General features: G+C 73.1%; 50 protein-coding genes and 1 tRNA gene (2 of these 51 cut by a window edge). 30 read left to right on the top strand and 21 right to left on the bottom strand.

Features of this window, described 5'->3' with window-relative positions:
- A protein-coding gene (locus OIM89_RS14680; protein WP_195730709.1) for a zinc-binding dehydrogenase crosses the window boundary here: on the bottom strand, nucleotides 1-433 show its beginning. It extends 545 nt beyond the left edge of the window; 433 of the gene's 978 nt are visible here — the first part of the coding sequence; its start codon is at nucleotides 431-433; its stop codon lies beyond the left edge, outside the window.
- Between the two features lie 136 nt (nucleotides 434-569).
- On the opposite strand from OIM89_RS14680, the gene OIM89_RS14675 reads away from it, so the two are divergent.
- Nucleotides 570-1,097 (top strand): GNAT family N-acetyltransferase, encoded by a 528-nt coding sequence (locus tag OIM89_RS14675; protein ID WP_030696981.1) that lies wholly within the window; start codon nucleotides 570-572, stop codon nucleotides 1,095-1,097.
- A 128-nt stretch (nucleotides 1,098-1,225) separates the two neighbouring features.
- Here OIM89_RS14675 and OIM89_RS14670 read toward each other — a convergent pair whose 3' ends face one another.
- Nucleotides 1,226-3,052 carry an acyl-CoA dehydrogenase gene (locus OIM89_RS14670; RefSeq protein WP_030696982.1) on the bottom strand — a complete coding sequence of 609 codons (1,827 nt, stop codon included), beginning with the start codon at nucleotides 3,050-3,052 and terminating at the stop codon, nucleotides 1,226-1,228.
- A gap of 140 nt (nucleotides 3,053-3,192) precedes the next feature.
- On the opposite strand from OIM89_RS14670, the gene OIM89_RS14665 reads away from it, so the two are divergent.
- From OIM89_RS14665 to OIM89_RS14655, 3 genes are all read left to right on the top strand, one after another.
- Nucleotides 3,193-3,687 carry an SseB family protein gene (locus OIM89_RS14665; RefSeq protein ID WP_003949293.1) on the top strand — a complete coding sequence of 165 codons (495 nt, stop codon included), beginning with the start codon at nucleotides 3,193-3,195 and terminating at the stop codon, nucleotides 3,685-3,687.
- A 355-nt stretch (nucleotides 3,688-4,042) separates the two neighbouring features.
- Entirely contained in the window at nucleotides 4,043-4,999 is a 957-nt protein-coding gene (locus OIM89_RS14660; protein ID WP_217466313.1) for a pirin family protein, read from the top strand.
- A gap of 80 nt (nucleotides 5,000-5,079) precedes the next feature.
- The gene (locus OIM89_RS14655; protein ID WP_063830368.1) at nucleotides 5,080-6,192 is read left to right on the top strand and encodes an AI-2E family transporter; all 1,113 of its coding nucleotides are present in this window, start codon (nucleotides 5,080-5,082) and stop codon (nucleotides 6,190-6,192) included.
- Nucleotides 6,193-6,202: 10 nt separating this feature from the next.
- Here OIM89_RS14655 and OIM89_RS14650 read toward each other — a convergent pair whose 3' ends face one another.
- Entirely contained in the window at nucleotides 6,203-8,533 is a 2,331-nt protein-coding gene (locus OIM89_RS14650) for a SpoIIE family protein phosphatase (RefSeq protein WP_195730708.1), read from the bottom strand.
- 275 nt (nucleotides 8,534-8,808) lie between these two features.
- On the opposite strand from OIM89_RS14650, the gene aspS reads away from it, so the two are divergent.
- Nucleotides 8,809-10,587, top strand: a complete 1,779-nt coding sequence (gene aspS / locus OIM89_RS14645) for an aspartate--tRNA ligase (RefSeq protein ID WP_047466249.1) — start codon at nucleotides 8,809-8,811, stop codon at nucleotides 10,585-10,587.
- Between the two features lie 106 nt (nucleotides 10,588-10,693).
- On the opposite strand, the gene OIM89_RS14640 is transcribed toward aspS, so the two are convergent.
- The 5 genes from OIM89_RS14640 to OIM89_RS14620 form a co-directional block, all read right to left on the bottom strand.
- Nucleotides 10,694-10,948 (bottom strand): hypothetical protein, encoded by a 255-nt coding sequence (locus OIM89_RS14640; RefSeq protein WP_030696987.1) that lies wholly within the window; start codon nucleotides 10,946-10,948, stop codon nucleotides 10,694-10,696.
- A 63-nt stretch (nucleotides 10,949-11,011) separates the two neighbouring features.
- Nucleotides 11,012-11,563: a GNAT family N-acetyltransferase gene (locus OIM89_RS14635; protein ID WP_030696988.1), complete on the bottom strand. Its 552-nt coding sequence runs from the start codon at nucleotides 11,561-11,563 to the stop codon at nucleotides 11,012-11,014.
- A gap of 52 nt (nucleotides 11,564-11,615) precedes the next feature.
- Nucleotides 11,616-12,059: a glycosyltransferase family 2 protein gene (locus OIM89_RS14630; RefSeq protein ID WP_030696989.1), complete on the bottom strand. Its 444-nt coding sequence runs from the start codon at nucleotides 12,057-12,059 to the stop codon at nucleotides 11,616-11,618.
- Nucleotides 12,060-12,160: 101 nt separating this feature from the next.
- Nucleotides 12,161-12,817 carry an HD domain-containing protein gene (locus OIM89_RS14625; RefSeq protein ID WP_151168800.1) on the bottom strand — a complete coding sequence of 219 codons (657 nt, stop codon included), beginning with the start codon at nucleotides 12,815-12,817 and terminating at the stop codon, nucleotides 12,161-12,163.
- 109 nt (nucleotides 12,818-12,926) lie between these two features.
- Nucleotides 12,927-13,370, bottom strand: coding sequence for a hypothetical protein (locus OIM89_RS14620; RefSeq protein WP_052230992.1), 444 nt, complete (start codon nucleotides 13,368-13,370; stop codon nucleotides 12,927-12,929).
- 189 nt (nucleotides 13,371-13,559) lie between these two features.
- On the opposite strand from OIM89_RS14620, the gene OIM89_RS14615 reads away from it, so the two are divergent.
- The 5 genes from OIM89_RS14615 to OIM89_RS14595 all read left to right on the top strand — a co-directional run bounded on the left by OIM89_RS14615 (nucleotide 13,560) and on the right by OIM89_RS14595 (nucleotide 19,341).
- Complete coding sequence (locus OIM89_RS14615) at nucleotides 13,560-13,955, top strand: TOBE domain-containing protein (RefSeq protein WP_023418397.1); 396 nt, start codon at nucleotides 13,560-13,562, stop codon at nucleotides 13,953-13,955.
- 114 nt (nucleotides 13,956-14,069) lie between these two features.
- Nucleotides 14,070-14,885, top strand: a complete 816-nt coding sequence (modA, locus tag OIM89_RS14610; protein WP_030696992.1) for a molybdate ABC transporter substrate-binding protein — start codon at nucleotides 14,070-14,072, stop codon at nucleotides 14,883-14,885.
- Between the two features lie 233 nt (nucleotides 14,886-15,118).
- Complete coding sequence (locus OIM89_RS14605; RefSeq protein ID WP_413747426.1) at nucleotides 15,119-17,176, top strand: ABC transporter permease; 2,058 nt, start codon at nucleotides 15,119-15,121, stop codon at nucleotides 17,174-17,176.
- A 122-nt stretch (nucleotides 17,177-17,298) separates the two neighbouring features.
- Nucleotides 17,299-17,583, top strand: a complete 285-nt coding sequence (locus OIM89_RS14600; RefSeq protein WP_030696994.1) for a hypothetical protein — start codon at nucleotides 17,299-17,301, stop codon at nucleotides 17,581-17,583.
- Between the two features lie 213 nt (nucleotides 17,584-17,796).
- The gene (locus tag OIM89_RS14595; protein WP_151168795.1) at nucleotides 17,797-19,341 is read left to right on the top strand and encodes an LCP family protein; all 1,545 of its coding nucleotides are present in this window, start codon (nucleotides 17,797-17,799) and stop codon (nucleotides 19,339-19,341) included.
- A gap of 7 nt (nucleotides 19,342-19,348) precedes the next feature.
- Here OIM89_RS14595 and OIM89_RS14590 read toward each other — a convergent pair whose 3' ends face one another.
- A complete protein-coding gene (locus OIM89_RS14590; protein ID WP_030696996.1) occupies nucleotides 19,349-20,185 on the bottom strand; it encodes an alpha/beta hydrolase in 837 nt (278 codons plus the stop codon).
- A gap of 616 nt (nucleotides 20,186-20,801) precedes the next feature.
- Here OIM89_RS14590 and OIM89_RS14585 point away from each other — a divergent pair.
- The 3 genes from OIM89_RS14585 to OIM89_RS14575 all read left to right on the top strand — a co-directional run bounded on the left by OIM89_RS14585 (nucleotide 20,802) and on the right by OIM89_RS14575 (nucleotide 23,394).
- Complete coding sequence (locus OIM89_RS14585; protein WP_264491336.1) at nucleotides 20,802-21,299, top strand: hypothetical protein; 498 nt, start codon at nucleotides 20,802-20,804, stop codon at nucleotides 21,297-21,299.
- A gap of 226 nt (nucleotides 21,300-21,525) precedes the next feature.
- On the top strand, nucleotides 21,526-22,983 hold the full coding sequence (locus OIM89_RS14580) for a flotillin family protein (protein WP_030696998.1): 1,458 nt from the start codon (nucleotides 21,526-21,528) through the stop codon (nucleotides 22,981-22,983).
- Between the two features lie 114 nt (nucleotides 22,984-23,097).
- Entirely contained in the window at nucleotides 23,098-23,394 is a 297-nt protein-coding gene (locus tag OIM89_RS14575; RefSeq protein WP_008416063.1) for a metal-sensitive transcriptional regulator, read from the top strand.
- A gap of 35 nt (nucleotides 23,395-23,429) precedes the next feature.
- Here OIM89_RS14575 and OIM89_RS14570 read toward each other — a convergent pair whose 3' ends face one another.
- The 3 genes from OIM89_RS14570 to OIM89_RS14560 all read right to left on the bottom strand — a co-directional run bounded on the left by OIM89_RS14570 (nucleotide 23,430) and on the right by OIM89_RS14560 (nucleotide 26,599).
- On the bottom strand, nucleotides 23,430-24,470 hold the full coding sequence (locus tag OIM89_RS14570) for an NAD(P)-dependent alcohol dehydrogenase (protein WP_047466543.1): 1,041 nt from the start codon (nucleotides 24,468-24,470) through the stop codon (nucleotides 23,430-23,432).
- A 169-nt stretch (nucleotides 24,471-24,639) separates the two neighbouring features.
- Complete coding sequence (locus OIM89_RS14565) at nucleotides 24,640-25,830, bottom strand: PP2C family protein-serine/threonine phosphatase (protein WP_030697000.1); 1,191 nt, start codon at nucleotides 25,828-25,830, stop codon at nucleotides 24,640-24,642.
- A gap of 82 nt (nucleotides 25,831-25,912) precedes the next feature.
- Complete coding sequence (locus tag OIM89_RS14560; protein WP_030697001.1) at nucleotides 25,913-26,599, bottom strand: NAD(P)-dependent oxidoreductase; 687 nt, start codon at nucleotides 26,597-26,599, stop codon at nucleotides 25,913-25,915.
- A 459-nt stretch (nucleotides 26,600-27,058) separates the two neighbouring features.
- Here OIM89_RS14560 and OIM89_RS14555 point away from each other — a divergent pair, with 459 nt between their 5' ends.
- Together OIM89_RS14555 and OIM89_RS14550 are read left to right on the top strand one after the other, a co-directional pair.
- Complete coding sequence (locus tag OIM89_RS14555) at nucleotides 27,059-27,493, top strand: hypothetical protein (RefSeq protein WP_030697002.1); 435 nt, start codon at nucleotides 27,059-27,061, stop codon at nucleotides 27,491-27,493.
- 56 nt (nucleotides 27,494-27,549) lie between these two features.
- Complete coding sequence (locus OIM89_RS14550) at nucleotides 27,550-28,461, top strand: hypothetical protein (RefSeq protein WP_030697003.1); 912 nt, start codon at nucleotides 27,550-27,552, stop codon at nucleotides 28,459-28,461.
- A 29-nt stretch (nucleotides 28,462-28,490) separates the two neighbouring features.
- Here OIM89_RS14550 and OIM89_RS14545 read toward each other — a convergent pair whose 3' ends face one another.
- Entirely contained in the window at nucleotides 28,491-30,605 is a 2,115-nt protein-coding gene (locus tag OIM89_RS14545; protein WP_030697004.1) for a PhoX family protein, read from the bottom strand.
- A 628-nt stretch (nucleotides 30,606-31,233) separates the two neighbouring features.
- Between OIM89_RS14545 and OIM89_RS14540 the strand changes: the two genes are divergently transcribed.
- The 4 genes from OIM89_RS14540 to OIM89_RS14525 all read left to right on the top strand — a co-directional run bounded on the left by OIM89_RS14540 (nucleotide 31,234) and on the right by OIM89_RS14525 (nucleotide 36,925).
- Entirely contained in the window at nucleotides 31,234-32,949 is a 1,716-nt protein-coding gene (locus OIM89_RS14540; RefSeq protein WP_264491335.1) for a VWA domain-containing protein, read from the top strand.
- Nucleotides 32,950-33,055: 106 nt separating this feature from the next.
- The gene (gene metG / locus OIM89_RS14535) at nucleotides 33,056-34,672 is read left to right on the top strand and encodes a methionine--tRNA ligase (protein WP_217465896.1); all 1,617 of its coding nucleotides are present in this window, start codon (nucleotides 33,056-33,058) and stop codon (nucleotides 34,670-34,672) included.
- 126 nt (nucleotides 34,673-34,798) lie between these two features.
- Nucleotides 34,799-35,293 (top strand): MarR family winged helix-turn-helix transcriptional regulator, encoded by a 495-nt coding sequence (locus OIM89_RS14530; RefSeq protein WP_047466221.1) that lies wholly within the window; start codon nucleotides 34,799-34,801, stop codon nucleotides 35,291-35,293.
- Nucleotides 35,294-35,344: 51 nt separating this feature from the next.
- A complete protein-coding gene (locus OIM89_RS14525; RefSeq protein ID WP_047466219.1) occupies nucleotides 35,345-36,925 on the top strand; it encodes an MFS transporter in 1,581 nt (526 codons plus the stop codon).
- Nucleotides 36,926-37,014: 89 nt separating this feature from the next.
- On the opposite strand, the gene OIM89_RS14520 is transcribed toward OIM89_RS14525, so the two are convergent.
- The 4 genes from OIM89_RS14520 to OIM89_RS14505 all read right to left on the bottom strand — a co-directional run bounded on the left by OIM89_RS14520 (nucleotide 37,015) and on the right by OIM89_RS14505 (nucleotide 40,204).
- Entirely contained in the window at nucleotides 37,015-37,623 is a 609-nt protein-coding gene (locus OIM89_RS14520; RefSeq protein ID WP_030697009.1) for a hypothetical protein, read from the bottom strand.
- Entirely contained in the window at nucleotides 37,620-38,930 is a 1,311-nt protein-coding gene (locus OIM89_RS14515; RefSeq protein WP_226964120.1) for an MAB_1171c family putative transporter, read from the bottom strand. Before OIM89_RS14515 ends, OIM89_RS14520 begins: the two co-directional genes overlap by 4 nt.
- A 77-nt stretch (nucleotides 38,931-39,007) precedes the next feature.
- Nucleotides 39,008-39,613, bottom strand: a complete 606-nt coding sequence (locus OIM89_RS14510) for a hypothetical protein (protein WP_030697011.1) — start codon at nucleotides 39,611-39,613, stop codon at nucleotides 39,008-39,010.
- A gap of 6 nt (nucleotides 39,614-39,619) precedes the next feature.
- A complete protein-coding gene (locus tag OIM89_RS14505; protein ID WP_030697012.1) occupies nucleotides 39,620-40,204 on the bottom strand; it encodes a hypothetical protein in 585 nt (194 codons plus the stop codon).
- Nucleotides 40,205-41,021: 817 nt separating this feature from the next.
- Here OIM89_RS14505 and OIM89_RS14500 point away from each other — a divergent pair.
- Both OIM89_RS14500 and OIM89_RS14495 read left to right on the top strand, forming a co-directional pair.
- Nucleotides 41,022-42,008 (top strand): alpha/beta hydrolase, encoded by a 987-nt coding sequence (locus tag OIM89_RS14500; protein ID WP_030697013.1) that lies wholly within the window; start codon nucleotides 41,022-41,024, stop codon nucleotides 42,006-42,008.
- Nucleotides 42,009-42,297: 289 nt separating this feature from the next.
- On the top strand, nucleotides 42,298-44,583 hold the full coding sequence (locus OIM89_RS14495; protein ID WP_030697014.1) for a (Fe-S)-binding protein: 2,286 nt from the start codon (nucleotides 42,298-42,300) through the stop codon (nucleotides 44,581-44,583).
- A gap of 109 nt (nucleotides 44,584-44,692) precedes the next feature.
- On the opposite strand, the gene OIM89_RS14490 is transcribed toward OIM89_RS14495, so the two are convergent.
- On the bottom strand, nucleotides 44,693-45,058 hold the full coding sequence (locus tag OIM89_RS14490; RefSeq protein WP_052230990.1) for a hypothetical protein: 366 nt from the start codon (nucleotides 45,056-45,058) through the stop codon (nucleotides 44,693-44,695).
- 165 nt (nucleotides 45,059-45,223) lie between these two features.
- On the opposite strand from OIM89_RS14490, the gene OIM89_RS14485 reads away from it, so the two are divergent.
- The 3 genes from OIM89_RS14485 to OIM89_RS14475 all read left to right on the top strand — a co-directional run bounded on the left by OIM89_RS14485 (nucleotide 45,224) and on the right by OIM89_RS14475 (nucleotide 49,630).
- Nucleotides 45,224-46,636, top strand: a complete 1,413-nt coding sequence (locus OIM89_RS14485) for an FG-GAP repeat domain-containing protein (RefSeq protein WP_264491334.1) — start codon at nucleotides 45,224-45,226, stop codon at nucleotides 46,634-46,636.
- A gap of 172 nt (nucleotides 46,637-46,808) precedes the next feature.
- Nucleotides 46,809-48,428 carry an FG-GAP-like repeat-containing protein gene (locus OIM89_RS14480; protein WP_264491333.1) on the top strand — a complete coding sequence of 540 codons (1,620 nt, stop codon included), beginning with the start codon at nucleotides 46,809-46,811 and terminating at the stop codon, nucleotides 48,426-48,428.
- A gap of 227 nt (nucleotides 48,429-48,655) precedes the next feature.
- On the top strand, nucleotides 48,656-49,630 hold the full coding sequence (locus tag OIM89_RS14475) for a Yip1 family protein (protein ID WP_030697020.1): 975 nt from the start codon (nucleotides 48,656-48,658) through the stop codon (nucleotides 49,628-49,630).
- Nucleotides 49,631-49,713: 83 nt separating this feature from the next.
- Here the strand turns inward: OIM89_RS14475 and OIM89_RS14470 are convergent, their stop codons facing one another.
- Together OIM89_RS14470 and dcd are read right to left on the bottom strand one after the other, a co-directional pair.
- The gene (locus OIM89_RS14470) at nucleotides 49,714-50,211 is read right to left on the bottom strand and encodes a phosphoribosyltransferase (protein ID WP_023418426.1); all 498 of its coding nucleotides are present in this window, start codon (nucleotides 50,209-50,211) and stop codon (nucleotides 49,714-49,716) included.
- A gap of 8 nt (nucleotides 50,212-50,219) precedes the next feature.
- On the bottom strand, nucleotides 50,220-50,795 hold the full coding sequence (gene dcd / locus OIM89_RS14465; protein WP_003949246.1) for a dCTP deaminase: 576 nt from the start codon (nucleotides 50,793-50,795) through the stop codon (nucleotides 50,220-50,222).
- Nucleotides 50,796-51,323: 528 nt separating this feature from the next.
- Between dcd and OIM89_RS14460 the strand changes: the two genes are divergently transcribed.
- From OIM89_RS14460 to OIM89_RS14450, 3 genes are all read left to right on the top strand, one after another.
- Nucleotides 51,324-51,397: transfer RNA gene (locus OIM89_RS14460), tRNA-Gly, on the top strand.
- Between the two features lie 319 nt (nucleotides 51,398-51,716).
- Nucleotides 51,717-52,563, top strand: a protein-coding gene (locus OIM89_RS14455; RefSeq protein WP_226964123.1) for an IS5 family transposase whose coding sequence is annotated in 2 segments (ribosomal slippage) — nucleotides 51,717-52,346 and nucleotides 52,348-52,563 — 846 coding nt in all. Because the reading frame shifts where the segments join, the coding sequence is not laid out codon by codon here.
- A 302-nt stretch (nucleotides 52,564-52,865) separates the two neighbouring features.
- Nucleotides 52,866-54,119, top strand: a complete 1,254-nt coding sequence (locus OIM89_RS14450) for an MFS transporter (protein WP_030697021.1) — start codon at nucleotides 52,866-52,868, stop codon at nucleotides 54,117-54,119.
- A 13-nt stretch (nucleotides 54,120-54,132) separates the two neighbouring features.
- On the opposite strand, the gene OIM89_RS14445 is transcribed toward OIM89_RS14450, so the two are convergent.
- Complete coding sequence (locus OIM89_RS14445) at nucleotides 54,133-54,582, bottom strand: DUF2269 family protein (RefSeq protein ID WP_030697022.1); 450 nt, start codon at nucleotides 54,580-54,582, stop codon at nucleotides 54,133-54,135.
- 126 nt (nucleotides 54,583-54,708) lie between these two features.
- Here OIM89_RS14445 and OIM89_RS14440 point away from each other — a divergent pair, with 126 nt between their 5' ends.
- The 3 genes from OIM89_RS14440 to OIM89_RS14430 form a co-directional block, all read left to right on the top strand.
- The gene (locus OIM89_RS14440; protein WP_151168777.1) at nucleotides 54,709-55,065 is read left to right on the top strand and encodes a PadR family transcriptional regulator; all 357 of its coding nucleotides are present in this window, start codon (nucleotides 54,709-54,711) and stop codon (nucleotides 55,063-55,065) included.
- A gap of 8 nt (nucleotides 55,066-55,073) precedes the next feature.
- On the top strand, nucleotides 55,074-55,766 hold the full coding sequence (locus tag OIM89_RS14435; protein WP_254643108.1) for a permease prefix domain 1-containing protein: 693 nt from the start codon (nucleotides 55,074-55,076) through the stop codon (nucleotides 55,764-55,766).
- 172 nt (nucleotides 55,767-55,938) lie between these two features.
- Nucleotides 55,939-56,040, top strand: the start of a protein-coding gene (locus tag OIM89_RS14430) for a sensor domain-containing protein (RefSeq protein WP_151168774.1). The gene runs 582 nt beyond the window's last position; 102 of the gene's 684 nt are visible here — the first part of the coding sequence; it begins with the start codon at nucleotides 55,939-55,941; the stop codon falls past the right edge of the window.

Genomic DNA, 56,040 nt, shown 5'->3' with positions numbered 1-56,040 from the left:
CGTCCTCGGGCGCCGGGGCGACCTGGTCGAGGAAGTCGAGGGTGATGGCACCGGTGCCGATCAGGGTGACGGCGGCCTCGTACCCGAGGGAGTGGGGGAGTTCGTGCAGCTCGGAGACAGGCGTGGTGACCAGTGAGGCGTAGCCGCCGGGGCTCGGGGACCGGGTGACGACGCGCCGTCCGAGCCACTCGGCGCCGACCCCGTCCCCGACCGCGTCGACGGTGCCCGCCGTCTCGCTGCCCATGATCGCGGGCAGCTCGGGCGCGGGCGGCAGACCCTCCCCGCCGCCGGCCCGCAGGTGTCCCTCGATGAAGTGGACGCCACTGGCACGGACGGCGATCCGGACCTCACCCGCCCCCGGAACCGGGTCGGGGACCTCCTCGTACCGCAGCACCTCGGGGCCGCCGTACTCGTGCATGACCACTGCCTTCATCGTCCTTCTCCTCCGTGCGCGCCGTCGTGGACACCGGCCGCCCCCGTGGTGGCCGGTCGTACGGCCACCCTGCGACCTCGACCGGACTTCAGGTCAAGAGCGCGAGGCGGGGGCGCCGGGCGGTTAACGTCCTCCCATGCCGCAGCTGATCGAGCCCTCCCCCGCCCTGCACGCCTCCTGGCTGGAAGCCGAAGCCGAGTGGGAGGCGCTGGGCACCCAGGACGGGGCGGGCCGGCACCTCGTGCCGGAGCAGGGGCTGGAGACGGCGGAGGGGTTCCGGCGGTGGACCGAGGCCCTGCGGGAGCAGGAGACCAACCCGGCCGGCGGGTACGTGCCGGCCACCCACCGCTGGATCGTCGAGGAGGGCACCTTCCTCGGCGCGATCGACCTGCGCCACCGGCTCAACGGCTTCCTCTTCGAGGCGGGCGGCCACATCGGCTACTCGGTGCGGCCGTCGGCGCGTGGCCGGGGCGTCGCCACCTGGGCGCTCGGCGAGATGCTGGAGGAGGCCAGGGCGCGCGGCATCGGCCAGGTCCTGATCACCTGCGACGAGGACAACGAGGCGTCGGCGCGGGTCGCCGAGCACCACGGCGCGGTCCTGGAGGACGTCCGGGACACGGTGCTGGGCCGCAAGTGCCGGTTCTGGATCACCCTCGACGACTGAGGGAGCGCGCGTACGCGAGCGGGAGCACCGGGAGAACGCAGAAGGCCCGCTCCCCTGCGAGAGGGGAGCGGGCCTTCACCCGGTACTGCTACGGCCCTGCGCGGACCGTCAGGCGGCGCTGGCGCTGATCAGAAGGACGCCTCGTCCAGCTCCATGACGTCCAGGTCGACGGCCTCGGCGAGGGCGCGGGCCTGGGCGACGCCGGGCAGGACGTTGGCGGCGAAGAACTTCGCGGCCGCGATCTTGCCCTCGTAGAACGCCTTGTCCTTGGCGGAGGCGGTCTCCAGCGCGGCGGCGGCGACGGCGGCCGACTTGACCAGCAGGTAGCCGACGACGACGTCACCGGAGGCCTGGAGCAGGCGCGTGGTGTTGAGGCCGACCTTGTAGATGGACTTGACGTCCTTCTCGGTGCCGGCGAGGTCGGTCAGCATGACGCCGACCAGCGCCTCCAGCTCCACGGCGGCCTTGGCGAGCTGCTCGCGGGCACCGGCGAGGGCGTCGCCGCCCTGGGCCTCGGCGAGGAAGCCCTTGATCTCACCGGCGAGGGTGTTCAGGGCGGCGCCCTGGTTGCGGACGATCTTCCGGAAGAAGAAGTCCTGGCCCTGGATCGCGGTGGTGCCCTCGTAGAGGGTGTCGATCTTGGCGTCGCGGATGTACTGCTCGATCGGGTACTCCTGGAGGTACCCGGAGCCGCCGAAGGTCTGGAGCGACTGCGCGAGCTGCTCGTACGACTTCTCCGAGCCGTAGCCCTTGACGATGGGCAGGAGCAGGTCGTTCAGGGCGTGGTCGGCCGTGGCGTCCTCGCCGGCGGCCTCCTTGACCTGGATGGTGTCCTGCACCGCGGCGGTGTAGAGCACCAGGGTGCGCATGCCCTCGGCGTAGGCCTTCTGCGTCATGAGCGAGCGGCGCACGTCGGGGTGGTGGGTGATGGTGACCTTGGGCGCGGTCTTGTCCATGAACTGCGCGAGGTCGGGACCCTGCACGCGCTCCTTGGCGTACTCCAGGGCGTTGAGGTAGCCGGTGGAGAGGGTGGCGATGGCCTTCGTGCCGACCATCATGCGGGCGAACTCGATGATGCGGAACATCTGGCGGATGCCGTCGTGCTTGTCGCCGATGAGCCAGCCCTTGGCGGGGTGCTTGTCGCCGAAGGTCATCTCGCAGGTGTTGGACGCCTTGAGGCCCATCTTGTGCTCGACGTTGGTGGCGTAGGCGCCGTTGCGGGCGCCGATCTCGCCGGTCTCCCAGTCGAACTCGTACTTCGGGACGAGGAAGAGGGAGAGGCCCTTGGTGCCGGGGCCGGCGCCCTCGGGGCGGGCGAGGACGTAGTGGAGGATGTTCTCCGACATGTCGTGCTCACCCGAGGTGATGAAGCGCTTCACGCCCTCGATGTGCCAGCTGCCGTCCGCCTGCTCGACGGCCTTGGTGCGGCCGGCGCCGACGTCCGAACCGGCGTCCGGCTCGGTCAGGACCATCGTGGAGCCCCACTGGCGCTCGACGGCGATCTCGGCGGCCTTCTTCTGGACCTCGTTGCCCTCCTCGAAGAGGATGCCGGCGAAGGCCGGGCCGGAGGAGTACATCCAGATGGCGGGGTTGGCACCGAGGATCAGCTCGGCGTGGGCCCAGATGAGGGAGCGGGGCGCGGTGGTGCCGCCGATCTCCTCGGGCAGGCCCAGGCGCCAGTACTCGGACTCCATGAAGGCCTTGTAGGACTTCTTGAAGGACTCGGGCAGCGGCGCGGTGTTCGTCTCGGGGTCGAAGACCGGCGGGTTGCGGTCCGCGTCCGCGAAGGAGTCGGCCAGGTCGTTCTCCGCGAGGCGGGCGACCTCCTCCAGGATGCTCTTGGCGGTGTCGACGTCCATCTCCGCGAACGGGCCCGTGCCGTACTGCTTGTCGCGACCGAGCACCTCGAAGAGGTTGAACTCGATGTCGCGGAGGTTCGACTTGTAGTGGCCCATGGCGCAAGGCTCCGTCTGTCTCGGGAGGCAAGATCCTCGATGCAATACCGGGTGGTAACTACCGATGATGCTACCGGTCAGTAATAAGAAGCAACCCCTAACCGCCCATCTGTGACTCGATACTCGTTACCCTTCTGAACATGTACGGCTACGACCAGAACGCGGGCGCCCAGCAGCACTACGCTCCGCCCCAGGCGGGAGGCTACGGCGACCCGCAGCAGGCCGGCGGGATCGGCGGGTACGGCCAGCCGCAGCAGCCGGCCTACCCGGAGCCGTCGCCGCCCTCGCTGGCCGAGGCCGTGCGGGCCTTCACCACCGGGGCGATGGGGGGCGAGGACTTCCAGCAGGTCTTCGCCACGTCGAAGGTGTACTGCCCCCGGGGGGACAACCCGGGGTTCCTGGCGCTGCACAACACCCAGCAGCCGGTCATCCCCATGTTCACCTCCCTGAAGGAACTTCGCAGGTACGCGGGGAAGGACTCCAAGTACTTCGTGATCACCGGGGCCGAGGTGATCGATCTGCTGCCGACGGGGTACGGGTTCGTCCTCGACATGGAGGGGGAGCACCGCATGGTGTTCGACGCCAAGGCCGTCGAGGAGATGGTCGACTTCGCCATGCGGCGGATGTACGGGTAGCGCTGCGCGCTCGGGTCCGGGTCTGCTTCTGGCTTGCCCCTGGCGGGGCTGGGGCTAAACCCGGTTTCCCCGGTGTGGGGGATGTCTTGGCGGCGGTGTCGCCGGCCTCCGGCCGGGCTCGTCCTCAAGCGCCGGACGGGCTTGAGTGTCCTCAAGCGCCGGACGGGCTTAAGTGTCCTCAAGCGCCGGACGGGCTGAGTTCGGGCCCGGCACTGTTCACCAGTGCCGGGCCCGTTTCTCGTCACGAGCGCCCGGCCCGCCTCCCGTCGCCGGGAATGGTTTCGGGGTGGGTGGGGTTGTGGGTGGCAGGTAGTTCATTCTTCAACTACTCTGAGGTTGGCCTAGGAGGTCCGAGATGCCCGCAGTGACCGTTGAGAATCCGCTGACCCTGCCCCGAGTGGTCGCCGACGCCGATGCCGTGCAGCGGCCGGTGCTGGCGGTGACGACCGCGCCGAGCGGTTTCGAGGGGGAGGGGTTTCCGGTGCGCCGCGCGTTCGCCGGGATCAACTACCAGCACCTGGACCCGTTCATCATGATGGACCAGATGGGTGAGGTGGAGTACGCGGCAGGGGAGCCGAAGGGCACGCCGTGGCACCCGCACCGGGGCTTCGAGACGGTCACGTACATCATCGACGGGACCTTCATCCACCAGGACTCCAACGGTGGCGGCGGGACCATCACCAACGGCGACACCCAGTGGATGACCGCCGGGTCGGGGCTGCTGCACATCGAGACGCCGCCGGAGTCGCTGGTCATGTCGGGCGGGCTCTTCCACGGGCTCCAGCTCTGGGTCAACCTGCCCGCCAAGGACAAGATGAAGGACCCGCGCTACCAGGACATCCGCGGTGGCCAGGTCAAGCTGCTGACCACCGGGGACGGCGGGGCGCTGCTTCGGGTCATCGCGGGTGACTTCGACGGCCACGAGGGTCCGGGCATCACCCACACCCCGATCACCATGATCCACGCCTCCGTCCGCCCCGGCGCCGAGGTGACCCTGCCCTGGCGCGAGGAGTACAACGGCCTGGCGTACGTCCTCGCCGGGCGCGGCACCGTCGGCACCGACCGCCGGCCGGTCCGCACCGGCCAGACCGCGGTCTTCGGCGCCGGGTCGGCGCTGACCCTGCGGGCCGACGAGAGCCAGGACGAGCACACCCCCGACCTGGAGGTCGTCCTGCTCGGCGGCAAGCCGCTGCGCGAGCCGATGGCGCACTACGGCCCGTTCGTCATGAACACCCGCGCCGAACTCCAGCAGGCCTTCGAGGACTTCCAGGCCGGCCGCCTCGGTACCGTCCCCGCGGTCCACGGCATGTAGGACGGCGGACCCTGACGCCCCGTCACCCGAGCGGACACGCTCCGGGGGACGGGGCGTCCGTGCTGTGGTGGGGTCGGAGGATGAGTGAGCGCGGCGGAGGGCGGGGGGCGGGGGTGCTGCCCGAGGGGGCGGTGCGGCTGGCGGGGTGGTGCGCGGTGCTGCTGCTGGTGGCCGGGGTGGCGTGGGTGGCGGTGTGGCTGTGCGTGTTGTTCCGGGCGGCGGTCATCCCGGTGCTGCTGGCGCTGCTGGGGACCGCGCTGCTGACCCCCTTGCACCGGCGGCTGCTGGCGATGAAGGTGCAGCGGTCGCTGGCGGCGGGGCTGACCTGCGCGGCCGTGCTGGTGGTGGTCGGCGGGGCGACGTACATCGTGGTGGTGGCGCTGGTCGACTCGGGTGACCAGATCGTCGCCTCGGCGAAGCTGGCGGCGCAGGACGTCGCCCGGTTCCTGGGGGCCGGTGAGGCGTCGCTGGACGATCTGGCGTCGAACGCGCGGGACCTGTTCGACCGGTTCGGCGAGCCCGCGGCCTCGGGGGTGATCAGCGGGCTCGGCCTGGTGGCGCAGGCAGGGGCCATGGGGGTGCTGGCGGTGCTGCTCGTCTTCTTCTTCCTCCGGGACGGCGACCGGGTCGTGGGGTCGCTGCGCACGATGGCGCCCGGGCCGGTCGGCGAGATGACGGAGGCGATCGCGCGACGGGCCTACCGGGCCGTCGAGGGGTTCATGCGCGGGACGACCATGATCGCCCTGATCGACGGCGTCCTCACGACGATCGGCCTGCTCATCCTCGGTGTGCCGGGGGCGCCCGGGCTGGGGGCGCTGGTCTTCATCGGTGCGTACATCCCGTACCTGGGGGCGTTCGTCTCCGGGGTGCTGGCGGTGCTGGTGGCCCTCGCCGACGGGGGGTTCGCGATCGCGCTCTGGACGCTGCTGGTGATCTTCCTGGTGCAGATGCTGGAGGCCAACGTGCTCCAGCCGGTGATCCAGAGCCGCACCGTGCAGATGCACCCGGCGGTGGTGCTGGTGGCGATCACGGCGGGCGCGACGGTCGGCGGGGTCATCGGCGTGCTGCTCGCGGTGCCGGCCACCGCGGCCGCCTTCGGCATCGTCGCGGAGCTGCGCGAGCGGTACGGGGGCGGGAGCGGGGCCACGGCGGCGGGCGCGGGCCCGGTCGGCGGGGAGCCCGGCACCCCGTAGGCCGCCCGGCTCAGAGGTTCTCGGCGGCCTCCGCCAGCCGGTCTAGGGCGGCCTCGTCCAGCTCCGGGGCCGCGTCCTCGGCGGCCTCGGCGTCCTCGCCCTCCTTCCCGGCGCCGGGCTCGTGCTCGGCCATCTCGAACCAGATGCACTTGCCGGTGCCCTGCGGGTCGACGCCCCAGGCGTCGGCGAGCAGGTCGAGCAGGACCAGGCCGCGTCCCGAGGAGGCCAGCTCGCCGGGGGTCCGCTTGTGCGGGAGGTCGTCGCTGGGGTCGGAGACCTCGACGCGCAGGCGGCGTGAGCCGGGCGGGCCGAGGAGTTCGGCGGCGAGCAGCCCGTCGCCGTCGGTGTGCACGAGGACGTTGGTGAGCAGCTCGGAGAGGAGCAGCACGGCCGAGTCGACCTGCTCCTCGTCGGCCCAGTCGTGCATGACCGCGCGCAGCTGCTGGCGGGCCTCGGAGATCCGCTCGCCCTCGTCCTGCCGGATGGTGACGACGGTCCGCCGCCCGGCGGTGACGGGCCCGCCGGTGGCGTGCAGGTCGCGGTGCATGAGGAGCACCGCGATGTCGTCGTCGCGCCGGTCCACCAACGGGCCCGGCCGGTGGTACGAGGAGGGGCCGTGGACCGCCTGGACGAGCCGGTCGGCGAGGTCTTCGAGGCCGTCGCCGCTGAGCGGGTCGTGGAGCTGCCCGTCGGTGTCGTCGGGCGCCGGTGGCCCGGGGCTTTCCATGACCGCGCGGACCCGGTCGAAGCCGGTGGCGAAGTCGTGTCCGCCCGTCTCGATCATGCCGTCGGTGCACAGCATGATCGTTTCCCCCGGTTCGAGGACGATCCGGGTGATGGGGTAGTCGGCGTCCGGGTCGATCCCGAGCGGCAGCCCGCCCGTGGTGGGGCGGAGCAGGACGGTGCCGTCGGTCATCCGGATGACCGGGTCGGGATGGCCGGCGCGGGCCACCTCCAGGACGCCGGTCGACGGGTCGGCCTCGATGTACAGGCAGGTGGCGAAGCGCAGGTCGGCGTACTCGTCGACGGGCAGGGCGCCGTCCTCGCCCTTGTTGCTGCCGCCGGAGGAGCCGTAGATCCGGGAGGTCATGATGCCGGAGAGGAAGCGGGTGGCGCGGGCGAGGACGGCGTCGGGGCGGTGGCCCTCGGCGGCGTAGGCGCGCAGGGCGATGCGGAGCTGGCCCATCAGCCCGGCCGCGCGGACGTCGTGGCCCTGGACGTCGCCGATGACGAAGGCGTACCGCTGGGTGCCGCCGGTCTCCTCGCCGTGGGCGGCGCCGGGCAGCGGGATCATGTCGTACCAGTCGCCGCCGACCTGGAGGCCGCCGCCGGTCGGGACGTAGCGGGCGGCGACGCTCATGCCCGCGATGGAGGGGCCCAGCGTCGGCAGCATGGTGCGCTGGAGGCCGTCGGTCAGCTCGCGGGCCGATTCGGCGTCGCCCGCGCGGGAGAGGGCCTGGGCGAGCATGCGGGCGACGGTGGTGAGGACGGAGCGCTCGTCGGGGGTGAAGTAGACCCGGTACGTGAAGGCGGCCATCCACGCGCCGATGGTGCGGCCGCCCGCCACCAGCGGCAGGAACGCCCAGGACTGCCGGTCGAAGCGGCTGGCCAGGGGCCAGGTCAGCGGATAGCGCTCGCGGTACTCCTCCGGGGAGGAGAGGTAGACGGCGCGGCCGGTGCGGACCACGTCGGCGGCCGGGTAGGAGGTCTCCAGCGTCATGTCGAGGAAGGGCTCCTCGTCGCCGGTGTTCTGGCCGTGGTGGCCGACCACGGTGAGCTTGTTGCCCTCGACGCCGAAGACCGCGAGGCCGTCCGGGGAGAAGCCCGGCATGGACAGGCCCGCCGCCACCCGCAGCACCTCGTCCGTCGAGCGGGCCTCCGCCAGGGCCCGGCCCGCGTCCAGCAGGAACGCCTCGCGCGAGCGCCGCCAGTCCCCGGTGACCGCCGCCCGCGCGCCCGCCGGCGGCTCGCTGACCTCCTGAAGGGTGCCGGTGAGCAGCACGTCCCTGCGCCCGGGCCCGATCCGCTCCGGCTTGGACCGGCTGCGTACGGTCCGCAGGACGCGGCCGTCGGCGTCCATGACGCGCAGCCGCACCTCGGCGAGGGTGGATTCGGTCAGGGCGAGGGAGACGACGCCGTTGATCTCGTTCCAGTCGACCGGGTGGAAGCGGGCGCGGACGACCGTCTCGGGGAGGACCGCCGCCTCCTCGGGCAGCCCCAGGAGCCGGGCGGCCTCCGCGTCGATGGTGACGACGCCTCTCGCGTTGTCCCAGCGCCACAGGCCCGTGGCCACAGCGGCCAGGACGTCCCTCACGTCCGGGAGGGAATCCTCGGTGCGCATTGCCCTACTTTATTCCGCCCACCCGCACCCGCGACTCGACCCCTGCTCCGAGCGGGTCCAGGGCGTCCCTCAGCTGGGGGAACAGATGTCCAGCCCGGCCGGCGCTTGAGGCCGATCCGTGACCCCAGGGGGCACCCACCCGCCGCCCGGCATCGAGCGCACCCCCACCCCAAGGGCCCCCAGGGATATCCCGACGAAGGGCCCAGCCCTGAGCGGTAACCTGGGACCGGGCTGAGTCACCCCGAACCCCACCTCCGAAGACTGGATGAACGACGATGCACCGGTACAGGTCCCACACCTGCGGCGAGCTCCGCGCCTCTGACGTCGGCTCCGACGTCCGGCTGAGCGGCTGGCTGCACAATCGCCGAGACCTGGGCGGCATCCTCTTCATCGATCTGCGCGACCACTACGGCATCACGCAGCTCGTCGCCCGCCCGGGCACGCCCGCCGCCGAGCTCCTGGACAAGCTGTCCAAGGAGACGGTGGTCCGCGTCGACGGCCAGGTCGTCTCGCGCGGCACCGAGAACGTCAACCCGGAGCTGCCCACCGGCGAGATCGAGATCGAGGTCTCCGAGGTCGAGGTGCTCGGTGAGGCCGCCCCGCTCCCCTTCACCATCAACGCCGAGGACGGCGTGAACGAGGAGCGCCGCCTGGAGTACCGCTTCCTCGACCTGCGCCGCGAGCGCATGCACCGCAACATCATGCTGCGCACCGCCGTGATCTCGGCGATCCGCCACAAGATGACGGCGCTGGGCTTCAACGAGATGGCGACCCCGATCCTCGCCGCGACCTCCCCCGAGGGCGCCCGCGACTTCGTCGTCCCCTCCCGCCTGAACCCGGGCAAGTTCTACGCGCTGCCGCAGGCCCCGCAGCAGTTCAAGCAGCTGCTGATGATCTCGGGCTTCGACCGGTACTTCCAGATCGCCCCCTGCTTCCGCGACGAGGACGCCCGCGCCGACCGTTCGCCGGGCGAGTTCTACCAGCTCGACGTCGAGATGAGCTTCGTCGAGCAGGAGGACGTCTTCCGTCCCATCGAGAAGCTGATGACGGAGCTGTTCACGGAGTTCGGCGGCGGCCGCGAGGTCACCTCCCCGTTCCCGCGCATCCCGTTCCGCGAGTCGATGCTGAAGTACGGCAACGACAAGCCCGACCTGCGCGCCCAGCTCGAACTGGTCGACATCACCGACGTCTTCGCCGACTCCGGTTTCAAGGCGTTCGCCGGCAAGCACGTCCGCGCGCTGCCGGTGCCGGACACCGCCGGGCAGTCCCGCAAGTTCTTCGACGGCCTCGGTGACTACGCCGTCGAGCAGGGCGCCAAGGGCCTCGCCTGGGTCCGCGTCGGCGACGACGGCGCCCTGTCCGGCCCGATCGCCAAGTTCCTCACCGAGGACGACGTCGCGGTCCTCACCGAGCGCCTCGGCCTCAAGCCGGGCCACGCGGTCTTCTTCGGCGCCGGCGAGTTCGACGAGGTCTCCAGGATCATGTCGGCCGTCCGCGTCGAGGCCGCCAAGCGCTCCGGCCACTTCGAGGAGAACGTCTTCCGCTTCTGCTGGATCGTCGACTTCCCGATGTACGAGAAGGACGAGGAGACCGGCAAGATCGAGTTCTCCCACAACCCCTTCTCGATGCCCCAGGGCGGCATGAAGGACCTGGAGGAGAAGGACCCGCTCGACATCCTCGCGTGGCAGTACGACATCGTCTGCAACGGCATCGAGCTCTCCTCCGGCGCCATCCGGAACCACGAGCCCGAGGTCATGCTCAAGGCCTTCGAGATCGCCGGTTACGAGCGCGAGACCGTCGAGCGCGAGTTCGCGGGCATGCTCCGCGCCTTCCGCCTCGGCGCCCCGCCGCACGGCGGCATCGCCCCCGGCGTCGACCGCATCGTGATGCTCCTCGCCGACGAGCCCAACATCCGCGAGACCATCGCCTTCCCGCTCAACGGCAACGCCCAGGACCTGATGATGGGCGCCCCGACCGAGCTGGAGGAGTCCCGCCTGCGCGAGCTGAACATCCAGCTCCGCAAGCCGGTCGCGGACAAGGCCAAGGACAAGTAGTCCCCCCCGCCCGCACGCTGACAGGGCCCGGCCCTCCCCTCGGGGAGACCGGGCCCTGTCGCGTAGGTACGGAGCCGGAGCCGGGGGACCGGAGCCGGGACCGGGGTCAGGCCGCCGGGGCCGGGCCGGAGCCCCGGGTGATCTGGTGGCAGCTGCGGCACTCCAGGCTGCCGTTGAGGGCGTCGTCGGTGGTGAGCACCCGGGTCCGCTTCGAACCGCAGTGCACGCACTGGCCGGGTGTGCCACGGGCGACCCGGCGGGCGGTGAGCCAGGCCGGACCCCTGCTGTCGAGGCGGGCCAGAAGGACGACCGCGCCGACGACGAGGACGAGGAGCACGGCGACGGTGAGGACGGTGACCAAGGGGACCTCGCGGTGGGCGGAAGCCGGTGACGGAGCGGCCCCGGGGCCGCAGGCCGCATCCTGTCAGCCCGCGAACTCCCTGGCCAGCATGGCGTACACGTACTCGCTGCCCCAGGTGCCGGTGGCCGGGTTGACGTCGCTGTCGACCAGGTACGCCTCGCGGCGCATGCCGAGCCGTTCGCAGACGCGCCAGGAGGGCTTGTTGTCGGCGTCGAGCCGTGCGTAGACCCGGTGCACCTTGAGCGGGCCGAAGGCGGCCGCCAGGACGGCCCGGGCCGCCTCGGTGGCGTAGCCGTGACCGGCGTACTCCGGCGCGAAGACCCAGCCGATCTCCGCCTGCGCGGCGAGCGCGGAGCGGAGCCGGAGCCCCGTCTCGCCGATCACCTGCCCGCGCAGGCAGACCGCGAGCCCCAGGTCGGCCCCGGTGGTGCCCCACTCCGGGGACTCGACGCTGCGCGCGATGAGCTTCGCGCACCCCTCCCGGTCCAGCGGCGGCCGGTACAGGTACCGCGCCACGTCCTCCCGCCGGTGATAGGCGTGCAACGCGTCGGCGTCCTCCGCCCGCAACGGCCGCAGCACCAGCCGCTCGGTCCGTATCGGCATCTCCACCCGCACGCCACCCTCCCCAGCTCGTCCGGAACGGGCAGCTTAGGCGGGGGCGGGCGCTTCACACCACCGGCGGCCGCCCCAGTCGCGTCATCCGCCACACCGTGCGCCACGCCACCGGGCCGCGGGGGCCGCAGGGGGTGCGCAGGCCCTCGAAGAAGCCGCCCCACCAGGCTCTCAGGGCGGAGGGGGAGCGGAGGCGGGCCGTCATGAGGAGGCCGTCGTCGTCCAGTTCCACGGCTACGTCGACGGCGTCGGAGTCGCGGAGCAGGGCGAGGCCGGCGTTGCGGCCGCCGGGGCAGCCGAGGTTCTCGGTGAGCGGGAGCTTGGTGAGCGGCAGGCCCCAAGCGTCGTCGGGGAGGTCGGTGAGCGGGGTGGCGTTGCCGACCAGGACCACGCGTGTGGCCGGGACGTCCTGCCGGGCCACCGAGGCGAGGAGCGCCGCCAGTTCGCGTGGGCGGGTGCCCATGGTGACGATGACGACTCCGACGCGCGGCGGCGGCATGGCGGTGACTCCCGTGGTCGGCCGGTCCCCTGGGAGCAGGGGGCGCCGATGCTCACGCCGTGCGCCGCCCGGCCGTCACGCGCGCACGGAAACGGGGCCGCCTACTCCGGCCACGCGGACTCCTCGATGGTGGTGACGAAGTCGCCCGGGGTGAAACCGGGGACGAAGTGGGCGAGGACGTCGGCCTTGACGTTGCCGAAGGTGGTCTCCGGCTTGGGGGCGATGCCCTCGGTGAAGGCGGCGAGGATGCGGCGCTTGAAGTCGGGGCGCGGGTGACGGGCGACGATCGCGGTGCGGTCGGCCTCGTCGAGGCTGTCGTAGCCGAGGCCGAGCACGTCGTACTCGACGCCCGCCGTCACCAGGGCCACCTCCGGCTCCATGAACTCCGGGATGCCCGGGGTGGTGTGCAGGGCGATGGCGGTCCAGACACGCCGGATGCTGTCCTCGGGGACGGCGCGGGCGGCGAGGAAGCGGCGGGCCTCGTCGGCGCTGTCGACCTCGAAGCGGCGGCCGCTGTTCCGGTACTCCTCGCCGAGGCCGAGGTCGTGGAACATGGCGCCGAGGTAGAGGAGTTCCGGGTCGTAGCTCAGGCCGCGTCGCTTGCCGCGCAGGGCGCCGAAGTAGTAGACGCGGCGCGAGTGGTGGTAGATCAGCTCCGGCGCCGTCTCGCGGACCAGTTCGGTCGCCTCGGCGGCGAGCCGGGTGTCGGGCACCCGCACCCCCGCCACCTCAGGTTCGGCGCTCGCGTACCCGGCCATGGCTCACCGCTCCCTTGCTGACGTACGGCCCCCGTCGCGCGTCCAGTGTGGGCGGCGCGGGGGACCGGCGCCAAGGGGGAGCGCCGCCCGGGTGGCGGGCCGGCCCGGGTCAGGCCGCCGGGCGGGTCAGCCTGGCCAGGACACGGGAGCGCAGCAGCTCGTACTCCTCGCGCAGGCGGGTGAAGTGGGGCGGGCGGGGGACGACCTCGCCGTCCGAGACGATCTCCTCGGGGGCGAACTGCTCGCGGGTGAGGTCGATCTCGATCCCCTCGCCGAGCCGGTTCCACCAGTGGAAGTCGGTCTGTACGCCGTCGACGCGGACCACGCCGCGGATCAGCTCGCCGCCGAGCAGGTCGTTGAGGACCATCGCGGTCACTCCGCACTGGTCGCGGGCCGGGTTGTCCGGGCTCCAGTGCGGTCGGTGGGCCGGGGTGGTGGTGTCCGCGCCCCAGCTCGCGCGGACGGCGGCCTCGATGTCGGTGAGGAGGAAGGGGCGCGGGCCGGGGGCCGGGGCGTCGGGTCCGGGAGTGGTGGCGGGGAGGGCGGTCGTCATGAGGCGGAGTGTGACAGGGGCCACTGACAGCCGACGGCCCGCGAGGGCGCCACGAGGGCGGCAGCGGTGGCGGAGGCGCGGATTCCGGTGGCGGGGGCTCGGAGCATCGTCCAATGGGGGTCGTGTTTGCGTCTACAATCCCCGCTTCTGCCTTGCAGGTGAGAGGCGCAGCGCCTTACCGTGCCGCACATGCAGTCCTACACCATCGGCCAGGCGGCCCAGCTCCTAGGCGTCAGCCCCGACACGGCGCGCCGCTGGGCCGACGCCGGGCGGGTCGCCACCCACCGCGACGACAACGGCCGGCGGCTCATCGAGGGGCAGGCGCTCGCCGCCCTCGCGGTGGAGGTCGGCCAGCAGGGCGCGGACGACGAGGAAGCCTCGTACACCACCGCCCGGAACGCCTTTCCCGGCATCGTCACCGGGGTGAAGCTCGGCGACGTCGCGGCGCAGGTCGAGATCCAGGCCGGGCCGCACCGGCTGGTCTCCCTGCTGACCAGGGAGGCGGTCGAGGAGCTCGGACTGGAGGTCGGGATGCGGGCCACCGCCCGGGTCAAGTCGACCAACGTGCACATCGACCGGACCTGACGACCGGGCCTGAGGGGCGCGAGCCCCGGCACCGGCACCCCCCGCCCCGCCCCACGGCCTGATCGGCACCGTCAGCGCGACCCATCCGGAACCCGGACCGAGGAGCCCATCCCCATGGCCAGTTCACCCCTCTCCCGCCCGCCCCGCGGCCGCGCCCTGCCGGCGGTCGTCACCGCCGCCGTGCTGATACCGCTCGCCGCCTGCGGAGGAGGGGACAAGGACAAGGGCGGGGACGGCTCCGCCCCGGCCGGGTCGGAGAAGAAGAACACGCAGCTCACCGTGGTCGCCGCCGCCTCGCTCACCGACGTGTTCGAGCAGGCCGGGAAGGCGTACGAGAAGGAGCACCCGGGCGTCAGGATCGGCTTCTCCTTCGCCGGATCGCAGGAGCTGGCCGCGCAGGTCAAGCAGGGGGCGCCCGCCGACGCCCTGGTCACCGCCGACACCAAGACCATGGACGGCCTCGCCGCCGAGACCGGCGAGCCCACCGTCATCGCCAAGAACCGCCTGGTCATCGCGGTGGAGGAGGGCAACCCGAAGAAGGTCGGCTCGCTGAAGGACCTCACCGACGAGCAGCTCAAGGTGGTGCTCGCCGCCGAGGAGGTCCCCGTCGGGCGGTACGGCCAGCAGATCCTGGACGCCCAGCAGCTGCGGGTGAAGCCGGTCTCGCAGGAGGTCAGCGTCCGCGCCGTGCTGAGCAAGGTCGAGCTGGGCGAGGCGGACGCGGGCCTCGTCTACAAGACCGACGCCGAGACCGTCCCGGACAAGGTCGACGCGGTCGACATCCCGGACGCGCAGAACGTCGTCGCCTCCTACCCGGCGGCCACCCTCAAGGGCTCCGAGCACGCGAAGGAGGCCGACGCCTTCGTGCGGTGGCTCTCCTCCGACGAGGCGCAGGAGCTGCTGCGGAAGGCCGGGTTCCAGCAGCCCTGAGCCCGGGCGGCGGGGGCGCGCGGGGCGCACTTCAGCGCTCGTGACGGTCGGGGCGCTCGCTCACGTGTTCGTGTGCGCCGCGCGCACCCGTTGCTCCGGCGGCTCCGTGTGGCGCGCCGACGGACGGGGGAGGCCGAAAAAGAGCGCGGCGCGTGAGGTGTGCGGGGCGTCGTGGACGGAGGAGCGCGGGTGCGAGGCGGGAGCGGGGTGGGGCAGGCGTGAAGCGGGGAGTCGTGGGCGGGCCGGTGCGGTCCGGGAGGCCCGGCGCCGGTGCGGGCGGCGCGGTGCGCCGGGGTGTCCCGGCGGGGCTGCTGGTCCCGGCGCTGGTCGGCGTCGCCTTCCTGCTGCTCCCGCTGGTCGGCGTATTGGCCAGGACGGACTGGCCCTCCCTGCTCCATCACCTGACGACGCCGCAGGTGACACAGGCGCTCCGGCTGTCGCTGGTCGTCTCCGGCTGGGCGCTGCTCCTCTCGCTGCTGATGGGGGTGCCGTTGGCCTGGCTGCTGGCCCGCGTGCCGTTCCCCGGCAAGGCGCTGGTCCGCTCGCTGGTGCTGCTGCCGATGGTGCTGCCGCCGACCGTCGGCGGTGTCGCCCTGCTGCTGGCCTTCGGGCGGCGCGGGGTGCTCGGGCCGTGGCTGGAGTCCACCTTCGGGCTGACCCTGCCGTTCCACACGGCGGGCGCGGTGGTCGCCGCCGCCTTCGTGGCGATGCCGTTCCTGGTGATCAGCCTGGAAGGGGCCCTCGCCGGGCTGCGTCCCTCGCTGGAGGAGACGGCCGCCTCGCTCGGCGCGGGCCCGCTGCGGGTCTTCGCCACGGTGACGCTCCCGCTGCTCGCCCCGGCGCTGGCCGCCGGAGCCGCGCTGACCTGGGCGCGGGCACTCGGCGAGTTCGGCGCGACCATCACCTTCGCGGGGAACCTGCCGGGCGCCACCCAGACCCTGCCGCTCCAGGTGTACCTCCTCCTCCAGGACTCCCCCGAGGCCGCCACCTCCGTCTCGCTGCTGCTGCTGGTGATCGCCATGGCGGTCCTGGTGGCCCTGCGCGGCCGCTGGACGGGCGGGGCTGTACGCGAGGCCCGCGCCACCCCGCTGGAAGGCGCGGCGGCCCCCGACGACCCGGCCGGTTTCGCGGACCCGGGCGCCCCCGAGGAGGGCGTCACCCTGGAGAAGCCCCCGATACGCCCCGGGGCCGACGCCGACGCCGGCCCCGGCGCCACGGCGGCCCCCGCCCCGGCTGCCGGTGAGTCCGACCTGCGCGCCGAACTCACCGGCTACACGCACTTCCCGCTCACCGCGCCCGCCGGCACCACCATCGCCGTCGTCGGGCCGAACGGCGCGGGCAAGACGACCCTGCTCCGCGCCCTGCTGGGCCTGACCCCGCGCGCTCACGCCGAGGTCCTGTTCGGCGGCCGCGACGTGACCCGCCTGCCCACCCACCGGCGCGAGGTGGCCTGGGTGCCGCAGGACGGGGCGCTCTTCCCGCACCTGTCGGCGCTGGCCAACACGGCGTACGGGCTCCGGGCGCGCGGCGTCCCCCGGGCCGAGGCGCGGCGGCAGGCGCGGGAGTGGCTGGTGCGGCTCGGCGTGGGCGAGCTGGCCGGCCGGCGCCCCGCGCAGCTCTCCGGCGGCCAGGCCCAGCGGGTGGCGCTGGCCCGGGCGCTGGCGGCCCGCCCCCGCCTCCTGCTGCTCGACGAGCCGCTGGCGGCGCTGGACCAGACGACAAGAGCGCGGGTCCGGCACACCCTGCGGCGCCATCTCGCCGGGTTCGGCGGGGTCTGCCTGATCGTCACGCACGATCCGGTGGAGGCGGTGTCGCTGGCCGACCGGGTCCTGGTGCTGGAGGGCGGTGCGGCGGTGCAGGACGCGCCGCCCGCCGAGGTCACCCGGCACCCGCGTTCCCCGTGGGTGGCGAGGATGCTCGGCGGCAACGCCTGGGAGGGCACGGCCGGTCCGGGCGGCACGGTCGAGCTGGCGGGCGGCGGCCTGCTGACGACGGCACCGGGCGAGGGGACTTTGCCCGGGCCGGGCGCCCCGGTCCTCGCCGTGATCGCTCCGGAGGCGGTCTCGCTCCACCTGGCCCGCCCGGAGGGCAGTCCGCGGAACGTCTGGTCCGGGACGGTGCGGGAGCTGACAGCGGTCGGCAGCCGGCTCCGGGTCCTCGTCACCTCGCCGGAGGTGCCGGCCCTGGTCGCCGAGATCACCCCGGCGGCCGCGGCCGACCTCGGGCTCGCCGACGGGAGGCGGGTCTGGACGGCGGTCAAGGCCACGGAGGTGACGGTGGTGGGGCTCTGATTGCGGAGCACGGGCCGCCGTTTCCTGGGGAGTTGGCCGCAGACCGGCGTGTTCCGGCCGGGTCGCGGTGGAGCGGGCCCGGGACCGTGGAGCGGATGCGGAGATCTGCATAAAGTCTTTACATGCACAGCTACGGAACCGGTGAAGCCCCGGCCCGCATCCCGTCCGCCGCTCCCGACCTCGCCCCCGAAACCGCCGCCGGGGAACAGGCGTTGCTCGACGGCGGCCCGGCCCACGGCACGCGCCTGCGGGTCCTCGACCGCCCGGCGGTGGTGCAGGTGACGTATCCGTGCCGGACCGAGGACGGCCCGACGCCGTTCCGCGTCGACGCGCTCTACGTGTACCGGCGCGACCCCCGCGTCCACCACGAGCCGCTCCGCTACGGCTACGACCACGCGAGTCCCTGACGCCCCCACCGGCGTACGCGGGCACCCGGCCGAGAACCCCCGGCGCTCCCCGTCGTTCACCCGGGCGGGGAGTCCCATCAGGCGTGGCCGGGCCGCGACAACTCGGGCCTGACCGGCGGGAACCCGGGAAGGATTCCCCGTGCCCGACTTGAGTGGCTACATTGCGCAAGGTCGTACAGATGCGGCGAGGGGATCTGAAGGGGGAGTGACCGGATGACCGGCAGCCGGCGGCGCGTGCCCGTGGGCGGGGGTGCGGAGCGTGACGGGGGCGGGCGGGAGCGGGATTCCGCGACGGCGCACGAGGGCGGGCGCAAGGCGCGGCCCGTCCTGCTGCTGGGCCTCTCCCTGGTGCTGCTGGCGACGGCGGGCGGCGGCTGGCTCTACCTCAAACTCGGCGGCAACCTCGGCACGTTCGGCCAGGAGGGCGTCTCCGACAACCGGCCCCCGGACACCTCGGCGGGCCAGAACATCCTGCTCCTCGGCTCCGACAGCCGCACCGGGGGCAATGCCGAACTCGGCGGCGGCGACAAGGACGACATCGGCCGCTCCGACACCGCGCTGCTGCTGCACGTCTACGCCGACGCCCAGCACGCCGTCGCCGTCTCCATCCCGCGCGACACCCTGGTCCCGATCCCGAGTTGCCGCCTGCCGGACGGCTCGTGGACCGAGCCGAAACAGCGCGCCATGTTCAACACCGCCTACACCGTGGGCGAGACGCCTGAGGGCAACCCCGCCTGCACGCAGAACACGGTGGAGCAGCTGACCGGGCTGCGCGTCGACCACACCCTCGTCATCGACTTCAAGGGCTTCTCCGACCTCACCGAGGTGGTCGGCGGCGTCCGCGTCTGCGTCCCGCAGGACATATACGAGCGCGACCTCAACCCGAAGCGCGCCACCCGCGGCGACCGCGTCTTCGCCCGCGGCGAGCAGGACGTCTCCGGGCAGCGGGCACTGGACTACGTCCGCATCCGGCACGGCATCGGCGACGGCTCCGACCTCGGCCGCATCAAACGCCAGCAGGCGTTCGTGGGCAGCCTGATGAAGAAGATCAAGGAGGACGGGCTCACCCCCGGCAAGCTCCTGCCGCTCGCGGACGCCGCCACCAAGTCGATGACGGTCGACCAGGGCCTCGGCTCCGCCGACAAGCTCCTGGACTTCGCCATGGGGCTCAGGAACATCGACCTCGACAACACCAAGTTCCTCACCATCCCCTGGCGTTACGAGGGCAACCGGGTGGCCGTCGTCGAACCGGACGCGGCCGCGCTGTGGCAGGCGCTCCGCAACGACCGCACCCTCGACGGCAAGAACGCCGGCGGCCGCCGCGAGGCCCGCCCCGCCGCCGACACCTCACCGGCCCCGGTCGGGCCGGTCGACGGCACCGGCACCACCGTCACCGTCCACAACGGCACCACCACCAGCGGTCTCGCCGCCCGCGCCGCCGAGCGCCTCGCCGCACACGGCTTCACCGTCGGCGCCCTGGGCAACGCGCCCCGGCAGGACGTGGCGGGCACCGTCGTCACCCACGGCCCCGGCGAGGCGGACCGCGCCCGCACGGCCGCCCGCCTCTTCCCGGGCGCCCGGCTCGTCGAGGCGGCGGCGCCCGGCATCGACATCACCGTCGGCAGCGCCTACGCCGCCGACCCCGACGCCGGGCCGGATTCCTCCCCCTCGCCGCAGTCGACCGGCGTCCCGGCCGAGGTGGCCGACGGCGCCCGCTCGGCCGACGACGACCTCTGCGACGACCTGTCGTACGGCTGAGCCCCCGCTACGGGCGGGCGCCGGTGATCCGGTCCAGGTCGAGATTGCCCTCCGGCCCCGTGGTGCCCGGCGGAAGGGCCAGCGCGGTGCCGACGGCCGGCGGGAGCGGCCCGTGGCCGAGCAGCCCGGTGACCAGTTCGGCGGTGAGCCGGTGCCACTCCGGGGCGCGGCGCAGCATCGCGTGGTCGCTGCCCCGGATCGTCACCGAGCAGGTCCGGGCACCCGCGCGCCGGGCCCGGGTCGCCGTGGTCTGCGAGGCGAGCGGGCTGGTGGTGTGGTCGCGGTCGCTGTGCAGCAGGACCACCGAGCGGCCGGAGAGCTGGGTCACCGGGTCGCCGGGCGGGCACCAGGGGGCCAGGCCGACGACGCCGCGTACCAGCGGGTGTCCGGCGGAGCGCAGGGCGGCCCGGCCGCCCATGGAGTGGCCGACGAGGATCACCGGGACCTCGCCGTACTCCTCGGCCACCGCGTCCAGGGCGCGGGAGGTGTCCCGCAGCGGGTCCTCGCGGGCGCCGTTCCAGCCCCGGTGGGTGTAGCGCACCGCGGTCAACCGCACGTCGCGGCCCCTGGTGGCGCGGGCGATGGACCGGCCGAAGGGGCGCATCCGCAGACCGGGCAGGTTCCACGGCGGCGGCGCCTCCAGGCCCGCTTCCCGGCCGCCGTGCAGCAGCATCACCACGGCCCGGGGCGTCTTCCCCGCACCCTTGCCGCGTCCGCCCTGGCGCGGCAGCCCGTCGAGCCCCCCCCGCGCCACCGCGTCCTCGTGGCGCCCCGGGGACTCCGCCCCAGAGGTGGCGTCGGTGCCGGGCGGCGGTTCGGCGTCCTGGGCCCGCTCTGTCCTCATGTCGGTCTCTCCCCCATGTGCCGCGACCGGGCCCGGTGTCCGGGGCGGGGCTGCGGCGGTGATCGTGACGGTGGGCGTGGTCGGATGGCGGTGTCCGGGGCTACGTCCCGGCCACCTGGGCGTCAGCGGATTCCGCCGGTGCGGGGCCGGTTCCGGTGAGGCGGGCCCGTGGAGCCGGCCTGGCCGGAGGCGCGCGGACCCGGTCGTGGGCGTCGTCGCGGGCGGCGGCCGGCGCCCCGGCCGCGCGAGCCGAGGGGACATCAGAGCACGCTCTCCCGCCCCGTTTCCACCCATGGCCTCAGCTTGCCCGTACGCGGGAAGGCCAGGCTCGCGCAGGCGTACGGGAAGCCGGAGGCCCGGTGACGGCGGCAGGGACACGGCATTAAGAACGCGTCAAGATTGCCGGTGATCGGCAATGTCTTTTCGGCCTGGCCTATGGGAGCATTCAGGAGAGTCACGGCACCGGCTTCTCACTCTGCCCCGCGCACCGGAAATGCGGAGCGGGCCCGGAACGGCACGGCGGAAATCAGGACCGCCGGTTCCGGAATCGACTGACCCCCCGTAGGCGGGGCGCGGTGGTGTGGGAGGGAAACGGCGACACGGGGAGGGGTAAATCGTGACCCTGTTTCTTGGTCTGGGAATCGCGGGAATCGTCCTGCTGGTTCTCTCCCTGATCTTCGACGGCGTCCTGGAGGGATTCTTCGGGGACTTCCTCGACGGTCTGCTCTCCCTGCCCGCCATTGCCGGGTTCGTGTCGATGCTCGGATTCGGCGGCGCGATCGTGCTGGGGACCACCGGGCTCGGCGTGGCCGGCGCGACGGTCGTCGGTGTCCTCGCCGGGATGGTGACGGGCTGGGTGGTGCTCAAGCTGAGCAGGGCCCTGATGCGCGACCAGACCGATGCGACGCCCCGCTCGGCCGACCTGTTGGGTACGGCCGGCTCCGTGGTCACCGCGATCCCGGCGAGTGGATACGGCGAGGTGCTGGTGTACCTCGGCGGCCAGCCGCTGAAACTGTCCGCCAAATCCACCGCTCCCCTCCCCAGGGGAACCGAGATCTGGGTCGAGGCATCTCTCTCCTCGACCTCGGTCTCCGTCCGCCCCGTCGAACGCTGACGGCGGCGGTACCGGGCCGGGGAGTTCCGGCAGCCGACCGCCCTTCCGGCCGGCCGATGTCTCCCGTGAAACATCCGGACGTTTCACGTGAAACACCGTCATGGGGCCGCCCGGTGTTTCACGGGAAACATCGGCCCGCGCCGGAAGGCGGCAGCGCCGCCGGAGCTCCGACCGACCGCACTGTCCGCACTATCCGCCGTCCCCCGGACGGCTTGGGGGAAGCCCAATGAGTCCAGTTGTCTCCGCAGTCGTAGGAGCCGTGGTGCTCCTCGTCCTGCTCGCCCTGGTGGTGATCACCCGGTACAAGGTCGCCGGGCCCAGCGAGGCGTTCATCATCACCGGCCGTCGGGGCAAGAAGTCCACCGACCCGGAAACCGGCCGCACCGTCACCGACAACAGCGGGCAGAAGGTCGTGGTCGGCGGCGGTGTCTTCGTCGTCCCGTTCGTGCAGCAGCGCTTCACGCTCGACCTCTCCAGCCGCCACATCCCCGTCTCCGTCCGGGGCGCGGTCACGCTGCGCGGCGTCAAGGCCAACCTCGAAGGCGTCGCCATCGTCAAGGTCGGCGGCAACGAGGACGCCATCCGCGCCGCCGCCCAGCGCTTCCTCCAGCAGCAGGGCGGCATCGTCGGCTTCACGCAGGAAGTGCTCTCCGGCGCCCTGCGCGCCATCGTCGGCCGCATGTCCGTCGAGGACATCATCCGCGACCGCGCCACCTTCGCCGGGCAGGTCGCCGAGGAGGCCGAGACCAGCCTCTCCGGCCAGGGTCTGATCCTGGACGCCTTCCAGATCCAGGACATCACCACCGAGGGCTCCTACCTGGAGGACCTCGGCCGACCCGAGGCCGCCCGCGCCAAGCAGGAGGCCGACATCGCCGAGGCGATCGCCAAGCGCGCCTCGGAGCAGGCCCGCCTGAAGGCCGCCGAGGAAATCGCCATCGCCGAGCGGACCTTCTACCTCAAGCAGGCCGAGATCAAGGTCGAGACGGAGGCGGCCGGCGCCAAGGCCAACGCCGCCGGTCCGCTCGCCGAGGCCGCCCGTCAGCAGGAAGTGCTGATGGAGCAGGAGAAGGTGGCCGAGCGCCAGGCCGCGCTGACCGACCGCGAGCTCGACACCAAGGTGCGTAAGCCCGCCGACGCCGCGCGGTACCAGGCCGAGCAGGAGGCGGAGGCCCGCCGGATCGCCCAGGTCAAGGAGGCCGAGGCCGACGCGCAGCGGGCCCGCCTGACCGGTGAGGGCGAGAAGGCGCACCGCGCCGCGCTGGCCGACGCCGTCCGTATCGAGGGTGAGGCCGAGGCGGCCGCCATCGCCGCGAAGGGTTCCGCCGAGGCGGAGGCCATGCGGAAGAAGGCCGACGCCTTCGCCCAGTACGGCGACGCGGCCGTCCTGCAGATGCTGGTCGAGGTGCTGCCGCAGGTCGTCGCCAAGGCCTCCGAGCCGCTCAGCGCCATCGACAAGATGACGGTGATCTCCACCGACGGTGCCTCCAAGCTCTCCCGCACCGTGGTGGACAACGTCACCCAGGGCATGGAGCTGCTCCAGTCCACCACCGGGATGGACCTGACCAGCGTCCTCAAGGGCATCACCGCCAAGGAGGGCGCCACCGTGCCCGCCCAGGCGCCCAACGAGGCCCCGGCCACCAAGGACGCGTCCGGGGGCGAGCAGAAGATCGACATCCGCGACTGACGCGGGGTCCCGCACACGGAAAGGCTCCGGCCGCCTTCGGGCGCCGGGGCCTTTTTCCCTGTCTGTCTGCTCTCGGTGTCATCCTGGGAGGGAACACCTACGAAGGAGCCCCCCGTGCAGCTGGAACTCGCCGAGTCGGATCTCAAGTCCGTGCTGAACCGTCTCAAGCGGGCCCAGGGCCAGATCGCGGGTGTCGCCCGCATGATCGAGGAGGGGCGGGACTGCGAGGACGTCGTGACGCAGCTGGCCGCGGCCTCCCGCGCGCTGGACCGGGCCGGTTTCGCCATCATCGCCACCGGGCTCCAGCAGTGTCTGACCGACGACCCGCAGGACGGGGAGAACCCCACCACCCCGGAGTCCCGCGAGGAGATGCGGGCCCGCCTGGAGAAGCTTTTCCTCTCCCTGGCCTGACGGCGGGCCCGGTCCGGCCGGCCGGCCCCGCGCCCTCAACTGCCGGGCACGATCACGGCACGGCCGCGCACCTGGTTGGCGTGCAGCCGCTCGTACGCCTTCGGCGCCTCGTCCAGGCTGTACGTCTCGACGTGCACGGTGACATCGCCGTCCCGCGCCAGGTCGTAGACCTCGATGAGTTCGCTGCGGCTGCCCCAGTACGGGGCGGTGACCACCGTCTCGTACGCCGTGGTGCCGAAGCCGACCTCGACCGAACCGCCGCCGATGCCGACGATCGTCACGTCGCTCTCGACCCCGGCGCACTGCTGGGCGATGGCGGTGGTCGGCGGGACTCCGGCGAAGTCGAAGACGGCGTCCGCGCCCCGCCCGCCGGTCAGCTCGCGGATGCGCTCGACCGCCTTGTCGTCGGAGACCAGCGTCTCGTGCGCGCCGACCTCGCGGGCCAGGGCCAGCTTCTCCTCGGAGACGTCGAGCGCGATCACCCGGGCCCCGGTCATGGCCCGCAGCAGCTGGATGCCGACATGGCCGAGGCCGCCGGCGCCGATGACCACGGCCGTCGAACCGGGCACCAGCTTCGGCAGCGACCGCTTGATCGCGTGGTACGGGGTGAGCCCCGCGTCGGTCAGCGGCACGTTCCGCACCGGGTCGAGGTCGCCGAGCGGGATCAGGTGCCGGGGGTCGTCGACGATCATGTACTCGGCCATGGCGCCGGGCGCGCCCAGCCCGGGCGGACGGATGTTCAGCTCTTCGGCGCGCAGGCAGTAGTTCTCCCTGCCCTGCGCGCACTTCACGCAGGCGCCGCAGCCCCAGGGCCCGTAGACGACGACGGCGTCGCCCAGCCGCACCGTGTCGACCCCCTCGCCCACCGCGACGACCACGCCCGCGCCCTCGTGGCCCAGGGTCAGCGGCAGCGGGAAGGGGACCTGCTCCGCGGGCCAGCTCATCACCGCGATGTCGGAGTGGCAGACACCGGCGGCAGTGACCTTGAGCAGCACCTCGCCGGGGCCCGGCCGCGGCACGGGTATCTCCACCACCTCGGGCGCCGTGCCCACCTCGCGGTACTGGACCGCCTTCATCGTCTCGGGGAGCTTCTCGGGCTGACTCATGTCTCTCCTTCGCGTCCGTGCGCTGTCCGGCCGTCGGTCGTGCCCGTCGCCCGCCCCCACAGGCCCGTACGGCCACCCCTCCCAGCCTCACGCCTCTCTTGCGATCCCGCGATCCGGGGAGGGGCCGGCGGGCCGGCTCCTACGGAAACGCCTCCCGCTGCGGCTCGACCGGCAGGGGCCTGACGGCCAAGAGGGTGAGATCGTCGGACTCCCAGCGGGCGCCCGCGATGTGGCGGGCCACGGCGTCGCCGACGTAGCGGACCAGGCGGTCCGGGCGAGCGAGGCCGGGGTCGTCGGTGAGCGCCCGTGCCAGGTCCTCCTGGAGCGGGTAGAACGTGCCGTCCCGGTCGCGGGCCTCGGTGACGCCGTCGGTGAAGAGCAGCAGGGTCTCGCCGGGGGCCAGGCCGTCGCGGACGATCCGCGGCCCCCCGCCCTCGGGCACGTCGCAGGCCAGTTCCCCCATGCCCAGTGGGACCCCGCCCGAGGAGCGCAGCGGCCGTACCCCGTCCGGTCCGACCGCCAGCGGCGGATCGTGGCCCAGAGTCACCACGTCCATCCCGGCCGTGCCCCGCCGCACCGTCCCCGGTTCGACGGGGTCGAAGGAGAGCACCACCGCCGTCGCGAACCGGTCGCCGCCCTCGTCCTGCCCCAGGTAGCGCGCGTACGCCTGCTGCCGCTTCATCCTGATTTCCAGCCGCCGGGCCACGTCCCGCACCCTGCGCTCGTGGTACCCGGCCTCGCGGAACGTGCCGAGCAGGACGGCCGAGGCGGCGACGGCGCCCAGGCCCTTGCCCTGCACGTCGCCGAGGATGACCCGGGTCCCGTACCGGCTCGGCTGGAGGTCGTAGAAGTCCCCGCCGACCCGGGCGACGTGGTCGGCGGTCACGTACAGCGCCGACCAGTCGAGGCCGCCCCAGTGGTAGGGCAGGGGGCGCAGCACGGTGTCGCGGACGACATCGGCGGCCAGGGCCAGCCGCTCCGCACGCCGTTCGCCTGCCCGGCGGATGCCGGAGGCCGCAACCGACACCATGCAGGCCACCACGACCAGCAGGAAGTCGGGGAACGCGGCTCCGGCCGTGGGCTCCAACACGGCGTCCACCAGCAGGTACGCGGCGACGGAGAGCACGGAGAAGAGCACGGTGGCCCCCACTCCGGTGAGCGCGGCCGTCAGGGCTGGGACCATCACCACCCAGGCGATCATCCGGAAGCTACTGCCGGTCCACAGTTCGCCGACGAGGATCAGCAGGAGGAGCAGCGCGGGCAGGGCCCAGATGGCGTGCCGGCCGCGCAGCCAGGGCAGGGGGCGGTCCGGGACACGGCTGGAACGCATCTGAGGGGTCGCGTCTCCCGGCACCCTGCGCATAACCGTCCTTCCGGTCGTGTCCCGCCGCGTGGTGCGCGGGGCGAACGCGTCAGTACGCCACCGAGATCCGGGTGCGCGGATGGCGATGCTGCTCGGCCTCGTCGACGACGGCCACCGCGAAGTCCTCGGCGCTGATCCGCGAGGCGTGGCTGCCGCCCGCCCCCTCGGCCGTCAGCAGGGTGTCGCCGCCGATCCGGTAGTGCCCGGTCCGCTCCCCCGGGCCGATCTCCGGCGCGGGGGAGATGTACGTCCAGTCCAGCCCTGGATCGTCGATGTCCCGGTAGAACCAGAGGACGTCCTGCTGGGCCAGTGCCTCCGGCCGGTACGCCTCGGGGAACCCCTCCTCCTCGACCAGCGGCCGGTCCGGGGCCACCTCCAGGCTCGCCGCGCCCCCGACCACCACCAGCCGCCCCGCGCCGGGACCGGTGGCGGGCCCCGGAGTGGTGGCGGCGGCCGCGCTCACCCCCTCGGCCAGTGCGACGTTGACCGCGAGGAAGGCCTCGCCCGGGTCGGAGCCGTCGCGGGGCGGCGCGACGGCGGAGATGACCGCGTCGGCGCCGGCCGCCAGTTCGCGTACCCGTTCCGGATCGCTCGCGTCGCCCGCCGTCACCACCGCCCCGGGCACGGGTGCCGCCCCGCTCCGGCTCACCGCCAGCACCTGATGGCCCCGGTGCACCGCCTCGGCGGTGATCCGGCTGCCGATCATGCCGGTGGCCCCGAACACCACGATCTTCATCGGGAGCTCTCCCTCACGTTCCTCGGGATCGCCATCTGGCGCCTTCCGCTTGGTGGTTCCGGCGCGTGAGGCGCCGGGGGACCACAACCACCCGGCCCTCGTGGATGTTTCACGTGAAACATCCACGATCGCCCCGTGATGGCCCTGACGTTTCACGTGAAACACCTGCTCATGTTTCACGTGAAACATCCCTACCCGCCCAGCCGTCCGCCTCGTTCCGTCCACGGCGGCGGCGTCCGGCGCCGGAGACCGATTCCGCCAGCGAACCACGCCCCTGTCACCCCCGCACCTCGTACGGTCCGCGCCTCCCGAGTTGCCGCCGCACGCCCGGCGGTGTGCCCTGGAAGGAGGCCGCAGACCGGCCGCACCGGAGCCGCGCCCAAGCCGTACGCCCGTCCAGGCCGCAGGGGCAGCGCGGGATGCGCGCGCCCGCGGCTCACCGGCTGAGAGGAGCCCGCCATGTCGCACGCCGCCCCGGCCAGGGGAACCACCGGTCGCTCCCACCCCACCTCCCACCACCCCGCGACGAGCAGGGCTTCGATCGGCTGGCCGCTCGTCCTCGCGGTGCTCTACGGCTGCTGGGGCGCCACCATGCAGCGCGACGCGGGCCCGATCACCTGGCGCAACGTCCTCTTCGGTATCGGCTCCGGGCTGGTCGTCGGCGTCGTCGCCTTCGTCCTGCACAAGGGGATGACGCCGACCATCCCCCGCGAGGCGCGGGCGGCGGTCTGGGCCGTCTTCGGCGGGGCGATCTTCGGCTATCTGCACAGCCTCAGCGGGGCCAGCATCCTGCGGTGCGTGGGGCTGGGCCTCGCCTTGGGGCTGGCCGTCTTCGTCTCGGTCTTCTACCGGTACTACACGAAGGAACCGGCGCTGGAGGGCTCACACCGGTGACCCGATGAGCCCCCCACGGGTGGCGTCCCGCGCGTTCCCCCGCTTCGCTGGACTCCGTGAGCAGCCCCGCGAACGCCGCGCGCCCCGACCGAGCCCCGTCCCGCGCCCGCCGCGCGGGACGGGGCTTCTCGGCGGTCGCCTCCGGGGTGCTGCTGGTCGTCACGGCGCTGCTGGTGCCGCTCGCCATCCTCTCCGGGTGGGCGCGGCTCGACATCGGCGACGCCGACGACTACGTGGGGACGATGGAGCCGCTCGCCTCGAACGAGCACATCCAGGCGGACATCGCGGCCGCCGTCACCGACCGGGTCATGCGGGAGCTGGACACCGGGCCGCTCCAGGACACGGTCGCCGAGTTCGTCGAGAGCGCGATCCGCTCGTTCACCACCACGGAGACCTTCCGCACCGGCTGGAACGCCGCAAATCGGGAGGCGCACGGCGCCGTCCAGCGCGCCCTGCGCGAGGGCGACGGGAACGGCGCGGTCACCCTCAACCTCGCCCCCATCACCCAGCAGGTGAAGGACCAGCTGGAGGCCGACGGTGTGCCCTTCGCCGACCGCGTCCCGGTGGAGGACGTCGAGGTGACGATCCTGGAGGCGCACCGCTTCCCGGCGGCCCGGCAGAGCTTCCGCCTCCTCCAGGAGGCCGGACTCTGGCTGGCGGGCGCCGCCGTGGTGACCGCCGCCGTCGGCATCTTCCTCGCCCGGCGCAAGGTCCGCGCCGCCGTCCTGACCTGCCTCGGTGGGGCGCTGACCTGCGGGGCGCTGCTCGTCGGCATCGTGATCGGGCGGCGGGCGACCCTCGACGAGCTGCCACCGGACGTCTCCGAGGCGTCGGCCGCCGCCGTCTTCGACGCGCTGGCGAGCGCGCCGAGGACCCTGGCCTGGGCGGTCCTCGGCGGCCTGCTCGTCCTGGCGCTCGTCCTCGCGGTCCTCGCCGGGCTCGGGCGCGGAGGCCCGGCCCGGCGCTGACCTGCATCTCTTTCGGGTGACGCCCCGGCTCAGACGCCGATGTCGCCGCCGTCGGCGCGCCACACCGCGACCACCGACGGGCGGACGATCCGCCCGGGTCCGTCCGGCCACTGCGAGGCGGGCTTCTCCACGGAGGCGCCGTCGACCTCGCCCGGGTGCTGCACCGCGACCAGGACCCGCCGGTCCTGGATGACCGGGCCGCAGGTCTCGGCGCCGGTCGGCACGGTGAGGAACTGCTTCAGCTCACCCTTGCGCGGGCCGCTGGTGGCGACGCCGAAGAGCCCGTCGTGGGAGCCGAGGGCGTTGCCGTCGGTGGAGATCCAGAGGTTGCCGTGCGGGTCGAAGGCGACGTTGTCCGGGCAGGAGATCGGGCTGACCTTCTCCTTGGGGAAGCCGGCGAAGTACGTGGCCGGGTCCTCCGGGTCGCCCGCGACGAGGAAGAGCGACCAGGCGAACCGGGTGCTCGTCGGGTCCTCGCGGTACTCGGTCAACTCCAGGACCTGGCCGTGCTTGTTGGCGTTGCGCGGGTTGGCCTCGTCGGCCGGCGCCTTGCCCTCCTTGCCCCGGTCGCTGTTGTTGGTCAGCGCGATGTAGACCTTGCCGGTGCGCGGCGAGGGCTCGACGTCCTCGGGGCGGTCCATCTTGGTGGCGCCGACCTTGTCCCCGGCGAGCCGGGTGAAGACGAAGACCTCGGCGGCGCTCATCCCGGGCACGTGCGAGACGTCGCCGCGCGGGCCGGCCGTGGCCAGCGGAATCCACTGGCCGGAGCCGTCGAACTCGCCGTCGGCGGGCAGCTTTCCGGTGCCGTCGATCTGGTCGGCCGGCGAGTCCCCGGTGAGCTTGGCGACGTACAGGGTGCCCTCGTCGAGCAGGGTCAGGTTGTGCTCGCGGTCGGCGCGCGAGTCGCCCTTCCGCATCCGCTTCGAGGAGACGAACTTGTAGAAGTAGTCGAACTTCTCGTCGTCGCCCATGTAGACGACCGGCCGCCCGTCGCGGGTCAGCCGGGGCTGCGCCGCCTCGTGCTTGAACCGGCCCAGCGCGGTCCGCTTGCGCGGTGTGGAGTCCGGGTCGTACGGGTCGAGTTCGACGACCCAGCCGTGGCGGTTGGCCTCGTTGGGCTCCTTGGAGAGGTCGAAGCGCCGGTCGAACCGCTCCCACTTGCGCTCGGAGGCGCCGCCGGAGATGCCGTACCGCTTGAGGCGGGCGGCGGTCTCGGGGTCGGTGACCTTCTCGGCGTGGGCGAAGTACTGGTTGAAGTTCTCCTCGCCGTGCAGCGTGGTGCCCCACGGGGTGGTGCCGCCCGCGCAGTTGTTGAGGGTGCCGAGGACGGTGGTGCCGCGCCGGTCGGCGCTGGTGCGCAGCAGCGGGTGGCCGGCGGCGGGGCCCGTGACCTCGAAGCGGCTGGTGGTGGTGAGGCGGCGGTTGAGGCGGTGCCGGCGGACCGGGGTGAGCTTGCCCGAGCGGCGCTCCTCCTCCACGACGACCACCGAGAGGCCGTGCGCGGCCCAGGCGATCTCGACCTGCTCGCGGGTCGGGTTCTCCGGGTCGTACCCGGCGAACATCAGGACCTCGTCGGTGTACTCGTGGTTGGCGACCAGGACCTGGCGGCGGGCCCCGCCGTGCTCGCGACCGCGCTCGTCCAGCGGGAGCAGCGAGAGGAAGTCGTTGTTGTAACCGAACTGGCCCGCCTGCGCCTTGGCGCTCTGGCGTTTCTCGTCGAACTCCGGGGCGCCGCGCAGGATCGGGTCGCCCCAGCGGATGACGACCTCCTGCGCGTACCCCTTCGGGACGCTCACCTGGTCCCGGGTGTTGGGGGCGACCGGAGTGAACCGCAGGCCGCGCGCCGCCGTCCCGTTCCCCGTGCCGGGGCGGTGGCCCCCGTGGCCGGGGCGCCCGCCGTGGGCGACGGCCTGCTCGGCGCCGGGGCCGACGACGGCGGCGCCGGCCGCACCGGCGACCGTGACGACGGCGGCGGCGCGCAGGGCCGACCTTCTGGAGATGACACCGGCGATCACGTCACCGACGTAGGCGTTGTCACTGGTGTTGGGCGTCTCGTGGAAGCAGGCGTCCCCGCAGCGGAACCGGCAGGTCAGCGCCGAACGGCCGCCAGGGTGCGATCCGATCAGCGGAAGCAGCTTGCGCATGGTCTCCTCCGTCCGGGCCCCGGCACCGGCGCCCGTCTGCGCCGGCCGACCGTGAAAGCCCCGGTCGGCCGCGACGCTAGGAGGGCAGCCGGGCAACGCGGCGGACGCGAGTTGAACGGAGCGTGAACCCCCGGCGCACGGGCCCCGGTTGCCCTGTGGTGGAGTACGCCGGGACGATGGGCGCCGTCACCCGGCCGACCCTCCCCAAGATCACCCGTGCGGGCGGCTAACCTTACGTGTCCGCCCTGGCCAGAACCGGGGGCCCGGGCGCGCCCCGGGACTTCGCCGCGACGGGGACCAACTCACGCGAAGGGTTGCGCAGGTGACTCGGGTGTTCTCGCCGCCGCGTGACCGCGCGGGCTGCCACCGCCGCGAGGCCGGTGGTGCCGCCCTGGCCCGCCCGACCCGCACCGACTTAGGGACCGTGACCGGTTCCGTCGGTCACACTGCTTGAACCCCGATCCTTCCCCGCCCCACCCTTTCTCTCGCCCCACCATCTCGAAGGCTCCGCGTCCCGCCGGACGCGAATCGCCACGCACGTGCAAGATCGGCTGCCGCGCCCTCGTGGCGCAGGGCTGGAATCGATCCCCCACCGGCTGGAGCCGGTGGCCCCCTCGAAAGGAACCTGATGGGCATTCTCAGTCTCCTGCGGAACGCGCTCGGCCGGTCACGCAAGAACCGGGACGCATCCGAGGCCGGTTCCGGCACCGGGACCGAGAACACCACGGCGGTCCCCCCGGCCCGTACCGGTGACGCGTCCCCCGCCGCCGAGTCCCCGGCGCCCGCCACCGACGCCCCGGCCGTCCCCCCGGCCCGCGCCGAGGACCCGCTGGCCGCGGATGGCGCGGACCACACCCCCGACCTGGTCGCCGCCGCCTTCGACCGCGAAGCGGCCGGCGTGCCGAGCCCCCAGCGCTCGCCCGAGGACGACCCGGACGCCGTCCTCGACACCCCGGCCCCCGCCCCGAAGACCGCCCCGGAGCCGGAGCCGGAGCCGGAGCCGGAGTCCGCCGCCCCGGCGGAGAAGCCGAAGCCGGAGGCCGAGCCGAAGTCCTCCGCTCCGGCGGAGGAGGCCAAGGCCGCCGCCCCGGCCGCCGAGCCGGAGGCCGCCGCCCCCGCCACCGAGCCGGAGGCAAAGCCGGCGCCCGAGCCCGAGGCCGCACCGGCCGACCCGGAGCCCGCCGCCGAGACCCCGGCCGCCGAAGCCCCGGCCGCCGAAGCCCCGGCCGCCGAGGCCCCGGCCGCCAAGTCGGACGCACCCGAGGCTCCGGCCGCCGAGCCGGTGTCCGACCCCGCTCCGGAGAAGGCGGCCGCCCCGGCCGAGGCCGACGCGGACTCCGCCCGTACGGCCCCGGAGGCCGAGACCGGGGCGAAGGAGGCGGCCGAGCCGATCGTCGCCGCCGTACCGGCGGACCCGGAGGTGCCCGAGGCCCTGATCACCGAGCCCTCGATCTTCGACCCGAAGCCGGAGGCGGCCCAGCCCGCCGCCGACCCGGAGCCCGTACCCGAGCCCGCCGCGAAGGCCGAGCCGGAGCCGGCGCCCGCCCCCGAGCCGGTCGCCGAGTCCGCCCCCGAGCCGGCCCCCGCCCCCGAGCCGGAGCCCGCCAAGCCGGTCGAGAAGGCCCCCGAGCCCGCGAAGGCGGCGGCCAACTCCCCCGCGAAGCCCGCCAAGTCCGCCAAGTCCGCCAAGACCGCCAAGCCGCAGGCGACCGGGCTCCCCGTCGCGGACGCCGCCCAGGCGCTCGCCGACGCGGGTCTGACCGGGACCAAGGCCAAGGTCTACCTGGTGCTCGACCGCTCCGGTTCGATGCGCGGGTACTACAAGGACGGCAGCGCACAGTGCCTCGGTGAGCAGGTGCTGGCGCTGGCCACCCACCTCGACCCGGCCGACGCCCCCGCCGTCCAGGTGGTCTTCTTCTCGACCGACATCGACGGCAAGGGCGAGCTGACCCCGGAGGCGTACGAGGGCCGGATCGACGAGCTGCACGCGGAGTGCGGCCGGATGGGCCGGACCAGCTACCACCGGGCGATCGAGGAGGTCACGGCATTGCACGAGGCGTCCGGGGCCACCGAACCCGCGCTGGTGATCTTCCAGACGGACGGCCCGCCGGACGCCAGGACCGCCGCGACGCAGGCGCTCAAGGCGGTCTCCGGCGCGCCCCTGTTCTGGCAGTTCGTGGGCTTCGGCGAGAGCGAGCACAAGAACTTCGAGTACCTGCGGAAGCTGAACACCTCGCACACCGGGTACTTCCCGGCCGGTCCGGCTCCCCGCGAGCTGACCGACGCGGAGCTGTACGCGGGGCTCCTCGCCGCCTTCCCGGGGTGGCTGGCGGCCCGCGCCTGACCCCCTCTGACCTGTGCGGCCCCCGGTCCCCGGACCGGGGGCCGCCCGCGTTCCACGCCCTGAAACGCGGTGAAGCGATCTTCGGGGGGCCGTTAGGATTTCGTCCATGGCGGCCAATGGAAACGAGAAGCAGGGGACGAAGGCGTTCTACGTCACGACCCCGATCTACTACGTCAACGACGCTCCTCACCTGGGCCACGCCTATACGACCGTCGCAGGCGACGTGCTCACGCGCTGGCACCGTCAGCGCGGCGAGAAGGTGTGGTACCTCACCGGCACGGACGAGCACGGTCAGAAGATCATGCGCACCGCCGACGCCAACGGGGTCAGCCCGCAGGAGTGGTGCGACAAGCTCGTCACGGAGGCGTGGAAGCCCCTGTGGGAGCACCTGGAGATCGCCAACGACGACTTCATCCGCACCACCGAGAAGCGCCACACCGACCGCGTCCAGGAGTTCGTCCAGGACCTGTGGGACAAGGGCGAGATCTACAAGGGCGGCTACGAGGGCCCGTACTGCGTGGGCTGCGAGGAGTACAAGCTCCCCGGTGAGCTGCTCGACGGCGAGGGCGACTTCGCGGGCGAGAAGCTCTGCCCGGTGCACAAGAAGCCGGTGGAGATCCTCAAGGAGGAGAACTACTTCTTCAAGCTGAGCGAGTACGCCCAGCGCCTCCTCGACTTCTACGAGGCCAACCCGGGCTTCATCCAGCCCGAGTCCGCGCGCAACGAGGTCCTGAACTTCGTCCGCCAGGGCCTCACCGACCTGTCGATCTCCCGCTCCACCTTCGACTGGGGCGTCAAGGTCCCGTGGGACGACAAGCACGTCATCTACGTGTGGGTCGACGCCTTGCTGAACTACGCCACGGCCGCCGGGTACGGCGCCGACCAGGCCCGTTTCGACGCCACCTTCCCCGCCGACGTCCACCTCGTCGGCAAGGACATCCTCCGCTTCCACGCGGTGATCTGGCCCGCCATGCTGATGGCGCAGGGCCTCCCGCTCCCCGGCCGGGTCGTCGCCAACGGCTGGCTGCTGGTCGGCGGCGAGAAGATGTCCAAGTCGAACCTGACCGGCATCAAGCCGCAGGACCTGACCTCGCACTTCGGCGTCGACGCGTACCGCTGGTACTTCCTGCGCGCGATCTCCTTCGGCCAGGACGGCTCGTTCTCCTGGGAGGACTTCTCCGCCCGCTACACCAGCGAGCTGGCCAACGACTACGGCAACCTCGCCTCCCGCGTCGCCGCCATGGTCAACAAGTACTTCGGCGGCGAGCTGCCCGCCGCGACCGCCTCCGGCGAGGCCGAGAGGGCGGTCCAGGAGGGCCTGGCCAAGGCCGTCGCCACCGCCGACCGCGCGATCGGGGAGGAGCTGGACTTCCAGTCCGGCATCCTCGCCATCTTCGACTTCGTCAAGCAGGTCAACGGCTACATCACCGAGCAGGAGCCCTGGAAGGTCGCCAAGGACGACAGCGAGGAGGGCCGCGCCCGCCTCGCCACCATCCTGTACACGGCCGCCGAGTCGCTGCGCGCCATGGCCGTCCTGCTCAACCCGGTGATGCCCGACACCTCCCAGAAGCTCTGGGACTCCCTCGGCGCCGAGCCGCGCCTCGGCCCGCTCGCCGGGCAGCGCATCGACGAGACCGCCGACTGGGGCCGCCTCCCGGCCGGCGCCACCGTCACCAAGGGCGCCGTCCTCTTCCCCCGCCTGGAGGAGAAGCCGACGGCCTGACCAGCCGTCCCCCGCCTGCCGAAGCGGCCCCCTCACCGGGGGCTTACCGCTTCGGCGTCTCCAGCCGTGCTCGCCGTGCTCGCCGCGCTTTGACATAGGTATGACGCCATACCTATCCTCCTCCCCGTGGACACGACAGCGCGCACGCCGGACGGGACGACGCCGGCCGAGGGCTCCGCCGACCAGCTCGCGCGGCGGCTCGCCCTCGTCCTCCCCGCCCTGTACCGCGCCCTGGACCGCCGCGTCGACGCCGACTTCCCGCACGCCAAGCCCGCCGAGGGCCAGATCGCCCTGCTGCGGCTGATCCGCGACCGGGCGGGCATCACCGTCCGGGAGGCGGCCGAGGTGCTGCTCGTCAAGCCCAACAACCTCAGCGCGACGGTGACCCAGATGGCCGCCGCAGGACTGGTCGAGCGCCGCCGGGACCCCGACGACAAGCGCGTCACCCACCTCCACCTCACCCCGACCGCCGCCGAACGCACCCACGCCGTCGACGAGTTGATCGGCGGGTACGTCGAGCAGGCCCTGGCCGGCCTCAGCGACGGCGAGCGGGGCGCACTCGGCGCCGCCGTCGGAGCCCTGCACCTGCTGGAGCGCGGACTCCACCCGTCCGCCTCCTGACCCCGCGCCACCGGCCCCGTACGGCCACCCGTCCCCCTGCGAGGAACACCCATGCCCACCCGGACCCCCGAAGCACCGCCCGAACCGGCACCCGCACCCCCGTCGCCCACCCGGCGCGGCAACCCCTGGCTGACCCTCATAGCCGTCGCCTTCGGGCTCTTCATGGTGGCCCTGGACGGCTCGGTCGTCTCCATGGCCAACCCGGAGATCGGCCGCGACCTGAACGCCGGCACCGCCGACCTCCAGTGGGTCACCAACTCCTACCTGCTGGCGCTCGCCGCCGCCCTCATCCTCGGCGGCAAGCTCGGCGACCGCTTCGGCCGCCGCACGTACTACCTGATCGGCGTCGCCGGCTTCACCCTCGCCTCGGTCGCCATCGGCCTGGCCGGGTCGATCGAGGGCGTCATCGCCTTCCGCGCCGTCCAGGGCTTCTTCGGCGCGTTGCTGATGCCGAACACCCTCGGGCTGCTGCGCGCGGTCTTCCCGCCGAAGAAGTTCGGCATGGCGGTGGGCATCTGGGCGATGGTCTCCTCGGTGTCGACCGCGCTGGGCCCGATCGTCGGCGGCCTGCTGGTCGAGCACGTCAACTGGGAGTCGGTCTTCTTCATCAACGCCCCCGTCGGCGTCCTCGCCCTCGCCTTCAGCGCCTGGGTGCTGCCGCAGGCCAAGGGCGAGGAGGGGCGCGGCGCGCGCTTCGACATCCCCGGGGTGGTGCTGCTCGCCCTCGGGCTGCTGCTCGTCGTCTTCGCCGTCGTCAAGGGCGAGACCTGGGGCTGGGCTTCCCCGGCCACCGTGCTGACCCTGCTCGCCGGCCTCGCGGTCCTGGTCGCCTTCGGCCTCTACGAGAACCGGGTCGCCCACCCGCTGCTGCCGATGCGCCTCTTCCGCAACCCCGCGCTGACCGTCGGCACCGTCATCACCGCCGTCAACTTCTTCGTCCTGCTCGGCGTGATCTTCTTCGTCATGCTGTACCTCCAGAACGTGCGCGGCTACAGCCCCGTCGAGTCCGGCGTACGCACCCTCCCGCTCAGCCTCGCCTCGGTCGTCGCCGCCCCGCTCGGCGCCGCCCTCACCGGCCGCTTCGGCGCCCGCCTGACGATGCCCCTCGGCATGCTGCTCCAGGCCGGCGCCTCCCTCGGCATCCTCGGCTGGGGCCTGGACACCGCCTACGCCGTCCTCTGGCCCCCCTTCGTGGCCCTCGGCCTCGGCATCGGCATGGTCATGGCCGCATCCTCGGACGCCATCGTGGGCAACGCGCCCGTCCGGGACGCGGGAGTCGCGGGGGGCCTCCAGTCCACCGCCCTCCAGGTCGGCGGGGCGCTGGGCACCTCGGTCCTCATCTCCCTGATCAGCAGCCGGGTCTCCGCGACCTTCGGCCCCGAACTGGCCTCCGCCGGAGTCCCGGCCCCGGTCGCCGACGGCCTCGCCGAGGCCAAGGACGCCGTCGCCATGGGCGTGGCCCCGGTCGGCCCCCGCCTCCCCGAATCCCTCCACGGGCCCGTCACGGAGGCGGCCGGGCAGGCGTTCCTCAACGGCGTCCACGCCGCCGTCTGGGTCACGGCCTGCCTGTGCGTGGCGGGGGCGGTGGCTTCGGCTTGGGTGCTGCGGCGGCCGGTGCCCGCCCCTGAGTAGGGCTGGACTCACGGACCGGCCTCAAGCGCCGGCCGGGCTGATTCAGCCCGGCCGGCGCTTGAGGCCAAGAGCCCGGCCGGCGCTTGAGGTCACCCCACCAGGAACCCCAACGCAGTAGCCACCCCCGCCGCCGTCCCCGCGCACACCTGCCCCACCGTGTGGTAGCCCAGCGCCACGCGCGACCAGCACACCGCCGCCGTCAGCGCGTACGCGGCAACCCATGCCGGATGGTGCACCACGGCCAGTTGCGTCACCACGGCCGAGGCGACGGCGGCGTCCACGGAGATCTTCCAGACCGTGTTGACGGCGAGCAGGACGATGGTCATGGCCCACAGGGCCAGCATGGTGACGAGGATGTCGCGGGGTGCGCCCCCGGCCACCATCACCAGGGAACCGGCGCCGATGGAGCCGAGGATGACGAAGAAGATCGGCGCGCGCTTGGTGCGGTCGACCACGTGGCGGTCGCCCCAGGCGCCGCGTCCGCGCTGCCATTCGATGTAGCCGGCGGGTATGAGGCCGGCGCAGAGGGCCCCGAGGAAGCCCCAGAGGAGCCCGGACCAGTGCCCGCCGGCCGCCGCGAGGCCGATGCCGAGCATCCCGGCGAGGAGGACGTTGCGGGGCTGGAGGATGTCGGTGACGCGGCGGGCGGTGAGGTTCTCCGGCGTCTCGGGGTGGGTGGGGGCGGTGCTGGTGGTCATCGGGTCGGCTGCTCCGGGGAGTTCGGGGTGGCGGCGCCCGGCCCGGCGGTCTCGCCCGCGCGGGCGGCGGCGAGGACGGCGGTGGTGCGGGCGGCGGGGATGGTGCGGCAGGCGGCGGCGACCCGGACGAGCCAGGCGACCTCGCCCTCCTGGTCCTCGGCCTGCCGTGGGTCGGTGGCGGGGGCGGCGGCCCCGGCGGGTACGCCCTCGGCGTGGGCGGCGAGGGCGGCCCGTATCCAGTGGGCGTCGGTGCGCGGGCCCCGCTCGTCGGGGTCGGCCGCTCCGGCGGTGTCCTCGGCGGCGGCCGCGCGGGCGGCGTCGGCCAGGTGCTCGGGGGCGTAGTGGCGCAGCTTCTCGACGGCGTCGGCGATGTCGGCGGACCAGCGGTCGACGCGCAGGTCGGCCGGGGTGTCGAAGCGGGTGACCTCGCGCAGCAGGGAGGCGGGCGGGGCGAAGGGCTGCTCGGGGAAGGCGGTCATCAGCTCGCGCCAGAGCGGGTGCAGCCGGGCCTGGGCGCGCCAGAGGCGGGCGCGGCGCAGCCCGGTGGAGAAGGCGGGCAGGGAGGCGCCGACGGCGAAGAGGACGAAGAGCAGGACCTGTCCGGCCTCGGTGACCTTGTCGAAGGTGTCGGCGAACTCCACGCTCGGCTGGTCGACGACGCTGACCCACATGAACAGGGTGCGGCTGGCGGTGTAGGCGACGCCGATGAACATGGCGGCGGTCATCATCGACAGGCCGACGCGCAGGTGGCGGGCGGTGGCGTCGGCGGTGGCCAGCTTCCACTGGTAGGCGCAGACGGCACTGGCGGCGCCGAGGTAGACGTAGAAGACCGTCATGTAGAGGGTGGCGCCGGGCTGGCCCGCGTGGTCGGAGACGAAGCGGTCGGAGGGGACCGAGCGGTCGACGACGGTGAAGAAGAGGACGGTCAGGAGGATGAGGGTGGCGACCGAGGCCTTGGCGGCGATGCGCTGCACGAGGCGGGCGAAGCGGACGTGGCGGGGGACGGCGCCCCGGTCCGGGTAGCGGCCGTAGATGGCGACGATGTAGCTGAGGATGGCGAGGATCGCGATGGTCGCCGTGTAGTGCTTGATGAGGACGGCGAGGTCGGTGACCGGGCTGTCGTTGAGCGTGGTGCGGACGATCTCGGTCTTGGTCCACAGGGCGGCGGCGAATCCGGCGTAGCAGCCCCAGAGCGCGCGTCTGCGCCGGTCCTCCTCGTCCCCCCAGAGGGCCGCCGGCATCCGCCACAGGGCGACGGCCGTCATCAGCACGGCGACGAGGTAACCGGCCAGATCGAGGGTGCTCACACGGGGTCCTTGGGTGGGGGTGCGTGGCCCGGGCACGAAGTGGGGCCGGGCGGTGGGGGCCGTCCGAGGTTAGTGCGTCAGGGCCGTCGCCGGAACAGGGAACGGGCCCCGCGCCGGTGCGAGACGGGCCGGGCAAGGGAGTTGGCGAGGCGGCCCATCATGTCGTCGCCCGCCACGTCGCGGGCCATGCGCGGGATGAGGGAGGCGCCGAACTCCGCGACCCGCTCGTCGTGGGTGTCGTAGACGGCGCGGGCCTGCACGGGTCCGTCGAGGCCGGGGAGGGGACCGTCGCCGGGTGCGGGGGGCCCGGCGTCCGGGTCGCGGCCGAGGACGCGGCCGATCAGGCTGGCGTCGAAGACGGGGAGGAGGCGGCGGAGCTGGTCGCCGTCGAGGCTGGTGCCGTGGTCGAACCACTCGTGGCACAGCTCGTGCAGGATGACGTGCTGCGTCTGGTAGGCGGTGGGGCGTCTGCGGTACAGGACGAAGCTGGTGGCGGGGGTCTTCAGCCGCAGCCCGCAGGCGGAGTGGACGCGGGTGAGGTGGTCGGGGATCTCGTGCAGGACGATGGTGCGCCCCCGGGCGGCCTCCATGTTGGCGACGAGGCCGGCTATCCCGAAGGGCGACGGTATCGGCAGGTCGGCGAGGCCGTTCTCGCACTCCTTGCGCAGCGCGCGCAGCGACATGGCCGCTCAGCTCCCCGCGCCGCCGGGCCGGCCGTCGTCCGGCTCGCCGCGCTGTTCGCTCTCCTCCAGCAGGGAGAGGGCGAACTGGAGGAGTTCGGGCGGCAGTCCGTGCGCGTCGAGGCCGCGGCCCGCGACGCCGCTGATCTCGCCGGTGCGCCGCTTGACGAGGAACTGGAGCCCGGCCACCACGTCGTCGACCACCTCGGACTCCTCCTTGAAGAACCGCCAGTCGACGCCGAAGCCCAGCCCCAGCGCCTTCAGGATCTCCTCGGAGGGCTGGGTGACCTTCCCGGCCAGGATGTTGGAGAAGTAGCTGTGCGAGAGGGAGCCGCCCCGGCTGCGGACCAGGTCGGAGAAGTAGCGGCCGGAGATGCGCTGGCCGGGGAAGGTCTTCTCGACCATGTACTCGACCTTCTGGCGCAGCGTGGTCAGTTCGGGGGCGTCCTCGGCCCCCTCGGGCCCGGTCGGCGGGCGCTCGGCGACGTGCGGGCGGGCGGGGTCGTCGTACGGGGCGCCCGAGGGCGCGCCGGGGGTGGTCGGCGGCCGCTGCCCGGCCTGTTCGGTCCCCTCCGAGCTGGCAGCGTTGTTCATCCGGCCCCCCACTGTCCCCTCCGCCGTTCCTGGTCGACCGATGCCACGGTGTTCGAATCTCGGTCGGCGGGGTCGTACTGTAACGGACCCCTTGACTCCGCCCGCCGCCTCTCGGTCATGTCTGCCCTCTCCCCACCTGCCGCAGTCGCGGTGTCCACGCCCGACTCACGTCCGGGAAGGGCGGACAAAGGGGAGCATTGCGCTCCGGCTGCGAATTCGGACTTGCGTAAACACTCTACGTCACTGTTAACTCGAAAAAACATCGCCAGGGGGCCGCGAGGGGAGCGCCCTGACGGTGACCGGGCGCGTTGCCGCCGGGGCCCGACCGTGCGCGCACACCGCCGCGGCGGGCCCCCGGCGGCGGCACGGGCCGGCGGCGGGAAGCGGCGCTACGCGCATCAACCCGCCCCTGGCCCGCACGCGACCGTTTCCGGGCCGCCCACGGGGGTGGCGGCGCGGAGACGTGGCGCGTGCCCCGGAGGGCCCGTGTCCGCCAGCACGGGCAGCCGGACCCGGGAGACCGGGCGCCCGGTGAAAGACCGGAAGACCGGCGCAGGCCGGGAAACCGGGGGACACCGGGGGGAAGTGGGGGAGAGGGCCGCCTGTCGGGGGACGGCGGCCGGTACGACGCTACGGGGGAAGGCGTCGAACGACGGACGGCAGCCCCGTCGCGACGGGGGATGCGCGACGGGGCTGCCTCCGGCATTATGCAGCCAGGTCCGGGGCAGACCTCAACGGACCCCCTCCTTCCGGACACCCGGCCCGGCTGGGCCGCCTCCCCGCGCCCCCCGGCGCGCACCACCCCAGGAGCCCGCCCGTGCCCGTGCCCCCCGACGAGCCGACCCCGCCCGCCCCGCCCTACGACCCGGAGCTGGCCGAGGCCGCCGCCGAGCTGCGCCGCACCACGCCCGAGACCGCCGAGGTCGACATGGTCCCGGCGCTGCGCGAGGCCGTCGCCGCCTACCCGGAGGTCACCGACGACCAGTTGACGGCCGACGGTGCCTGGGAGGTCGCGGAGGACGAGGCCGAGGGCGTCCCCGTCCTCGTCTGCCGCCCCACGGCTCCCGCACCCGGCCCGCTCCCCGTCCTCTGTGTCCTGCACGGCGGCGGCATGATCGTCGGCGACTGCCGCCAGGGCGTCCTCGACCCCCTCACCTACGCGCGCGAGCTGGGCGCGGCCGTCGTCTCCGTCGGCTACCGCCTCGCCCCCGAGCACCCCCACCCCGCCCCCGTCGAGGACTGCCTCACCGCGCTCGCCTGGACCCTCGGCAAGGGCGCCGCCGCCCACGGCCTCGACCCCGGCCGCACCGTCCTGCACGGCACCAGCGCCGGCGGCGGCCTCGCCGCGGGCGCCGCCCTGCTCGCCCGCGACCGGGGCGCGCCCCTCCCGGCCGCGCTGATGCTCCTCTCCCCGATGCTCGACGACCGCAACGACACCCTCTCCGCCCGCCAGCTCGCCGGCTCCGGCGTCTGGGACCGGGCGGCCAACGCGGCGGGCTGGGCCGCGCTCCTCGGCGAGGCGGCCGGCGGCCCGGACGTGCCGCCGTACGCCGCCCCGGCCCGCGCCCGCGATCTCTCCGGCCTGCCTCCCCTCTACCTGGACGTCGGCTCGGCCGAGACCTTCCGCGACGAGGACACCGCCTTCGCCTCCCGGGTCTGGGCGGCGGGCGGCGAGGCCGAGCTGCACGTCTGGCCCGGCGCCTTCCACGGCTCGGACGGCCTGGTCCCCGGCGCCCGGATCTCCCGCGCCGCCCGCGCGGCCCGCCTGGGCTGGCTGCGGCGCGTCCTGGGGCTGCCCGGCTGACTCGGGCGCGCGGGGGCGGACGCGCCCGGCGTGCGCTGCCCGGCGAACCGCCCGCCATGTCGGATGATGTGGTGATCGACCACGTCGCCACTCAGGGTTGCCTCAGCGACGCAGATCACCGCCGGGCTGGCTACAGTGCGGCCGAATAAATGGGTAGTCTCGTACGGACTGAGTAAGTTACCGCTTAGTAATGAACGCGGGCCGGCCGGAGCACCGGTAGGACCGCCTCAGTCGCCGTCCGCTTGACCATCCGCCTAGCTATCCGCTCGCGCAGGTTCGAGGAGCCTCCATGCAACTCGCCGCGATCATTGTGTCGTTGACCCTCGCCGTCGTCGGCGTGGCGCTGTTCGGCCGGGCCATCGCGCAGATCTACCGGTACGTCCGCCTCGGCCAGCCCGTCCCCGCGGGCACCCGGACCGACGAGCCGGTGCAGCGCACCGTCACGGTGGCCAAGGAGTTCCTCGGCCACACCCGGATGAACCGCTGGGGCGTCGTCGGCGTCGCGCACTGGTTCGTCGCGGTGGGCTTCTTCGCGCTCGTGCTCACCCTGGTCCACGCGCTGGGCCAGGTCTTCCAGGCCGACTGGCAGCTGCCGATCATCGGCGGCTGGGCGCCGTACGAGATCTTCACCGAGCTGGTCGGTCTGCTGACCTTCCTCGGCATCGCCGTGCTGATCGTCATCCGCCAGCTCTCCCGCGCCGACAAGCCGGGCCGCAAGTCCCGCTTCGCCGGTTCCAACACCGGCCAGGCGTACTTCGTCGAGGCCGTCATCCTCATCATCGGCGTGGCCATCCTGGTCCTGCGCGGTCTTGAGGGCGCCCTGCACCACGTGGACCACTTCGAGTGGTCGTACCTGGTGACGTACCCGATGGTGGCCGGCTTCCGCGGGCTCGGCACGGAGACGCTCCAGAACCTCGTCTACCTCGTCGCCACGATCAAGATCGGTACGTCCTTCGTCTGGATGATCACCGTCGCGCTCAAGACCGACATGGGTGTGGCCTGGCACCGCTTCCTCGCCTTCCCCAACATCTGGTTCAAGCGCGAGGCCGACGGCTCGGTGGCGCTCGGCGAGCTGAAGCCGATGGTGTCGGGCGGCAAGGAGATCGACTTCGAGACGGTCTTCGACGAGGAGGAGGGCGCCGAGGAGGCGGTCTTCGGTGCCTCGCAGGTCGAGCACTTCTCGTGGAAGGGCCTGCTGGACTTCTCCACCTGCACCGAGTGCGGGCGTTGCCAGTCGCAGTGCCCCGCCTGGAACACCGGCAAGCCGCTCTCCCCCAAGCTCCTCATCATGTCGCTGCGCGACCACGCGCACGCCAAGGCCCCGTACCTGCTGGCCGGCGGCGGCAAGACGATGGAGGGGGAGGAGAAGGCGACGCCCGAGCAGCTCAAGGACGTGCCCGCCTCCGCCCTCGCCGAGGCCGAGCGCCCCCTCATCGGCACCGCCGAGGAGAACGGCGTCATCGACCCGGACGTGCTGTGGTCCTGCACCACCTGCGGTGCCTGCGTCGAGCAGTGCCCGGTCGACATCGAGCACATCGACCACATCGTCGACATGCGCCGCTACCAGGTCATGATCGAGTCGGCCTTCCCGTCCGAGGCCGGCACGATGCTCAAGAACCTGGAGAAGAAGGGCAACCCCTGGGGCCTGGCCAAGAAGAAGCGGGTCGAGTGGACCAAGGAGGTCGACTTCGAGGTCCCGATCGTCGGCCAGGACGTGGAAGACCTCACCGAGGTCGACTACCTCTACTGGGTCGGCTGCGCCGGCGCTCTCGAGGACCGCGCGAAGAAGACCACCAAGGCCTTCGCCGAACTGCTCCACATCGCGGGCGTCAAGTTCGCGATCATGGGCGGCGACGAGAAGTGCACCGGTGACTCGCCCCGCCGCCTCGGCAACGAGCCGCTCTTCCAGCAGCTCGGCCAGGAGAACGTGGCGATGCTGAACATGGCGTTCGGTGAGGATGACGAGGACGCGTCGACCAAGAAGCCCAAGGGCTCCAAGAAGATCGTCGCGACCTGCCCGCACTGCTTCAACACGATCGCCAACGAGTACCCGCAGCTCGGCGGCGAGTACGAGGTCATCCACCACACCCAGCTGCTCCAGCACCTGGTGGACGAGGGCAAGCTCGTGCCGGTCACCCCGGTCGAGGGCCTGATCACGTACCACGACCCCTGCTACCTCGGCCGCCACAACAAGGTCTACACGCCGCCGCGCGAGATCATCGCCAGCGTCCCGGGCCTGCGCAACGAGGAGATGCACCGCCACAAGGAGCGCGGTTTCTGCTGCGGCGCCGGCGGCGCCCGGATGTGGATGGAGGAGCGGATCGGCAAGCGCGTCAACGACGAGCGCGTCGACGAGGCCCTCTCCCTCAACCCGGACATCGTCTCCACCGCCTGCCCGTTCTGCCTCGTCATGCTGACCGACTCGGTCAACGGCAAGAAGAACGACGGCAAGGCCAAGGAAAGCCTCTCGGTCGTCGACGTCTCCCAGCTCCTCCTGGAGTCGGTCAAGACCCCGTCCGACCCGACCCCGGAGGAGTCCACGGAGGACGCCCCTGAGCCGGAGCCGGCGAAGTAGGACCGACCGGGCTGACCGCCCGAGCACGACCTGAGGGCCGCTCCCGCCGTTCGGCGGGGGCGGCCCTTCGGGTTTCGTCAGGGGTGATCGACCACCCGCTGCCAGCCGGTCACCACGGGCTGACGGACCAGATGCCGCCCCTCTGATGTCCGTACGGATCTGGTTCGCCCGACCCGTACGGATCAGGGTCGGTGACGACGTGGATGCGGGCGGGGGACGCCGATACGCGGTGGCACTCCGTGTCACTCGACGTGTGGTGCTGGTCGAGTTCGATGGTGTGGCCCCGGTCCAGGATGGCGGCCCGCAACTCCTTGAAGGGGACTCTGGGGGCGAGTTCCCCGTACTTCCGCGAGAGCGGGAGCGGGACGGTGTCGGGGGACTGGTCGTACAGCAGCCGTTGGATCTTCACGCCGAAGCCGAAGCACGACAGCTGTCCCTGCCGCCCCGGCCGGTCCGGTGAGAAGTTGATTTCCACGAGCCCGTAGTCCCGCCGCAGCAGGCCCCCACCGGCAACATCGAGGCATGCCGCTCCCAGAGCGGCTTCCCAACCCCACCCTTACGCCCCACCCCACCCCCGGAGCATCATGGCCCCGCGATCCGGGCCACCCTGGCCCCCAGGCAGACGGGACGGGCACACCACATGGGCATACGCAGCCGGGCGCGCGGCAACGACGAGGTCATCCGCACCGCCCGTCCCCGGCCCCGCCGAGCCGCCACAGCCACGGCAACCCTCCTCGCCGCAGCCCTCACCCTCACCGCCTGCTCCGCGTCCCCCGGCGACGGCACCGAGGCCCGTTCCCAGCAGACCAGCACCAAGTCCCGCAACGGCACCCCGCCCCTCCCCGTCCCCCGGGGCAAGGGAGCCCGCGCCGCCCGCGACACCACCGCGCCCCCGGACTTCAACGGCGACGGCCACCCCGACCTGATCCTCGACGAGTTGGCCAAGGGGTCCGACGATCCGCAGGGCGACGACGCGGGCATCGGGATCGTCTACGGGAGCAAGCGCGGCCTCGTCCCCGGCGCACGCCAGCTGCTCTCCCCGGCCCGTACGGCCGCCGAGGTCGAGGGGGTGCTGCCCGCCGCTTTCGACACCGAGGCCGCCTGTGACCTGGACGGGGACGGGTACACCGACCTGGTCGTCTCCACCGATCCGCCGTTCGACGGGCAGGGGCAGCCGCCGGTTCCGGTGCAGGTGGTGTTCGGCGGGCCCGAGGGGCTGGCCGGGCGGGCCGTCGTGCTGCGTGTGCCCGACCGGGCCCGGTTCGGGAACGACTGGCCCGACCACCCCGTCTGCGGGGACTTCGACGGGGACGGCGAGGCCGACCTGGTGCTGCACGCCAGCAGCAGCCGACTCTCGTTCCTCCAGGGCCCGTTCACGCGCAAGGGCGCTCCCGCCGCGGCCGGCACCGCCCTGCCCGTCCCCGGTGACCTCCCGGTCGGCCCCGCCGCCGACCTCGACGGTGACGGGACGAGCGACCTGGTCGTGCGCGCGGGCGGCGGGCGCGCCAAGTCCCGCGTCGTCCTCGGGGGACCGCAGGGACCGACCCGCCCGGGCCCGGCCCTGCCCGCCGCCACCGCCCACGCCTTCGGCCACTTCGCGGGCGCCCGCGGCCGCTCCGGCACCGCGGGCCTCGACACCGCCCTCGCCACCGGCGACGCCCTGCGCCTGCGCCCGGCCACCCCCGGCCTGCCCGCCACCACCGTGAAGACCCCGGCCTCCGGCCCCCTCGCGGCCGGCGACACCGACGGCGACGGCCTCACCGACCTGGCCCTCGCCCCGGCCGAGGGCGCCCGCGCCGTCGCCGTGCTGCCCGGCGCCCGTACCGGGTTCGACGCGGACCGGGCCGCCACCGTCACGCCGCCCGGCGGCAAGGGCGACGCCGTGCAGCTGCTGGCGCTGGCCGACTACGACGGCGACGGCCGTGCGGACCTGGTCCTGCGCACGGTTCACGGCGCCACCCGGGACACGGTCACCGTCCACCCGGGCACGGCGAAGGGCACGGCCGCGCGCCCCTCACTCTCCTTCACCTCGGCCGACCTGCTGCCGCGCTGACGGCACCGACGCCGCCGACCTCGTACGGAGCGGGGGCCTGCCGCCTGGCTGGGCCCGGCGCCGTCGCACCCCGTAACCTCATCCGCAGAGCTTCCGCAACCTGACCGACCCCCCGGCGCCACCACCTCGTCACCCCCGGCGACGAGCCAGGCCCGCCCAGGAGAGCCCAGACATGCCGCAGTACCTCCGCACCGCCCTCGCCACCGCGACTGCCGCCGTCCTCACCGGCGGCCTCCTCGCCGTGGCGCCCGCGGCCACCGCGGCCACCGCGGATTCCGGTGCTCCGGTCGCCGGTGCCGACTTCAACGGCGACGGGTACGCCGACGTCGCCGTCTCCGCCTCCCGGGCCACCGTCGAGGGCCAGCCGGCCGCCGGGGAGATCGCGATCGTCTACGGCGGGCCCGAGGAGAATCGTCACACCACGATCCACCAGGGCAGCCCGGGCGTCCCCGGAGACCCGGAGCCGTACGACTACTTCGGCGCCGCCCACGCGTGGGGCGACTTCGACGGCGACGGCTACGACGACCTGATCACCGGCGCCCCGGGCGAGGACATCGGCTCCGACCACAACACCGGCACCGCCGTCATCCTCTGGGGCTCCCCGTCCGGCCTGGTCGGCGGCACCACCCTGAAGGACCCGCGCCCCGGCAGCCACGACGGCTTCGGCGCCCCCGTCACCACCGGCGACTTCGACGGCGACGGCCGCACCGACATAGCCGTGGGTGCCGCCTACGGCTACGCCTCCGTCGACGTCTTCCTCGGCGGCGTCACCCGCGACGGCACCCCCGGCTCGCACCACGTCGTCACCCCACCCCTGCACGGCCGCTTCGGACTCGGCGCCCGTTCGCTCGGCGCCGGCGACCTCGACGGGGACGGCAAGGACGACCTGCTCGTCGACGGGTACGCCGCCGACGACGCCCGCCCCGCCACCTTCTGGCTCCCCGGCACCGCCGAAGGCCCCACCACCACCGGCACCCAGCGCCTCCCCGGCGGCCCGATCGGCGCGGTCGGCGACACCGACGGCGACGGCTACGACGAGGTCATCCTCGGCACCGACCCGACCGAGGCCGCCGACGGCCCCCGCGAACTCGCGCCCCCGAAGGACCCGAAGACCGCCAAGCCCCGCGAGGACACCCCCGAGGCGCGCGCCCGCGAGGCCGCCGAGAAGGTCAAGAACTCCAAGGCCGAGGCCGCCGCCAAGGCCCCCCGCTCCCCGGCCGTCGGCGAACCCGCCCGCCCCAGCGAACTCGGTGGCTCGGTCCGTGTCGTCCACGGCACCGCCAAGGGCCCCGCCCACGGCCTGGTCCGCACCCTCACCCCGGACACGGTCGACGTCCCCGGCAACGTCGAGAAGGGGGACGCCTTCGGCGCCGCCCTCGCCCTCGGCGACCTCGACGGCGACGGCCACCCGGACCTGCTCGTCGGCGTCCCCGGGGAGCACATCGACGGCGTCCCCGAGACCGGCGCCGTCATCGCCCTCTACGGTGACACCGACGGCTCCGGCCTCACCGGTGACGGCGCGCGTTCCCTGCACCAGAACACCCGCCCCTTCCGCGACGAGAACGAGCCCGGCGACCGCTTCGGCACCGCCGTCCACCTCGCCGACCTCGACGGCGACGGCCTCCCCGACCCCGTCATCGGCTCCGCGGGCGAGAACGCCGGCAACGGCGCCCTCCACACCGCCCGCTCCACCAAGAGCCGAAAGCTCACCGCCGGGACCGTCCTGTACGTCTCCACCCTCGGCATCTCCACCGAGGGGACCCCGGAGCTGGGGTCCCACCTCTCCGGCTGAGGCCGGCTGGGCGCGGCTGAGCCCGGGAAACCGGCCCCCCCCCGGCACGTAGAACCTCATCCGGCCATCGATGGTCACGTACACGCCAAACGCTTCCCCCGTGGACAACGCTCCGGGTCAAGACACCTAGGGGATCCCCGGCGGGGATGTCACAGCTCGGCAGCAAACGCCCCTTCCGCCAACTGCCCCCGGGGCGCGATCCGTCCGGACCAGGTACGTTCGACCACGTGGCTGGATTCAGGACCGGACGCGGCCGGGACAACCGCAACGACCGACCGCACGGACAACCGCGGCAGCAGCCGTACGGGCAGCAAGCCCCGTACGGCGGTCAGCCGACCCCGCCCGGCGGCGGCTACCAGGGCGGCCCGCCCCCGCAGTGGCCCCAGGCGCACGGCCAGGGCGAGCCGGAGTACTTCGGCGACCCCGGCCACGGCGGCCACCAGCCGTACCCCCCGCAGCAGCCCCAGCCGCCGCAGGGCGGTTACGGCTACCCTGCCCCGCCGACGGGGCCCGACCCGTACGCCAGGCGGCCCCACCAGGCCCCGCACGACCCGTACGCGGCGCAGAACAACGCCGGGCACACCCAGGCGTTCTCGATCGACGAGCAGTACCACCACGGCGGCCCGCCCGAGGGCGAGGTCTACGCGACCGGCCCCAGCGGCCCCCGCCTGCACTGGAAGCAGCTCCTGAGCGGCATCGTCCTGCGCCCCGGGCCCACCTTCCACCAGATGCGCGACTACCAGGTGTGGGGCCCCGCCCTCACCGTCACCTTCCTCTACGGCCTGCTCGCCATCTTCGGCTTCGACACGGCCCGCGAGGACGTGATCAACGCCGCCCTCTCCACGGCGATCCCGTACGTCCTGACCACGGCCGTGGCGTTCACGCTGAGCGCCTTCGTCCTCGGCACCGTCACGCACACCCTCGCCCGCCAGCTCGGCGGCGCCGGCTCCTGGCAGCCGACGGTGGGCCTGTCGATGCTGATCATGACCCTGACCGACGTGCCGCGCCTGCTTCCCGCCGTCTTCATGGGTGGCGACGCCCCGGCCGTCCAGATCATCGGCTGGATCACCTGGCTCGCCGCCGGCGCCCTCTTCACCGCGATGGTCGCCAAGTCCCACGACCTGCCCTGGCCGAAGGCGCTCGCCGCCTCCGCCATCCAGCTCCTCGCCCTGCTCTCCCTGATCAAGCTCGGCACGTTCTGAGCCTGTACGACTGAGGGCCCGGACACCGAGTACACGGTGTCCGGGCCCTCAGTCGTACAGGCAGACGCAGACGCGGCCGTCGCTCAGGCGTCGAGCACCTGGCCGGCACGCTTCACCACGGGCGGCTCCACGCTCCACGGGAAGTTGATCCACTCGTCGGTCCGCTTCCACACGTACTCGCACTTCACCAGCGACTGCGACTTCTCGTAGATCACCGCGGAGCGCACCTCGGCGACCTCGCCGACGCAGAAGTCGTGCACCAGCTTCAGCGTCTTGCCGGTGTCGGCGACGTCGTCCGCGATGAGCACCTTCTTGTCGGTGAAGTCGATCGCGTTCGGCACCGGCGCCAGCATGACCGGCATCTCCAGCGTCTCGCCCACGCCGGTGTAGAACTCCACGTTCACCAGGTGGATGTTCTTGCAGTCCAGCGCGTACGCCAGGCCGCCGGCGACGAAGACGCCGCCGCGCGCGATGGAGAGGACGACGTCCGGCTCGTAGCCGTCGTCGGCGATGGTCTGGGCCAGCTCACGGATGGCCGTGCCGAAGGTCTCGTACGTGAGGTTCTCGCGAACGTCGCTCATGCCGGGTATCACACCTGCGTCCGATGAAAGTTGAGATAGGAACGCGAGGCGGTCGGCCCGCGCTGCCCCTGATAACGGGACCCGTACCGCTCCGAGCCGTACGGGAACTCCGCGGGCGAGGAGAGCCGGAACATGCAGAGCTGCCCGATCTTCATCCCCGGCCAGAGCTTGATCGGCAGCGTCGCCAGATTCGACAGCTCCAGCGTCACGTGCCCGGAGAAGCCCGGGTCGATGAAGCCCGCGGTGGAGTGCGTCACCAGACCCAGCCGCCCCAGCGAGCTCTTCCCCTCCAGCCGCGAGGCCAGGTCGTCGGGGAGCGAGATCACCTCGTACGTCGAGGCGAGCACGAACTCCCCCGGGTGCAGGATGAACGGCTCGTCGCCGGGCGGCTCCACCGTCCGCGTCAGCCCGTCCTGCTCCACCGAGGGGTCGATGTGCGGGTACAGGTGGTTCTCGAACACCCGGAAGAACCGGTCGAGACGCACATCGATACTCGACGGCTGCACCATGTCCGGCTCGAACGGATCGATCCGCACACGTCCGGCGTCGATCTCGGCCCGGATGTCTTTGTCTGAGAGAAGCACGCACCGAGGATACGCAGAGCGCGCGGGCCCGCCCCAACCGGACGGCCCCGCGCGCAGGTGACTCTTCTTACGCGGTACTGCGGTACTCCGTGCTGCTACGTGCTCCTACCGCTTGGCCCACTCCACGGGCACGGCCTGCCTCAGCCGCGCGCACCGGGGGCAGCGGATCAGCCGCCCCGGCCCGATCCGCCCGCTCCCGAGCTGCTGCATCGGAAACGAAGCGGTGCTGAACACGTGCCCATCGGCACAGCGGACGACGGTCTGCTCCATCAAAGTCCCAGAGTCCTTCCCCACGAGCCCGTCACACACAACGACGCCGCGCCGACACCGGAAACCAGCCCTGCCGGCCCCGACCGCCCGACGCCCGAGGGCACATTACGGGACGAACCCCCCGCCCCGCCGAAGCCACCCCCGCCCCCGCACACCGTACGCCTGCCCCCACACGTCAAAGCCCCCGCCGTGGACGGCGGGGGCTGGGCATGGGGTAGAGTAACCAGCGGTCCACCCCTCATCGGGGAAGTGGATCTTGCGGGTGTAGTTTAATGGTAGAACATGAGCTTCCCAAGCTCAGAGCGCGAGTTCGATTCTCGTCACCCGCTCCACGAAAAAGCCCCAGGCCAGCGGCCAGGGGCTTCTTTGTTGCCTGGATTTGTTGTCTGGACCAGTTCGGGTATCTCGTGCCGTATCCGTGCCAGATTCCTCGTCGTCCGCGGCTTCACGCCGGGCCCGTACGAGTTGGCCGAGGCCGCCGCAATCCCGCGCTGCCGCTCCAGGCGAGGGCTCGCTCGAGAAGCCTTTTGGAAACAGTGAGGATCTCCCCGAGGTCCTCACACGACTGCTGACGCCCGACCCCGGGGTCCAGATCAACGCCCTGTCAGAGCTGGGCAGTTTCGTTCGGATCAGTCGGTCGTTGGTCCGGGTGTGCCGTTGACTGATGCGCAGTGGGCGCGGATCGAGCCGTTGCTCCCGGATCGGACGCCGAAGCGGGGTGGCCGCTGGCGTGACCATCGTGAGGTGATCGACGCGGTTGCCTACAAGTTCCGGACCGGTATGCGGTGGGTGCACCTTCCGGAGAAGTACGGCAACTGGCTGGGCGTCTACGACCGGCTGCGGATGTGGGCGGTCGACGGTACCTGGGAGCGGGTTTTCACCGCGCTGGTGGCCCAGGCAGATGCGGACGAGGACCTCGGCTGGGCCGTCTCGGTCGACTCCACGATCGTGCGGGCCCGTCAGCACGCGGCCGGGGCCCGTAGAAAGGGGCCCACGGCCGGCGAACCCGGTGACCACGCCATCGGCCGTTCCCGCGGCGGACTGACCACGAAGATCCACCTCGCCGCCGATGCCCGCTGCCGGCCCCTGGCGTTCGTCCTCACCGCCGGACAGGCCGGTGACGCACCTGCCTTCCCCGAGGTCATGGCCCGCCTGCGGGTGCCCCGTCGGCGAGGACGACCCCGCACCAGGCCGGATGTGGTCCTGGGCGACAAGGCGTACTCCTCCCGCGCGATCCGCGAGCACCCGCGCAAGCGCGGCATCCGGGCCGTGACCCCCCGTCCCCGCTGACCAGCGCGGCCCCCGGCTCCGTCGAGGCAGCCGAGGCGGCAGGCCACCAGCCTTCGACCGCGAAGCCTACGAGCAGCGCAACACCGTCGAGCGGTGCATCAACCGCCTCAAGCAGTGGCGAGGCATCGCCACCCGCTACGAGCAGACCGCCACCATCTACCTGGCCGGACTCCACATCGCGGGCATCTTCCTCTGGTCCGCCCGATGATCCGAACGAAACTGCCTAGCTCCTCTGCCGGGAGGGGCGGGCTCGACTCGGGTGTGGGCGTGTCGCCGGACGCTGTGTGGAGGACGAGAGTGGCACGGCTCACTCCCTTTCCCTCCCCCCACCCGGAATGCCCCGCCCGTCCCCGACGCTGCCCTTCTGAGGGACCGGTGTGCCGGGCCCTGTTTCGGCGTGCGCTGGGCAAGGGAGCTCGGCAGCCGTGGGTGCGTGACAGCTGGGGATGCCGGCTGGACGTGCGTGCCTGTGTCCGCCCGCTTCACCGTCCCCCTCGGAGGTTTTCCGCCATGCCCTTGGCCTTGCTCGCGCTCGCCGTCGTCGCCTTCGGGATAGGGACGACCGAGTTCGTCTCGATGGGGTTGTTGCCGCAGATCGCCGACGGGGTCGGGGTGTCCGTGCCGCAGGCGGGGAACCTCGTCTCCGCGTACGCGCTCGGGGTCGTCGTGGGGGCGCCGCTGCTGACGGGGCTCGGGGCGAAGATTGCGCACAAGAAGCTGTTGTTGCTGCTGGCGGGGTTGTTCGTGGTCGGGAACGTCGCGTCGGCGCTGGCCCCCGGGTTCGGGACGTTGTTCGCGGCGCGGGTGCTGGCGGGGCTGCCGCACGGGGCGCTGTTCGGGGTGGGGGCCGTGGTGGCCTCGCGGCTGGTGGCGCCGGAGCGGGCGGCGCGGGCGGTGTCGACGATGTTCCTCGGGCTGACCGTGGCCAACATCGTCGGGGTGCCGGCCGGGACCGCGCTGGGGCAGCAGTTCGGGTGGCGTTCGGCGTACCTCGCGGTCGCCGTGATCGGGCTGGTCGCGCTGGCGGCCCTGGCCCGGCTCGTACCGCACCAGCCGCGTGCCGAGGGCGCCGGTATCCGGCACGAGCTGAAGGCGATGGGCAACCGGCACATCGCGATCGGTCTGGCCACCGCCGTCGTCGGCTTCGGCGGCTGCTTCGCGGTCTACAGCTACCTGGTGCCGATGCTCACCGAGGTCACGGGGATGGCGTCCTCGTCGACGACGCTGGTGCTGGCGCTGTACGGCGTGGGCATGACGCTCGGCACGCTGCTCGCCGGACCGATGACCGACCGGGCGCTGCGCCCGACGCTCTACGGCGGCCTCGCCGTCATGGCCGTCGTGCTGTTCGCCTTCTACTTCGCGGTGCAGCACACCGCGACGGCTCTGGTCTGCGTCCTGCTGATCGGCGCCATGGGCTCCTTCATCACCACCCCGGTCCAGATGCTCCTGATGGCCAAGGCCGAACAGGCCCCGACCATGGCCGCCGCCTCCAACCACTCGGCCTTCAACCTCGCCAACGCGGGCGGCGCCTGGCTCGGCGGCCTGGTCATCTCGGCCGGCTGGGGCTGGGCCTCGCCCGCCCTGGTCGGGGCTTCGCTGGCCGCGGTGGGACTGGGGCTGGCTGTGGTGGGGGGCCTGATGGACGGGGGGCTCGGGCGGGGGAAGCGGTCGATGGTGGTGGCGGGGGCGAGCGCCCAGGCGGAGGTGGAGGCCGCCGAGGCCGAGGCCGAAGTCCAGGCCGCCGGGGTCGAACGGGCGAAGTGAGCCCGGCCGGCGCTCACACCCCCGTAGTGGACCCCGGCCGCACAATCATCAACACCACCACCGCTGCCCACAGCAGGTTGAACACCCCCGTGGTCATCGCGAGCCGCGCCCCCGCCGCCCGTCGCTCCTCGCCCTCGACCGCCCCTTCCTCATCCTCCAGCAACTCCCCCTGCCCCGGCAGGATCACCGCCACCAGCAGCCCCGCCGCCACCCCCGTCAGCACGATCGACACCACCAGCCAGGCGTCCGACAGCACCCCCAGCGCCGCCCCCGTGGCGATGCCCAGCACCGGCACGGCCGCACCCACGTACGCGTAGCTGCGGCAGATCTTGTGGAGGAGGGCGGGCGTCTCCGGTGTCGGGGCGGTTCTGGCGAGGCGGGGGAACATCGACGCGGCCACGGTGATCGGGCCGATGGCGACGATGGCGGCCAGGACGTGGAGCGAGAGGAAGAGCTTGGCCATGGGGTTCGGGGTCCCTTCAGGGAGTGACGTCGGTGGGCGTTGGCGGGCAATAGGTTGGCTGGCAACGCAAGGAGTCCGGACTCAGGGATAGCACGCCAGGTGCCCTCTTGGGTAGGCTGCCTACGTATGAGGCACGATGCGGTACGGGGACATCTGGACGGGCTGCTGCTCGCGGTGGTCGAGCCGGGGCCCCTGCACGGGTACGCGATCATCACGGCCGTGCAGGAACGCAGCGGCGGGGCGCTGGAGTTGCGGACCGGGACCATCTATCCGGCGCTCAACAGGCTGGAGCGGCTGGGGCTGTTGCGCAGCGACTGGGAGGCGGTCGGGCAACGGAAGCGGCGGCGTTACGAGTTGACCGAGGCCGGGCGGCGGCAGCTGGACGAGGAGCGGTCGGCGTGGCGGGACTTCACGCGGGTGATCGGGGCGGTGCTCGACCCGGGGCCCACTCCCGGGGCGGTGGCGAACGGAGCGGCGACGTGAGCGCGGACATGACCCCGGGCACGACCTCGCCGGTGGACGACCCCGTCGAGCGGTACGCCGTCGAGCTGGCGGCCGCCCTGCGCGGGCCGGCCGGGGCGCGGGAGCGGCTGGTCGCGGAGGTGCGGGACGGGCTGGGCGAGACCGTGGTCGCGTACGAGGCGGCGGGGGCTCCGCCGGAGCGGGCGGCGCGGGAGGCGGTGGCGGAGTTCGGGTCGGTCGCGGAGGTGGCGGCGAGTTGCCAGCGGGAGCTGACCGTGGCGCAGGCCCGGCACACCGCGCGGGCGCTCGCGCTCACCGGGCCTTTCCTGCTGGCCTGTTGGTGGCTGGTGCGCGGTACCGGGGACGGCCAGGGCGGGGTGTCCGGGTTCGCGCACCAGGTGGCGGTGCAGCTCTCCTCGGCGGCGGCGGTCGCGGTGGTGCTCGCGGCGTTGGCGCTGGCGGCCACGGGGGCGTGGGGGCGGTGGCTGCCGGTGGCGGCCGAGCGGCTGCCGGCGGCGGTCGCCTGGACGGGGACGGCGGCGAGCGTCGCGATGGCGGTGACCACGCTGACCCTGGCCACCGCCTCCTTCCTCGCCGAACAGTGGCCGCTGACCGTACTGGCCGGTGCGCTCGCCGCCGCCTCCCACGCCGTGGTGGCGGGATCGGCCCGGGTCTGCCGGGAGTGCGCGCGGCTGTCGGCGGGCGAGCCGGCGGTGGCGTGAGGGGGGCCGGCCCGAGCTGAACCCGGGGGTTTTCCCCACCCCCGGTTCGCCCGGCCGCCCCATGTCGGCGGGGGCTGCCCGAGCGGCATCGTGGGATACGCACCGGGGCCCCGCGCACCACGGCCCCGGGGCGCTCCCCGCCCGCTCCCGCCTCCCGGATTCGAGGTCACCCATGGCCACCGCCGACATCCCCACCACGTGCCCGCTGCCGCACGTCTCCGAGCAGCCGGCCGGTGCCGTACGCCGCGGCCCGCTGTCGTCCGCCGCCTGGCGG

It is taken from the genome of Streptomyces sp. BI87, from assembly GCF_025957665.1.
In the GTDB taxonomy this organism is placed as follows: domain Bacteria; phylum Actinomycetota; class Actinomycetes; order Streptomycetales; family Streptomycetaceae; genus Streptomyces; species Streptomyces albidoflavus.
This window is presented reverse-complemented; position numbering and strand designations above follow the sequence as displayed.

Bases quoted from the DNA above. Each gene is read 5' to 3' on its own strand.
- OIM89_RS14675 (WP_030696981.1), top strand. From the start codon at position 570: ATGCCGCAGCTGATCGAGCCCTCCCCCGCCCTGCACGCCTCCTGGCTG.
- OIM89_RS14670 (WP_030696982.1), bottom strand. From the start codon at position 3,052: ATGGGCCACTACAAGTCGAACCTCCGCGACATCGAGTTCAACCTCTTC.
- OIM89_RS14665 (WP_003949293.1), top strand. From the start codon at position 3,193: ATGTACGGCTACGACCAGAACGCGGGCGCCCAGCAGCACTACGCTCCG.
- OIM89_RS14660 (WP_217466313.1), top strand. From the start codon at position 4,043: ATGCCCGCAGTGACCGTTGAGAATCCGCTGACCCTGCCCCGAGTGGTC.
- OIM89_RS14655 (WP_063830368.1), top strand. From the start codon at position 5,080: ATGAGTGAGCGCGGCGGAGGGCGGGGGGCGGGGGTGCTGCCCGAGGGG.
- OIM89_RS14650 (WP_195730708.1), bottom strand. From the start codon at position 8,533: ATGCGCACCGAGGATTCCCTCCCGGACGTGAGGGACGTCCTGGCCGCT.
- aspS (WP_047466249.1), top strand. From the start codon at position 8,809: ATGCACCGGTACAGGTCCCACACCTGCGGCGAGCTCCGCGCCTCTGAC.
- OIM89_RS14630 (WP_030696989.1), bottom strand. From the start codon at position 12,059: ATGCCGCCGCCGCGCGTCGGAGTCGTCATCGTCACCATGGGCACCCGC.
- OIM89_RS14625 (WP_151168800.1), bottom strand. From the start codon at position 12,817: ATGGCCGGGTACGCGAGCGCCGAACCTGAGGTGGCGGGGGTGCGGGTG.
- OIM89_RS14620 (WP_052230992.1), bottom strand. From the start codon at position 13,370: ATGACGACCGCCCTCCCCGCCACCACTCCCGGACCCGACGCCCCGGCC.
- OIM89_RS14615 (WP_023418397.1), top strand. From the start codon at position 13,560: ATGCAGTCCTACACCATCGGCCAGGCGGCCCAGCTCCTAGGCGTCAGC.
- modA (WP_030696992.1), top strand. From the start codon at position 14,070: ATGGCCAGTTCACCCCTCTCCCGCCCGCCCCGCGGCCGCGCCCTGCCG.
- OIM89_RS14600 (WP_030696994.1), top strand. From the start codon at position 17,299: ATGCACAGCTACGGAACCGGTGAAGCCCCGGCCCGCATCCCGTCCGCC.
- OIM89_RS14595 (WP_151168795.1), top strand. From the start codon at position 17,797: ATGACCGGCAGCCGGCGGCGCGTGCCCGTGGGCGGGGGTGCGGAGCGT.
- OIM89_RS14590 (WP_030696996.1), bottom strand. From the start codon at position 20,185: ATGAGGACAGAGCGGGCCCAGGACGCCGAACCGCCGCCCGGCACCGAC.
- OIM89_RS14580 (WP_030696998.1), top strand. From the start codon at position 21,526: ATGAGTCCAGTTGTCTCCGCAGTCGTAGGAGCCGTGGTGCTCCTCGTC.
- OIM89_RS14570 (WP_047466543.1), bottom strand. From the start codon at position 24,470: ATGAAGGCGGTCCAGTACCGCGAGGTGGGCACGGCGCCCGAGGTGGTG.
- OIM89_RS14565 (WP_030697000.1), bottom strand. From the start codon at position 25,830: ATGCGTTCCAGCCGTGTCCCGGACCGCCCCCTGCCCTGGCTGCGCGGC.
- OIM89_RS14560 (WP_030697001.1), bottom strand. From the start codon at position 26,599: ATGAAGATCGTGGTGTTCGGGGCCACCGGCATGATCGGCAGCCGGATC.
- OIM89_RS14555 (WP_030697002.1), top strand. From the start codon at position 27,059: ATGTCGCACGCCGCCCCGGCCAGGGGAACCACCGGTCGCTCCCACCCC.
- OIM89_RS14545 (WP_030697004.1), bottom strand. From the start codon at position 30,605: ATGCGCAAGCTGCTTCCGCTGATCGGATCGCACCCTGGCGGCCGTTCG.
- OIM89_RS14540 (WP_264491335.1), top strand. From the start codon at position 31,234: ATGGGCATTCTCAGTCTCCTGCGGAACGCGCTCGGCCGGTCACGCAAG.
- metG (WP_217465896.1), top strand. From the start codon at position 33,056: ATGGCGGCCAATGGAAACGAGAAGCAGGGGACGAAGGCGTTCTACGTC.
- OIM89_RS14525 (WP_047466219.1), top strand. From the start codon at position 35,345: ATGCCCACCCGGACCCCCGAAGCACCGCCCGAACCGGCACCCGCACCC.
- OIM89_RS14520 (WP_030697009.1), bottom strand. From the start codon at position 37,623: ATGACCACCAGCACCGCCCCCACCCACCCCGAGACGCCGGAGAACCTC.
- OIM89_RS14510 (WP_030697011.1), bottom strand. From the start codon at position 39,613: ATGTCGCTGCGCGCGCTGCGCAAGGAGTGCGAGAACGGCCTCGCCGAC.
- OIM89_RS14505 (WP_030697012.1), bottom strand. From the start codon at position 40,204: ATGAACAACGCTGCCAGCTCGGAGGGGACCGAACAGGCCGGGCAGCGG.
- OIM89_RS14495 (WP_030697014.1), top strand. From the start codon at position 42,298: ATGCAACTCGCCGCGATCATTGTGTCGTTGACCCTCGCCGTCGTCGGC.
- OIM89_RS14485 (WP_264491334.1), top strand. From the start codon at position 45,224: ATGGGCATACGCAGCCGGGCGCGCGGCAACGACGAGGTCATCCGCACC.
- OIM89_RS14480 (WP_264491333.1), top strand. From the start codon at position 46,809: ATGCCGCAGTACCTCCGCACCGCCCTCGCCACCGCGACTGCCGCCGTC.
- OIM89_RS14470 (WP_023418426.1), bottom strand. From the start codon at position 50,211: ATGAGCGACGTTCGCGAGAACCTCACGTACGAGACCTTCGGCACGGCC.
- OIM89_RS14450 (WP_030697021.1), top strand. From the start codon at position 52,866: ATGCCCTTGGCCTTGCTCGCGCTCGCCGTCGTCGCCTTCGGGATAGGG.
- OIM89_RS14445 (WP_030697022.1), bottom strand. From the start codon at position 54,582: ATGGCCAAGCTCTTCCTCTCGCTCCACGTCCTGGCCGCCATCGTCGCC.
- OIM89_RS14440 (WP_151168777.1), top strand. From the start codon at position 54,709: ATGAGGCACGATGCGGTACGGGGACATCTGGACGGGCTGCTGCTCGCG.
- OIM89_RS14435 (WP_254643108.1), top strand. From the start codon at position 55,074: ATGACCCCGGGCACGACCTCGCCGGTGGACGACCCCGTCGAGCGGTAC.